Here is a 55,940-nt window from a genome sequence, read left to right as displayed (position 1 = left end):
CGCCGCACTGCCCCCAGGAGCCGCAATGACCGATCAGCTTCCCGTGCCGTCGATGGACGCGACCCACCGTCGCGAGTTGGTGCTGGCGCACGGCCTGCTCGAACATCCCGGGCTCGCCGCCAAGGTGGCCAACGTGGTCGGCGCGCCGATCGAGCATCTGCTGAGCAAGCGCCTGCCGCGCTTCGTGTCCTCGCGCATCGATGCGATCAGCCGCCACGCGTTGAATATGGCGCTGCGCTCGGCACTGCTGACCCTGCGCAAGGACGCACCAGGCAAGGCGCGGCCGCGCCTGCACGGGCTGGCGGTGGCGGCCACCGGCGCGGCCGGCGGTTTCTTCGGCCTGCCCGGGCTGGCGGTGGAGCTGCCGCTGACCACCACCTTGATGCTGCGCTCGATTGCCGACATCGCCCGCGCCGAAGGCGAGCGGCTGGAGGACCCGGCCACCGCGCTGGCGTGCCTGGAAGTGCTCGCGCACGGCGGACGCAGCCGCCGCGACGACGGCAGCGAGTCGGGCTATTTCGCGGTGCGCACGGCGATGGCGCAGCAGCTGAGCGCGGCGGCGCAGTACATCGCCGCGCACGGACTCGGCAGCAAGGGCGCGCCGGCGCTGGTGTCGATGGTGGCGCGGATCGCCGCCAAGTTCTCGGTGACGGTCAGCGAGAAGCTGGCGGCGCAGGCGGTGCCGTTCGTCGGCGCGGCCAGCGGCGCGGCGCTCAATACGCTGTTCATCGCGCACTTCCAGGCGATGGCGCGCGGCCACTTCATCATCCGCCGGCTGGAGCGGCGCTATGGCGAGGCCGCGGTGCGCCAGGCCTACGAGGCGTTGCCGGCTGCGGAGTAAGCGCGCCACGGCGCAGTGGCAGAGAGGACCACGGGCCGTGCCGAGAAGGCGCCCTATCCCAGTTCCTTCAGCACCCCGATGAAGGCCTGCAAGCCCGCCGGCACGTGGCGGTGGCCGGAGTAGTACAGGAACAATCCCGGCAGCGGCGGGCACCAGTCGTCAAGCACGCGTACCAGCGCGCCGCTGTCCAGCTGCGCCTGCACCGCCACTTCGGACAGGTAGGCGATGCCCATGCCGGCGACCGCGGCGTCGGCCATCAGCCCGAGGTGGTCGAGGGTGAGCGGGCCGCCGACCTCCACCGCCAGTTCCTGGTCGTGGCGCGCGAATTCCCAGCGGTAGGGCTTGCCGCTGGGCAGGCGGAAGCCGATGCAGGTGTGTTGCGCGAGTTCGTCGGGCGTGCGCGGCGGCGGGTGGCGCGCCAGGTACGCCGGCGCAGCGGCGGCAATGAAGCGCTGCGGGCCGCCGAACGGCACCGCGATCATGTCCTGCGGCAGCGCTTCGCCTAGGCGGATGCCGGCGTCGAAGCCGGCGGCGACGATGTCGACCAGGCGGCCCTCGCTGACCAGGTCCAGCGCCATCGCCGGATAGCGCTGCAGGAACGCCGGCACCACGCGCTGCAGCAGCAGGCGCGCGGCGGTCTCGTTGGCGTTGATGCGCAGCGTGCCGCTGGGGCCGTGCGCGAAGCTGCCAACGTCGTCCAGCGCCTGGTCCAGTTCGCGCAGCAGCGGCTGCAGCCGTGCGACCAGTCGCGCGCCGGCTTCGGTGGGCGCGACGCTGCGCGTGGTCCGGTGCAGCAGGCGCACGCCCATGCGCGTTTCCAGCGTGCGCATCATGTGGCTGAGCGTTGACGGCGACAGCCCCAGCTCGTCGGCGGCCTTGCGGAAGCTGCGGTGCGCCACGATCGCGGCGAAGGCGCTGAGATCGGTCAGAGCGGGCCGCTGACTCATGGGGAATTTTCACTGGCGCATGCGGGATTGAACGGATAGTAACAGCGGTGCGTGGCGCCTAGTCTGCAACCAGACCCGCCACGCACCGTGGCCTTTGCGAGAGGCAAGCCCATGAACCGCACGCATTTCATTACCGGGACCTCGTCCGGCTTCGGCCGCCTGTTGACCGAGCAGCTGCTGGCGCGCGGCGACCGCGTCGCCGCCACGCTGCGCCGGCCCGAGGCGCTGGACGACCTGAAAGCCGAATACGGCCAGCGCCTGTGGGTGGCGGCGCTGGACGTGAGCGACGCCGCCGCGGTGCGCGCCGTGGTGGACCGCGCCTTCGCCGACCTCGGGCGTATCGACGTGGTCGTCAGCAATGCCGGCTACGCGGTGTTCGGCGCCGCCGAGGAAGCCAGCGATGCACAACTGCGCGGGCAGCTGGACACCAACCTGGTCGGCTCGATCCAGCTGATCCGCGCGGTGCTGCCGCACCTGCGCGCGCAGGGCGGCGGGCGCATCGTGCAGGTGTCGTCGGAAGGCGGGCAGATCGCCTATCCGGGTTTCAGCCTGTACCACGCCAGCAAGTGGGGCATCGAGGGCTTCGTCGAGGCGGTGGCGCAGGAGGTGGCGCCGTTCGGCATCGCCTTCACCCTGGTCGAACCCGGTCCGGCGGCGACCGACTTCGGCCGCGGCCTGGACCGCACCGTGCCCAGCGCGGTGTATGCGGACACGCCGGTCGATGCGCTGCGCCGCGCGCTGGACGAAGGCCGCTTCGTGTTCGGCGACGCGCGCAAGATGGTGCGCGAGATGCTGGCTTCGCTCGACGTGAGCCCGGCGCCGCGGCGGCTGCTGCTCGGCGCGCAGGCGTACGCACAGGTGCGCACGGCGCTGCAGCAGCGCCTGGCCGAACTGGACGCGCAGCAGGCGATCGCGCTGTCCACGGAGATGGATGCGGCATGAGGCGCGGCCTGCGCCGAGCGGCAGCGCGCCGCTGAGAGTTGCGTCGCGTCGGGTTGCCGATGCACGCAGCTCCCCAGCCAGGTGCAGTCGCGGCGGCGGCGGCGATGTTGCATCCGCGGGTTCGGCACGCGCGGTTGGCGGGATCGTGCAAAGCCGCGCACGCGCGGCGTCGGTATCCTCTGCGTCCAGATCGCCATGGGGAGACAGGGACGTGACCGCAGACATGCAATGGATGAAAAGGGCGGTACTCGCGCTGGCCGCGTGCCTGGCGGCATCGGGCGCGAGCGCAGCCGACGCCCCTGCGCACGACGGCATCCGCCACATGCCCGCATTCGACCTGCCGTTGTCGCCGTTCCTCAGCCCGCAAGCGCAGGCGGCGGCGCGTGAGGACATGGCCCGCGGCGACCCACTGGCGAAGATGGACAACGCCACGTTGGCGCGCGAACTGCCGCGCCTCCGCGCCGAGACCGAGGCGTGGGCCAAGGGCGTGGTGGAGCCGCTGCGCGAACGCTATGGGGTGAAGATCAGCACGGCGACCTGGAACGGCGTGCCGGTGACGCTGGTGCAGCCGCGCGAGGCGTCGCCGGCGCAACGCCAGCGCTTGTTGATCGAACTGCACGGCGGCTCGTTCGTGATGGGCAGCGCGGCCTCGTTCGGCATGATGGAGGCGATCCCGGTGGCGGCGATGACCGGCGTCACCGTGGTCGCCGTCGACTACCGGATGGGCCCGGAACACCGCTTCCCCGCCGCCAGCGAGGACGTGGCCAAGGTCTACCGCGAAGCGCTCAAGCGCTACGCGCCACAGCATATCGGCCTGTTCGGCTGCTCGGCCGGCGGCGTGCTGACCGGCGAATCGCTGGCCTGGTTCGCCAAGGAGAAGCTGCCGATGCCAGCCGCGGCGGGCATGTTCTGCGCCGGCGGCGATGCGCGCTACCGCGGCGATTCGCGTTACGTGGTGGCGGCGGTGAACGATGCGCCGCTGCCCGATGCGCAGGGCGCGCTGCCGATCATGGAAGACCTGTACTACGGCCCCGACGTGGATTTCCACGATCCGCTGGTGTCGCCGGTGTTTTCCGATGCGGTGCTGGCGCAGTTCCCGCCGCTGCTGTTCGTCACCGGCACGCGTGCGGCCGAGCTGAGCAATGTCGCCTACACCCATTCGCGCCTGGTCGACCTGGGCCGCGAGGCGGACCTGCACGTGTGGGACGGCATGGGCCATGCGTTCCATCTCAACAACGCGCTGCCCGAAAGCCAGCAGGCCTTGCGGGTGATCGCGCGCTTCTTCCGCAAGCATCTGGACCTGCCGCAGGCGCCCGCGGCGACGCCCTGAAGCCGGCGATCTAACGCGCGGACGCGGCAGCGGGTTGCCGCCGGCGAAGCGCTCGCCGGCTTTTTCCCGGACTGGTCGCCGCTGCCGCGGGGTGGCACAGTGATGCCCGGCGCCGAAGCGCGGCAGCGTCAAGACGCGCACGCTCCGCCGCCGCTTTCGTCTCCACGCAGGTCCCCGCCATGAAAACCCGTTCCAGATCCGAGACCGACGACGACCAGCCGCGCCTGGCCGTGCTGATCGATGCCGACAACGCGCAGCCCTCGGTGATCGAAGGCTTGCTGGCCGAAGTGGCCAAGTACGGCGTGGCCAGCGTCAAGCGCATCTACGGCGATTTCACCAGCACGCGCATGACCCAATGGAAGCAGGCCCTGCTCAAGCACTCGATCAGCCCGGTGCAGCAGTTCGCCTACACCAGCGGCAAGAACGCCACCGACAGCTCGCTGATCATCGACGCGATGGATCTGCTGTACACCGGCCGTTTCGACGGCTTCTGCCTGGTCTCCAGCGACAGCGACTTCACCCGCCTGGCGCAGCGCCTGCGCGAGGAAGGCCCGACCGTGTACGGCTTCGGCGAGCGCAAGACGCCGGACGCGTTCGTGCAGGCCTGCGACAAGTTCATCTACACCGAGGTGCTGCGCAGCGAGGCGGCGAGCGCCGAGCCATCGAAGCCGGTTGCCGCGGCGGCCAAGCCGGCGGCCAAGGGACGCAAGACGCCGCAGACCGCGCAGGGCGCGCAGGCGGCCAAGCCCGAGGCCACGGCGGCGCCGGCCGCGGCGGTGCCCGCTGCGCCCGCCGATGCCAAGGCCGCGCCGCTGGCGGCGCCGCTGAAACTGCTGCGCCAGGCGATCGAGGAAGCGTCCGACGACCAAGGCTGGGCCGGGCTCGGCAGCGTCGGCAGCTATCTCAACAAGGTGCGCCCGGATTTCGATCCGCGCCTGTATGGGCACAAGAAGCTCAGCGACCTGCTGCGCCGGCTGTCGGCGCAGTTCGAACTGGAGGAGCGCGGCAACGAAGGCGGCAGCAAGCGCATCTTCGTGCGCTCGCGCAGTTGAGCCGCTGCGTGTCGACCGGCCGGAGGAAGAGCGATGACCGATAGACCCTACGCACCCTCCTGCGACCGCAATCGCGAGCCGATCCTGCAGGTGCTGCGGCGGCATTTCGCCGACCGCCGCCACGCGCTGGAGATCGGCAGCGGCACCGGCCAGCATGCAGTTCACTTCGCCGCGGCCTTGCCGCAGCTGACCTGGCAATGCAGCGAGCGTGCCGAGCACCTGCCCGGCATCGCGCAATGGCTGGAGGCGGCGGCATTGCCGAACACGCCGCCGGCCCTGGCGCTGGACGTGCAGACCGGGCCGTGGCCGGTCGCCGGCTACGATGCGGTGTTCACTGCCAACACGCTGCACATCATGGGCTGGCCCGCGGTACAGGCGTTGTTCGCCGGCGTCGGCAGGCTGCTGGCCGGCAGCGACGGCGGCACGCTGGCGGTGTACGGACCGTTCAACTACGGCGGCGCGTTCAGCAGCGACAGCAACCGCGAGTTCGACGCCTGGCTGAAGGCGCGCGATGCGGCCAGCGGCATCCGCGACGTCGAGGCGGTCGCCGCGCTGGCGCAGGCGCAGGGCCTGGTGCTGCAGGAGGACGTCGCGATGCCGGCCAACAATCGCTGCCTGGTATGGCGGCGCGGCTGAATCCTGCGCCGCGCCGCGCGGTAGCGCGTTCGGCTCCCGCCGCGGCGCGGCGCCCGCGCAGCGGGCCCGGCGGTTCCCCGGTATAGTCGCGCTGCGATTTCAGGGACGCTGCCGTCCCCTCCCGTTCGAGCGCGCAGGCCATGCCGCCTTGCACGGCGCGGGTCATGGACGCCTACCGGGACTTGTTCGATGTCGATGCTCATTGCCGCGCGCAGCGCCCTGGTCCTGGAGACCAACAACCTGCGTGGCGGCGACGCGGCGGCGGCGCGCGCCGAGGCCAGCCTGCAGCGCGTCATGCGCGCCCTGGCCACGCAGAGCGTGCCGCTGGAGGCGCTGGCCCAACTGGTCGTGACCCACGATGGCCTGAGCGAAGCGGCGTGCGCGGCGCTGGTCGCGATCGCCGGACGCCCGATCGGGTTCGTCCGCATCGATGCGGCCACCGGCTACTACGACGCCAAGAACGCCGGCTTCGCCGCCACCGATCCGCACGCCTGCGACTACGTGGTGTTCGCCGACGCCGATTGCCTGCCGGACCGCGACTGGTTGGCCGAGCTGCTGCAGCCGTTCGCGCAGGAGCCCGCGCCGGCCGCGGTGGCCGGGCGCACCAGCTACCGTGCCGACGTGGTCGGCACCGCGCTGACCACGCTGGACTTCATGTACTTCCCCAGTCCGCTGCAGGCGCGGGCGACGCGGAATTTCTACGCCAACAACGTGGCGTTCCGGCGCGAGGTGTTCGCCCGCCACGGCTACCAGCCGCTCGACGGCGTCTACCGCGCGCACTGCCAGGTGCTGGGCCTGCGCCTGCAGGCGGCCGGCGTGGCGGTGCACTACGCCGCGCAGGCGCACACCGTGCACCGGCTGCCCGACACCCGCCGCGAGGCGCTGCAACTGCGCTGGTGGCGCGGCCAGGACACGCTGGGGCTGACCCCGCACCTGGTGCGCGCCTACCTGCCCGACGCGCTGCAGTGGCTCGGCCGCAGCGGACCGCTCGGGCCGCTGTGCGTGCTCGGCTCGCGCCTGTGGTTCAGCGTGGGCGCATTGAACCGGCAGGACCTGCCGCCGCTGCGCGGCCTGCGCTGGTGCGCGGGGCTGCTGCTGATCCTCGGCTTCTCCGCGGTGGACATGGCCGGCGCGCTGGCGCGCGGACTGGGCTGGCGCCGTGGCGGTCAGGCCGACGCGCAGGCGTTGTCCTATCACCGCTCGTGAGCGGCGGCCGGTGACGGCGCTGGCCGAGGGCGAGGGCGCCACGATCGCCACGCTGCGCGACCTGGAGCCGCCGCCGCTGCGCGGCTGGCTGCGCTGGCAGGCATGGCTGGTCGACCGGATCAAGCGCGCCGCGTTGCGCCAGCTGCATGCCAGCGTCGCCGGCGAGCGCCTGTTGCTGCGCATGTACCTGATCGGCGAGGAAGCCACCGAACTGGCGTTGCAGCGCGAAGTGCCGGTGCAGCGGCCGGCCTGGCTGGTGCCGCTGATGGACCGGCACCTGCAGGAGGAGCAGTGGCATGCGCAGGCGTTCGCCGCGGCGCTGGCCGCGCGCGGTGATCTGCAGCCCACACGCCGGCCCGACCGCCTGAGCCGGCGCAAGATCGCGCAGTGGCATCGCCTGGCCGAACGCCATGCCGGCGCCTTCGCGCAGGGCCTGCTGGTGCCCGCGTTCGCGATCGGGCTGTGCGCCGAGCAGATGGCGTCGCGGGTGCTGCAACGGCATTGCACGACCTTGCCCGCCGCGCATGCGCTGCAGCCCTTGTTGAGCCGGGTGCTGGGCGACGAACAGCGGCACGTGCGGCAGTGCCGGCAGATCCTGCAGCGGTTGGTGACTGCGCAGGAGCAGCCGGCATTGAGCGCGCTGCTGGCCGAGGTGCGGCGGATCGACCGCGCCTTCGGCGTCAGCGGCGCCGTGGGCATGTACCTGGCCGGCGTGGGCCTGCGCGTGCGCGGCGTGTTGTGGCGCTGAACCCGCCGCGCCTGCTGTACCTGGCCACCGCCGATGCGCGCGGCCACCTGATGCGTGCGCAGTTGCTGACCCATGCGCTGCGCGCGCAGGGAGCGCACGTCGATGTGCTGACCACCTCCGCGGCGGGCGTGCAGTTCCTGCGCCGTTTCGGCATCGACGCCACCCTGCTGTCGCCGCACTACGCCGTGCAGTTCGATGCGCGGCAGAACATGCGTGCGGCCGCGACCGATGCCAATGTCGCCGCCTACCTGCTGCACCCAGCGCGGCTGCTGCGCGACATCGTGCGGCTGCGGCGGCGTCTGCGCGGCATCGACCTGGTCCTCAACGACTCGTTCCATCCTGCATTGCTGGTGATGGGCATGCTGCCCGGCTGGCGGCGCAGGATCGTGCACGTCTATGGCATCAGCCTGCGCGCGGCGTTGCAGGGGAATTTCGACGGCCGCCTGCCGCGACCGGCGGCGGCCTTGTTCGCGCGATTGATCGGCTGGCAGATCGACGCGGCGGCCGCGCAGCTGGAGCACGATTTCGCGCAGCCGCGGCTGCATGCCCACGGCCGCCGGTTCCGCCTGCCCACGCCGGTCGCGCTGGCCGCGGCCGCTGCGGCAGGCGCACTGCCGCCTGCCCCGGCCGCTGCGGTGTATCTGAATCCGCACTTCCGCGATCCGGCCTTGGCGGACGCGCTGGAACAGGGCCTGCAGCGCGCCGGCCTGGACAGCCACCGCGTCGGTGAAGGCTATGCCGGCCGCCCCGGCTGGGTCGCGGAGGATCCGCAGTGGATCGCCAGCGCCGCCGCCAGCACGCTGCTGGTGTCGGCGCCGGGCATGGCCGCGCTGTCGGTGGCGCAGGTGTATCGGCGGCCGATCCTGCTGGTGCTCACCGACCAGCCCGAACAGCAGCGCAATGCGCGCCGTGCCGCCGCCTGCGGGCTGCAGCACCGCACCGTGGTGTGGCGCGGCGATGGCGACGCGTTCGCGCAGGCGGTGGCCGCGGCCTGCCGCGCGCTGCAGGCGGAACCGCCGCCGCCCGCGCCGCAGCCGGCCGCGCTCGATGCGCCCTCGCGGTTGCGGCTGTGGGTGCAACTGATCCTGGCGCTGGCGCGTGGGCAACGCGTGCCGATCGCCGATGCGCTCGTTCCCGCACCGGTGCGGCAGGAGCAGGGCGCATGATCGCCGCGTTGCCGCCGGCGTTGCGGCGGCTGAGCCCGTGGCGCAGCGCGCTGGCATTGGCCCTGGACTGGGCGCTGATCGCACTGTGCTTCGCCGCGGCGATCCGCTACCCGCATCCGCTGGTGTATCTGCTGGCGGCGCTGCTGGTGGCGCGGACGCAGTTGGCGCTGGCGGTGATGATGCACGAAGGCGCGCACGGTCTGCTGGCGCGCCGCCAGACGCACAACGATCTGCTGGCGCAACTGTGCGCGGCCGGGCCGCTGTTCCTGTCGCTGTTCGCCTATCGCCAGGGCCATCTGCAGCACCACCGCGCACCGATGGCCGAGGACGATCCGGTGGCCATCGTGTTCGGCATCGCCGACTACCCGGTCTCGCGGCGCCGGTTGGCGGCGCGGTTGCTGCGCGATGTCACCGGCATCGGCTATCTGCTCGCCGTGCGCGATGCGCTGCGACGGCGGAGGCGGCGTCCGTCCGCGCAGGTCGCGCCCGCGCCTGCCGGCCATCTGCCGCTGGTGCTGGGTTCGATCGTGGTCAGCAACGGCGCGCTGCTGGGAACGCTCGCCGCGCTCGGCCATGCCTGGCTGTATCTGATCCTGTGGCTGCTGCCGGCGCTGACCTTCCTGCAGCTGTTCGCGCGGATCCGCGCCATCACCGAACATGCCGGCTATCCCGCGTGCGCCGACCAGCGCCGCAACGCCCGCAGCATCGTGCGGCGCAGCTGGCAGACCTTCTTCTGCGGACCGCACGCCATCCACTATCACATCGAGCACCACCAGTACGTGCGCGTGCCGTTCTACCGGCTGCCGGCGGTGCACCGCTGGATGCGCGAGCAGGGCCAATTGCCCCAGGCCAATCTCTATCGCGGCTACGGCGCGGTTTTGAACGAGGTCAGCCGCGGTCCGAACGCGTGAGGCATCCATGCGGCTGCGGCTGGATGCGGATCGTCACGGGCGCCCGGTGTTGCGCCGCACTCGCCGGCACGGCGCAGACGCACGCTCAAAAGCACGCATGAGGCGCGCCGGTGGTGCCGGCGCGCCCTCGGCCGCGCGCCCGGTTACAGCGGCTCCGCCGTGCACAACGCGCGCGTGCTCGCCGACCCAACCAGCTGGTTGTTCGCATCGGTGACCAGCACGCTGGCGGTGATGTAGCCGCTGCTGCGCGGGCAATAGAAGCCGCAATAGACCTGGTTGGTGCAGTTCGCCGGATAGATGACGCTCAACCCGTTGGAGTTGAACGACCACGCATAGTTGTAGGCGCCACCAGGCGTCACGTCGGCGTAGCAGAGATTGCTCCCGGTGCAGTCGAGCGTGACGCTCTGCGCGTGCGCCGCCGGCGCGATGGCCAGCGCGCCGGTGGCGGCGAACAGCAGTGCGGCGAGTGTCGAAACGGCCTTGTTCATGCGCATGTCCTCGTTGATATCCCCTGCGCCGGAAATGCTGGCCGGGGCGCTCGCGCGAATCCGCGATATCCATCACTTCCACGGAAACACCCACGCCCCGCTCAGCGCGCGGCGTGCCGATTCTGGGACCGCTTCCTAAGCGTGCCGCGACCGCATCGCGTTCGGCGGCGCCCGGTCAGCGGCGATTGCACAGGGTGCGGGCGCTCGGGATCGACCGCGCAGCACGGCCCTGGCGCAAAGACGTTGCCGATGCGTGAGGACAACCACGCGTTGCCTCATCGCACGATCACTCCGGTGGCACGCGCGGTTAACCCGACGCTTGACACTGTGCGGGCCACCACGGACCAGTGCATGCGGTCGGTGACCCTTTCAACTCGCGACGGAGCATACCCATGAGCAGCAACCACGAAGCACGTGATCTCAATCGCGACCCCATTTCCGGGACGCCCGGCTCGCACCCGGTCGGCGTCGGCATCGGCGGTACCGCCGGTGGCGTCGCCGCCGGCGCGCTCGCCGGCACCGTGTTCGGGCCGCTCGGCACGCTGATCGGCGCCGCGGTCGGCGTGGTCGCCGGTGCCGCGGCGGGCAAGGGCGTGGCCGAACGCATCGACCCGACCGGCGAAGCCGAGTACTGGCGCGAGGAGTACCGCAACCGCGACTACGTGAAGTCCGACTACGACTACGAGCGCGACTACGCGGCCGCCTACGGCCTCGGCCTGCAGGCGCGCGAGCAGTACCCGACCCGCAGCTGGGAAGAAAACGAAACCGAGCTGTCGCGCGACTGGGGCACGCGCCGCGGCGAGTCGCGCCTGGAGTGGGAGGATGCGCGCCTGGCGGCACGCGATTCCTGGCAGCGCGCGGACACCACCTATCGCACCTACGAGGACACCGACCGCTACTACGCCGAGCGCTTCGACAGCGTGGATTACCGCGATGCCGACGCCGGTTACGACGACTACCGTCCGGCCTACCGCTACGGCGTCCAGGCACGCAGCCGTTATCAGGATCGCGACTGGGACGATCGCCTGGAAGCGGATCTGGAAAGCGGCTGGGAGCGCGCCAAGGACCGTTCGCGGCTGACCTGGGCGCAGGCCAAGGCGGCCGTGCGTGAGGCGTTCCATTCGGACCGCTACGGTTCGGGTCGCGGCACGCCGCCGGACCCGCGGGTCTGATGGTTTTGATGAGCTGAGTAGTCGAATCGAGCGGGCGTAGCCGAACATCGTGTGCCTGCTTCTGCTTGCTTCGACGATCCTCGCTCCGTTCTCCACAACGCTGCCGGCATGCATGCCGGCAGCGTTTTTTGTGGCGAACCGGAGGGTCGGCCCGCTGCACTTGTAGGAGCGGCTTCAGCCGCGACCGCTTTTTGTCCTTCGGCGGCGTTTGCCACATCGGACAAGGCAGGTCGCGGCTGAAGCCGCTCCTACAGGAGCGTGCGGCGACTGCCTGGACCTGACGGAGAGGGCGTCAGCCCCGACTGCCGTTACTGCACCGCGCAACCGACCCCACAGCTCAAGCCGCCTGCACGAGGTGCAACGCCTTCGGATTGCGCCAGGTCGCCAGCAATCGCGTTTCGCGCTGCTTGGCTTCGTGCAGGTGCGCTTCCTTGACGTGGCCGTAGCCGCGGATGTGTTCCGGCACGCTGGCGATCTCCACCGCCAGCCCCAGGTTGTCCGCCGCCAGCCGTTCCAGCAGTTCGCCCACGGTGCGCGCGTAGTCGGCGATCAGCTGGCGCTCGCCACGGCGTTCGGCGCTGTAGCCGAAAATGTCGAACGCGCCGCCGCGCAGCACGCGCAGCCTGGCCAGCCACTTGAACGCGGTGAACATCCACGGCCCGTACTCGCGCTTGAGCGCACGGCCCTGCGCGTCCTTCTTGGCCAGCAGCGGCGGCGCCAGGTGGAAGCGCAGCGAATAGGCACCGTCGAACTGCTGCTGCAGCTGGCGCTGGAAATCGCCGCTGGTGTACAGCCGCGCCACTTCGTATTCGTCCTTGTACGCCATCAGCTTGAAGGCGTAGCGCGCCACCGCCTCGGTCAGTGCGGTGGAACCGGCGGCGACGCGCTGCTCGGCCTCGCGCACGCGTTCCACCAGCGCGGCGTAGCGCGCGGCGTAGGCGGCGTCCTGGTAGTCGACCAGGAACGCGCGGCGGCGCGTCACCAGTTCGTGCAGCGAGCGCGACAGGCGGGTGTCGTCCAGCGGCGCGTGGCCGTTGTCGGCGGCATCGCCAGCGGCGGGCAGGTCGCGCGCCTGGCGTGCGTTGTGCGGATTGCGCGGCGCGGCGCTGGCGCCGGCTTCGTGACCTTCCCACTCGCCCGGCGGCAGCTGCTGCAGCCGCTGCGTGGCCGGTGCAGCCTCGGCCGCGACGCTGCCGGCCATGCCGGCCGCCTGCTGCACCGCGGGCAGGTCCAGCGCCGCCAACCGGCCCCAGGCGAAGGCCTGCTGGTTCATCGCCACGGCGGCGCCGTTGAGTTCGATCGCGCGCATCAGCGCCTCGTGCGACAGCGGCACCAGCCCCTGCTGCCAGGCATAGCCGAGCATGAACAGGTTGCTGGCGATGGCGTCGCCGAGCAGCGCGGTGGCCAGTTGCGTGGCGTCGAGCAGCAAGGGCTCGCGCCCGCCCAACGCCAGCCGCACGCCGGCGACGATATCGGCGGCGGGGAACTGCATGTCCGGGTGCGTGGTGAAGGTGCCGGGCATCGCCTCGTAGGTGTTGAGCACCACCTGCGAACGGTCGCCGCGCACCTTGGACAGCGCCCAGTAGTCGTTGACCACGACCATGTCGCAACCCAGCACCAGGTCGGCCTCGCCTGCAGCGATGCGCACCGCATGCAGGTCCTCGGGCTGGCGCGCCAGGCGGATATGAGTGGTGACCGCGCCGCCCTTCTGCGCCAGTCCGGTCTGGTCGAGCACGCTGGCGCCCTTGCCCTCCAGGTGCCCGGCCATGCCCAGCAGCGCGCCGATGGTGACCACGCCGGTGCCGCCGACGCCGGTGATCAGGATGTTCCAGGGCTGCGCCAGGTCGCTGCGGAACGCCGGCGGCGGCAGGTCCTGCAGCAGCGTGGCCGCGTCCGCCTTGCGGCCCTTGCGCAGCTGCCCGCCATGCACGGTGACGAAGCTGGGGCAGAAGCCGGAGACGCAGGAATAGTCCTTGTTGCAGCCGGACTGGTCGATCTGGCGCTTGCGCCCGAACTCGGTCTCCTTCGGCAGCACCGACACGCAGAAGCTCTTCTCGCCGCAATCGCCGCAGCCTTCGCAGACCAGCGAATTGACCAGCACGCGCTTGGCCGGATCCGGCAGCTTGCCGCGCTTGCGCCGGCGCCGCTTCTCGGTGGCGCAGGTCTGGTCGTAGATCAGGATGCTGGTGCCCTTGACCTCGCGCAGGCGCTTCTGCACGTCGTCCAGCTCGCTGCGGTCGTGGAACTCGACGTCGCTGGGGAACTGCTCGCGGCGCCGCGTCCACTTGCCGATGTCGTCGCTGACCAGGGCGATGGTGTGCACGCCTTCGGCACGCATCTGCCGGGCGATGTCGGGCACGCTCAGGGTGCCGTCCACCGGCTGCCCGCCGGTCATCGCCACCGCGTCGTTGTAGAGGATCTTGTAGGTGATGTTGACCCCGGCGGCGATCGATTGCCGGATCGCCAGCGAGCCGCTGTGGAAATAGGTGCCGTCGCCCAGGTTCTGGAACACGTGCGGGGTGTCGGTGAACGGCGCCTGCCCGGCCCAGGTGACGCCTTCGCCGCCCATGTGGGTGAAGGTATCGGTGGCGCGGTCCATCCACGTCACCATGTAGTGGCAGCCGATCCCGCCGAGCGCGCGCGAGCCCTCCGGCACCACCGTGGAGGTGTTGTGCGGGCAGCCGGAGCAGTAGTGCGGCACGCGCGGGAAATTGGCGCGCGGCAAGGCCATTTCCGCTTCCTTGGCCTCCATCCAGCGCAGCCGCTGCTCGATCGACTCGGTGTTGAAGAACCGCTGGATGCGCTTGCCGATCACCGCGGCGATGGTCGCCGGGGTCAGCTCGCCGGTGGACGGCAGGATCCACTCGCCGGCCTCGTCGTACTTGCCGACGATGCTCGGGCGCGGCCCGGCGCTGGCCGGCCAGTTGTAGAACTGCTCCTTCATCTGCCGCTCGATGAAGGCCTTCTTCTCCTCCACCACCACGATGTCGTCCAGGCCCTGCGCGAACGCGGCGATGCCGATCGGCTCCAGCGGCCAGGTCATGCCGACCTTGTACACGCGGATGCCGATGTCGCGGCAGGCGCGCTCGTCCAGGCCCAGGTATTCCAGTGCCTGCAGCACGTCCAGGTAGCTCTTGCCGGTGGTGACGATGCCCAGCCGCGCGTGCGCCGAATCCATCACCGTGCGGTCCACGCCGTTGGCGCGGGCGAAGGCCTGCGCGGCGCGCACCGCGTAGCGATGCAGGCGCATTTCCTGGTCCAGCGGCGGATCCGGCCAGCGGATGTTGAGCCCGCCCGGCGGCAGTTCGAAATCCTCCGGCAGCACGATCTGCCGCGCGAACGGATCCACTTCCACCGAGGCCGAGGATTCCACCGTCTCGGCGATGGTCTTGAAGCCGATCCAGCGCCCGGTGTAGCGGCTCATCGCCCAGCCGACCAGGCCCAGGTCGAGGATGTCCTGCACCCCGGCCGGATTGAGCACCGGCATCATCGCGCTGACGAATTCCTCTTCCGAGCCGTGCGGCAGGGTCGAGCTGCGGCAGGCGTGGTCGTCGGCGGCCAGCGCCAGCACGCCGCCGTGGCGCGAGGTGCCGGCGGCATTGGCGTGCTTGAACACGTCGCCGCAGCGGTCCACGCCCGGGCCCTTGCCGTACCACATCGCGTACACGCCATCCACGCGCGCGCCGGGGAACAGGTTGGTTTGCTGCGTGCCCCACACCATGGTCGCGCCCAGGTCCTCGTTGAGGCCGGGCTGGAACTTCACGTTGGCCGCGTCCAGATGCTTGCGCGCGCGCCACAGCTCCAGGTCGAAGCCGCCCAGCGGGCTGCCGCGGTAGCCGCTGACGAAGCCGCCGGTATCGAGTCCGGCGGCGCGGTCGCGCAGCTGCTGCATCAGCGGCAGGCGCACCAGCGCCTGCACGCCGGACAGATAGATGCGGCCGTCGGTACGGGTGTACTTGTCCTCCAGGGTGTAGCCGGCATCCATGCCGTCGGTGGCCGGCACGGCGAGGGAGGACGGCGGACGCGGATCGGCGATGCGGTTCATGGCTTGCCCGGAGATGGAAGGCTGGCGCGTGCGCGGCAGGCCACGCACGGTCGCCGATTGTATCAGCGGCCTTTTGTGCGCCCGCCTCTCGCCCCCGGCGCCCGGCGCGGTTAGGATGCGGTTGGGGGAGGGGACCACCTCCAAGGGGTTGTCAGCAGTGAATGCATACAAATACGCACTGGCCGCGATGCTGGCCTGGGTGAGCGCGGCCGCGATCGACGCGCAGGCACAGGCCTTGCCGGCGCCGAAAGAGTTCTACTTCGACCAGGACCGCGCCACCACGCGCCCGGTGACGGCGCTCTCCGGCAGCGGCGATGCGCTGGTCGACCGTCTCGCCAGCGCCGTGCAGCGCGATCCGAACGCGGCCGAGGCGCGCGCGCAATTGGCGGCGATCGCCATGGCCGGCGGCCGTCGCGAACTGGGCGAAGAGCTGTACCAGGCGGCGCTGCGTTCGCTGACCGCCGGCGCACAGCGTCGCCAGGTCGAATGGAACTACGGCTGGGACCTGTTGCGTGCCGGCGACCCGGCGCGTGCGCTGACCCAGTGGAGCGGCCTGGTCAACGGCCGCCCGGCGGCGCCGGACTGGGTGCCGCCGACGCTGGCGCTGGTGCTGTGGCGGCTGGATCGCAAGGACGAAGCGGTGAAGTGGTACGCCGCCGCCGTGCGCACCTGGCCGGACCAATGGGGCGCCGGCGCCGATTTCGCCAGGCTGCTGCCGGCCTGGCGCGACGGCGAGCGCGCCACCCTGCTCGAGGTGCAGGCCGCCTGGCAGGCCAAGCCGCCTGCGTGGCCCTGAGGCGCCCCGCGCTCGCGTAGCGAGGAGCGCGCCATCGGTCGGGATGGTGCAGGGTGTCGGGAATCCACTGCGGCCTGCGCGGTGGATGCGCGAGGCGACTCGCAATATCGCTCCCACCTGAGCTTGCAGCAAGCCAGCTGGCTGCATTGCAGTAGGGGCCGCAGCCGAAGCTTTCGGGTCCTCGTCACGATTTGAAACCTCTTCTACACAGACTTGCGATCAGCCGACTGGGTGCACTTTAGGAGGGGCTTCAGCCCCGACAGCTGCCAAAGCCCGACCGACTTCCCGGCTCCGCGCGTCGCGACTGAAGTCGCTCCCACAGGGACTTGCGGCGAGCGGGCCGGTGCGTTGTGGAGAGCCAGCCCCGACAGTATCGAAGCCGTCAGGTCCATCGTTTCGCCGGTCGCGGCTGATGCCGCTCCTACAAGGGCTTGCAGCAAGCCAGCTGGCTGCACTGTAGTAGGGGTGCAGCCGAAGCCGTCGGTCCCCGTCGCGATTTGAAACCTCTTCTGCAGAGACTTGCGGTCGGCCGGCTGGGTGCACTGTAGGAGGCGCTTCAGCCCCGACAGCTGCCGAAGCCGGGCGACCTCCCGGCTCCGCTCGTCGCGACTGAAGTCGCTCCCACAGGGACATTGCGGCGCGCGTTCCGGGCGCACTGTGGGAGCGACTTCAGTCGCGACGCGGAAACGCCGCATGCGCCAGCGCGGCCATGCAGCGTGCCGCCGCTCGGGTGCATCGGCCTCGACCGCCTACCGCACATCGCATGCGATGATGCTCGCGTACCCGCCAAATCCCTGTTGTGCCGATGGCTTTCGACGCGTTCGCCCTGATCCTGGCCATGCTGGCGCTCGGCAAGCTGTTCGCGCGGTTGCGCGCGCTGCCGGTCAACACCACCGAGGTGCTCAACGGCGTGGTGCTGTACCTGTGCCTGCCGGCGTCGGTGCTGATCTACGTGCCGCGGCTGCACTTGGATCTGGCCCTGCTCGGAGTGATGCTGACCCCGTGGCTGCTGACCGGCGCGACGGTGCTCGCGGTGCTGGCCTTGCGCCGGCCGCTGCGGCTGCGCCGCGACCAGCATGCGGTGCTGCTGCTGTGCGTGGCGTTGGGCAATTCCAGCTTCATCGGCTATCCGATGGTGCGCGCGCTGCTGGGCGAGGCGGCGCTGCCGTATGCGGTGGTCTACGACCAGTTCGGCACCTTCGTCCTGCTGTCCAGCTTCGGCCTGTACGTGCTGGCCCGCTACAGCGGCGAGACCCCGCTGTCGCCGCGGCAGACCTTGCTGCGCATGGCCCGGTTCCCGCCGCTGTGGGCGCTGGCCTTGGCGCTGACCCTGATGCCGGCGCAGCCGCCGGCGTGGATCGCCTCGGGCCTGCAGCACCTGGCCGATGCGATGCTGCCGCTGGTGATGCTGGCGGTGGGCTTCTCGATCCAGCTGCGGCTGCCGCGCGAGGAGTTGAAGCCGCTCGCCGCCGGGCTGCTGCTGAAACTGCTGCTGTTGCCGGCGCTGGCCTGGCCGCTGTCGTGGGCGCTGGGCCTGCGCGGGCAGCTGCTGCAGGCCAATGTGCTCGAATCGGCGATGCCGACGATGATCACCGCGGCAGCGCTGGCGATCTCGCACCGGCTGGCGCCGCGGCTGGCGGCGGCGCTGGTCGGCTACGGCATCCTGCTGTCGCTGGCCACGCTGCCTGCGTGGGCGTGGCTGCTCGGGGCACTGGGCTGAGGCTTGCCGTTCGGCACGCGTGATCGCGCGTCGGGGCGCCGTAAGCGGCGTTAGGAGAGAGTTCGACCCTGATCGGGCACCAACGGCAAAGCCACGGTCAAGGCTGAAACCCTCTCCGCAGGGAGAGGGGACCCGCTCGGCCGCTCAGTCCGCCGGCACCGTGCGCTCGCGCGCCCACTCGCGCAGCGCCTGCACCTGCTCGGCCATCATCACCGACAGCGGCCGCGTGCCGCGGATTTCCTGCATCAGCAGGTCGGTGTCCAGCGGCCGGCTCTCGGCATGCGCGGCGTACAGGCCGGAGACGATGGCCTGCTCGATCTCGGCGCCGGAAAAGCCGTTCGCCGCGGCGGCCAGCGCGGGCAGGGCGAAGTCCTCCTCGCGCAGCGTGCGCCGCGCCAGGTGCAGGCGCAGCAGCTCCACCCGCGTGTCCGCGTCGGGCAGGTCGACGAAGAAGATCTCGTCGAAGCGGCCCTTGCGCAGCAGCTCGGCCGGCAGTTCGTGCACCTGGTTGGCGGTGGCGACGATGAACACGCCGCCGGCGCCGGCCTGGGTGCCGCGCTCGGCCATCCAGGTCAGCAGGTAGCCGAGCACGCGTCGCGACACGCCGCCGTCCTCGCCGCCGCTGGCCAGGCCCTTCTCGATCTCGTCGATCCACAGCACGCACGGCGCCAGCTGTTCGGCCGCGGCCAGCGCGCCGCGCAGGTTCTTCTCGGTCTCGCCGTGGTACTTGTCGTACAGCGAGCCGAAGTCCAGGCGCAGCAGCGGCACGCCGAAACCGGCGGCGGTGGCCTTGGCCAGCATCGACTTGCCGCAGCCCTGCACGCCGAGCAGCAGCACGCCCTTGGGCGGGTCCAGCCCGGGCGGGGCGTTGCCGGCGAACACCGCGCGGCGCTGCTCGATCCAGCGCTTGAGCCGGCGCGCGCCGGCCACGTCGGCGAAGCGGGTGGCGTCGTATTCGTAGTGCAGGTGGCCGCTGCGGTTGAGCAGTTCGAACTTGAGCTTGGCCAGCTGCGGCAGGTCGGAGGCGCTGAGCGCGCCGTCGGCGTAGATCAGCTGGCGGGCGATGCGCCGCGCGTCGATCAGGCTCAGCCCCTGCAGGTTGCGCAGGATCTGCTTGACCGCCTCGCCGTCGACCTCGACCCGGCGCCCGCTGAACTCGCGCGCGTAGCCGGCGGCCTCTTCCTGCACCATCTTCAGCAGCGCGTTGGCGTCGGGCAGGCGCGGGTTGAAGCGGGTGGCCAGCGCTTCCAGTTCGGGCGGCAGCTCGATCTTGGCGCCGATCAGCACCAGCACGTGCGGCTGGCTGTGGCGACGCTCGACGATGTCGCGCAGCAGGCGCTGGTGGCTGGCGTAGCCCAGGTACGGCACCACGTCCAGCAGCAGGTAGATGCCGCGCTGGTCGGCCTGCTTGATCGCCTGCAGCACCGCGCTGGCGTCGGGCGGGCCGACCGGCTCGTCCTCGCGGTCCAGGTCGATGCGGCGCAGGCCCTCGGTGATCGACCAGCGGTACAGCGCACGCCAGACCTGCATCAGCGCCTGCCGGAACAGCGCCACGATGCGCGCCTCCTCCTGGGTCTCGATGACGATCAGGGGGGTGTTGGCGCGGATCAGCGCGGTCAGGTCCTGCAGCTCGTTCATGGCCGGTCCGTTGCCGTGGGGCCGCCACGATAGCAACGCGCCGGCCCGGCTGCCACGCATTGACTACCGGCCAACGGAGGGGCGGTGTACGCTGCGGCCTCTTCTTCCGGAAGCGAGGCGCGCATGAAGACGATCCTGGTGGCCGGCTCCAAGGGCGGCGTGGGCAAGACCACGATTGCCACGCACCTGGCCGCGTACTACGCGCTGGCCGGCAAGCGCACGGTGCTCGCCGATGCCGATCCCCAGGGCTCCTCGACCCGCTGGGCCGAGCGCCGCGCCGGCCTGGACAGCGCGGTGCTGCCGATCGACGCCAGCCGCAAACGCAACTGGCGCGCGGCGCTGCCGGACGACGCGCAACGGCTGATTATCGACGGCGCGGCCGGCGCCATGGCCGAGGATCTGGCCCAGTTCCTGGACGAGGCCGACGCGGTGGTGGTGCCGGTGATGCCCTCGGCGCTGGACATCGAGGCCACCGTCGGCTTCCTCAACACCCTGGCCAAGGTGCCGCGGGTGCACCAGCGCAAGTTGCCGGTGGGGCTGGTGATCAACCGCAGCAAGCCGTGGACCCACGCCGCGCAGCAGGCGCTGGAGATGCTCGGCGGCTGGCCGTACCCGGTGCTGGCGCAGCTGCGCGACAGCCAGGCCTACGTGGTGCTGGTCGGCCTCGGCCGCAGCCTGTTCGACTACCGTTCTGCCCAGGTGCGCGATCACCAGCAGGACTGGGAACCCTTGCTCAAGTGGCTCAAGAAGGCCTGACCGATGACCATCGTCCTGCGTGAAGTGATCCTGCTGCGCCATGCCCATGCCGAACCGGCCGATACCGGCCAGGCCGATGTCGACCGGCCGCTGTCGCCGCACGGCCTGGCCGAGGCCGAAGCCGCCGGGCGCTGGCTGCTGGAGCAGCGGCTGGTGCCCGACCGGGTGCTGTGCTCGCCGGCGCGGCGCGCGCGCGAAACCCTGGAGGCGGTGCTGGAGCTGACCGGCTATGTCGAGCAGCGCCTGGAGCCGCGGGCCTACGAGGCCACCTCCGGCACCCTGGCCGCGCTGCTGGACGAGCATCGCGACGTCGAGCGGCTGCTGCTGGTCGGCCACAACCCGGGCCTGGAACAGCTGGCGGCGCTGATGCACAGCGGCCAGTCCGGCGACTACCGCGGCATGCCCACCGCCAGCGTGGTGGTGCTGACCGTGCCGCAGGAGGCGGCGATCGAGCCGGGCGTGGCCCGATTGACCGCGTTCTGGTGGCCCTGAACGCACCGCGCCGGCGCCTGCGCCCGGCGTTGTGCATGGCGCTGCTGTCGGCCTGCCTGCTGCCCGGCTGGGGCAGCGCGCAGGCGCCGCCGCTGTCGCCGGGGGAGCACGCGCTCGATCCGGTGCAGTCGCGCTTCGGCTTCGAGATCCGCACCCGCTTCGGGCAGCGCATCGAGGGCTTCTTCCCGCGCTTCGAGGGCACCGTGGAGATGCTGCCCGACGGCCGCCACCAGGTGCGCCTGCGCCTGTTCACCGGCTACGTGCAGATCCCCGGCAAGCCGCGCTACACCGGCTGGATGCGCGGGGAGGACTTCTTCGATGCGGAACGCTTCCCGACCGTGTCCTTCGACTCGCAACCGTTCTCCCCGACGCTGTTGACCAGCGGCGGCGCGTTGGTCGGCACGCTGAGCATCCGCGGGGTCAGCCATACCGAGACGCTGACCATGATGCCGACCGCCTGCGCCCACCCAGGCTATGATTGCGATGTGATCAGCCGCGGTACGGTTCTGCGTGGACGCTATGGAATGGATAAGTGGGATCTGGCCTTGAGCGATCGGGTCACCTTTGTGCTGCGCGCACGGTTGACGGAGGCGGACGCTCCGTGACCTCATTGCTGCGGGTCCTGGTGCTGGCGGCGATGCTGCTCGGCAGCGGTTGCGCGAGCCTGTCGCAGGCCCAGCACGGCCGTGCCGTGGCGATCGCCGAGGCCGCGCGCGACAGTCGCGTCGACTGCACCGAGGCCGACCACTGCGCGCTGGCCTCGCCGCTGCGCGGGCTGGCCGGCAAGGCCTTCGCCGCCTCCGGCGAGCAGACCCCGCAGCACTACGCCACGATCCTGGACCATGGCGAGGAAGCGCTGGTGGCGCGGGTCAACCTGATCCGCAGCGCCAGCCGCAGCATCGACCTGCAGACCTACATCTTCGACAAGGACGACAGCGCGCGGCTGGTCATGGACGAACTGCTGGCCGCGGCGCGGCGCGGCGTGCAGGTGCGGGTGCTGATCGACCAGCTGTCGGCGATCTCCGACCTGCAGATCCTCGGCGCGCTGGCCGGCGCGCACCAGAACTTCTCGCTGCGCATCTACAACCCCACCTTCGGCCTGGCCAAGCCCAACTACTTCCACTACGCCGCCAGCGTGGTGTGCTGCTTCCGCCGCTTCAACCAGCGCATGCACAACAAGATGCTGGTGGTGGACGACGCGGTCGGCGTGGTCGGCGGACGCAACTACCAGGACGACTATTACGACTGGGACGCCGAGTACAACTTCCGCGACCGCGACGTGCTGGTGGCCGGTCCGGTGGCGCGCGAGATGGCGGCCAGCTTCGATGCGTACTGGGCGGCGCGGCGCAGCGTGCCGGTGGCGCGGCTCAACGACGTCGGCAAGCTGCTGCTGCGCGACGGCGTGCCGGCGATGCCGCCGGCCCGCTTCCTGCGCCCGGAGCGGGTGCAGCGGGTCAGCGACGAAGCCGCCGACCCGGCGTTCGTCGAGGAAGCGTTCGTGCGCCCGGCGCTGCCGGTGAGCAATGTCAGCTATGCCGCCGATCCGCCGCAGAAGCACCGGCGCGATGCCGCATCCAAGCAGGCGCTGGCGGTGGCCGTGCCCAAGCGGGTCAGCCTGATCACCGGCGCGCAGCGCGAGATCATCCTGCAGACGCCCTACCTGGTGCTGTCCGACCCGGCGCAGGAGATCTTCCGCAACCTGCGCAAGCGGCCCACGCCGCCCAAGATCATCGTTGCCACCAACAGCCTGGCCTCCACCGACAACCCGGTGGTGTACGCGCTGTCGTACAAGTACAAGCGCCGCAACTTGCGCGAGCTCGGCTTCGACATCTACGAATACAAGCCGTTCCCGCTGGACGCGCCGGTGAACTACGCCAACCTGCTGCCGTCGCCGTTGCTGCCCGATGCCGACGCGGCCGATGGCGGTGGCCGCAATCCGCTGATCGGCGGCAGCGCGGCCGGCCGTTCCAGCGCGCTCGGCAGCGGCAGCGGTGGCCCGGGCGGCAGCGGACGCCGCGCCGACGGCAGCCAGGTCGACCGCCGCGTGCTGCGCACCGAGACGCGCCCGTCGTTCCTCAGCCGCCGCGCGGCCAACCGCCCGCTGCCGGTGACCCGCGAGGGCGCGCGCATGGGGCTGCACGCCAAGTCGCTGGTGGTGGACCGGCACATCGCGGTGATCGGCACCCACAACTTCGACCCGCGCAGCGAGAACTACAACACCGAGGGCGCGGTGATCATCGACGACCCGGCCTTCGCGCAGGCGCTGGCCGCCAGCATCCTGCGCGACATCGAGCCGTCGAACTCGTGGACGGTCGCGTCGCGCGCCAAGCCGCCGGTGCTGTCGGGGCTGAACTACAGCCTCGGCAAGGCATCGGAGGCGTTGCCGGTGCTGGATTTCTGGCCATGGCGCTATGCCACCAACTACGAATTCCAGCCCGGCCCGGACTGCCCGGCGCCGCTGACCCGGCGCGATCCCGGCTTCCACCGCTGCTACAGCGCGGTCGGCGACTTCCCCGAGGTCAACGTCGGCCCGAAGTGGCTGCTGGTGCGGATGCTGACCGCGTTCGGTTCGGGGTTGGTGCCGATTCTTTGAGAGCCGGGATTGGGGATGGGGGGATTCGGGATTGGCAAAAGCGATAATGTCGGCGCGAGGGGCGCCGCTTGGCGAATCTCCAATCCCGAATCCCCAATCCCGGACTCACACCCAATGGCCTTCCGCGAACCCGTCGATCTCGATGCCCTCAACGTTGCGGCGCGCGACACCCTGATCGCGCACCTGGGGATCGTCTTCACCGAGGCCGGGCCGGACTGGCTGCGCGCGACCATGCCGGTCGATGCGCGCACGCTGCAGCCGTACGGGCTGCTGCACGGCGGCGCCTCGGTGGTGCTGGCCGAGACCCTGGGCAGCAGCGCCGGCAACCTGTGCGTGGCGCCGGACCGGATCTGCGTGGGCCTGGAGATCAACGCCAACCACCTGCGCGCCGCGCGTGCCGGCACGGTCACCGGCACCGCGCGGCCGCTGCACGTGGGCCGCGCCACCCAGGTCTGGGAGATCCGCATCGAGGATGCGGCCGCCAAGCCGGTGTGCGTGTCGCGGCTGACCCTGGCGGTGATCGCCCGCACCTAGGACGTGCGGTCGCTCCGAGCAGGTTCGCGCCACGCTTGCGCAGGCACGGGCAGGAAAGAGGGAGGAAGTGGGACCTGCGCATGCCCAGCGATGACGCGACCCTGGACAACACGCAAACGTAGCCCGGCGAGTCGGCCTGGCAGGTTGTCAGGCTCACCACGCGCTTGAGCCGATACCAGGCGGCGCTGCGCCACGCAGCCCGCTCGCGGCCAACGCCGCCCAGCGCGACCTGCTCCGCGCGATGCAGCGACGACCTGCCCCGGACGGCCCGTTAACCCGCCCTCAGCCGCAACCGTCTTCATGCTGACACAATAGGGTGCTTCCTCCCCGGCTTCCGGTACCCTTTCCCGAATGAGCGAGTTCTCCCCACCCGCCACGCGCCAACACGGTGGGGCGCTGCGCTGGGTCCGTTACGGCTACCGTGTGCCGCTGCTGGCGCTGCATGTGTTCGTGTCGCTGCCGTTCCTGCTGGTGTGCATGGCGCTGTCGCCCAGCCGCGCCGGCGGCGAGTCGTTCGGCGACCACGTGGTGCGCTGGTGGTCGACCTGGCTGGTGCGCATCTTCGGCCTGCGCGTGCGCCGCGTCGGCACGCCGCTGCCCAACCCGGTGCTGTTCGTGGCCAACCACGTCAGCTGGATCGACATCACCCTGCTGCACAGCCAGCGCATGATGGGGTTCGTCGCCAAGCGCGAGATCGCCGGCTGGCCGCTGGTCGGCTGGCTGGCCGCGCGCGGGCAGACCATCTTCCACCAGCGCGGCAGCACCGAGTCGCTCGGCGGCGTGCTGCAGGTGATGGTGGAGCGGCTGCGCACCGGGCGCTCGGTCGGGGTGTTCCCGGAAGGGCGCACCCGCGGCGGGCACGAGGTCGGCCCGTTCCATGCGCGGATCTTCCAGGCGGCGGTGCAGGCGGAAGTGGCGGTGCAGCCGGTGGCGCTGCGCTACGGCACCGGCGGCTCGGCGCAGACGGTCGTCGCGTTCGGTCCGCACGAGAGCTTCTTCGCCAACTTCCTGCGCCTGCTCGGCGAGCCGGGCCGCGTGGCCGAGGTGCATTTCCTGGAGCCGATCCGGCTGCAGGACGTGGAAGGGCGCCGGCGCATCGCCGAGATCTCGCGCGCGCGCATCATCGCCGCGATGGCGCAACGCTGAATCATGGAACACTGCGGCCCGAGCGATTTGACCGATTGCTCCAATCGCCCGGCGCAAGCTCGCTGCCGATGATGAATGCCGCCGACTACCTCCCCCCGCGTTGGCTGCGCAACCCGCACCTGCAATCGGTGCTGGGCTCCAGCGCGCTGCGCGTGCGCCGCGGCGAACAATTGCTGGCCGCCAGCGGCGCGACCACCACCTCGCACATCCTCGACGGCGGCGACGGCGTGCGCCTGCAGGGCTGGCTGAGCGTGCCGGCCGGCGTGGAGCCGCGCGGCACCGTGCTGCTGCTGCACGGCTGGGAAGGCAGCGCCGACTCCAGCTACATGCGCCTGACCGCCGCGCAGCTGCTGGCGCGCGGTTACCAGGTGTTCCGGCTGAACTTCCGCGACCACGGCGGCACCCACCACCTCAACGTCGACCTGTTCCATTCCGACCGCCTGGACGAAGTGGTCAATGCCGCCGGCGACCTGTGGCGGCGCTTCCCGGCGCCGACGCTGCTGGCCGCCGGCTATTCGCTGGGCGGCAATTTCGCGCTGCGCCTGGCGCTGCGCGCGCCGGCCGCCGGCCTGCCGCTGCAGCGCGTGGCGGCGGTGTGCCCGCTGCTGGACCCGGCCAAGACCATGCAGCGGATCGAGAACGGCCCGCAGTTCTACGACTGGTACTTCCGCCGCAAGTGGCGCGAATCGCTGCTGCGCAAGCGCGAACTGTTCCCCGAGCGGCACGGCTACGACGACGCCACGCTGGCGCTGGACATGCGCGAGCTGATGGGCTGGCTGGCGCAGCGCCACGCCGGCTTCGCCAGCCTCGACGCCTACTTCGACAGCTATTCGATCGCCGGCGAACGCCTGCAGGGCCTGCGCGTGCCGGCCGACATCCTGATGGCCGAGGACGACCCGGTGATCCCGCTGGACGATTTCCGCAGCTGGCGCCTGCCGCCGCCGGCGCGGCTGGAGATCGCGCGCTGGGGCGGGCATTGCGGCTTCATCGAGAACGCGCGCGGCGACGGGTTCGCCGAACGCTGGGTGGCCGAGCGCCTGATCGACGGCCTGCCCGCCTGATCCTGGCGCGGGCAGGCCCGGGTGGTCCCGCTACAATGCCGGTTTGCCCCGAGCCGGACCCTCATGCAAGAGCAAATTCTCGACGCCCTGCGCCGCCAGGCCAACGCCGACGCGTTGCGCATCGCCCAGGCCTGGGTGGCCGACGCCGCCAGCGACGCGCAGGCGCACCGCTGGCTGGCGCTGGCGCAGCAGCAGAACGGCGCCACCGCCGCCGCGCTGGCCAGCATCGACCAGGCCATCGCGCTGGCGCCGGAAGAGGCCGGCCTGCACCTGCTGCGCGCCGGCATGCTGCTCAGCGCCAACGACCTGGCCCAGGCCGAGGACGCGCTGGCGCGCACGGCCGCGCTGGATCCCAACCAGTTCCTGGCCTACGTGATGCGCGCCCACCTGGCGCTGGGCCGCGGCGACCTGGACGAAGTGGAGCGGCTCAGCCGCACCGCCGCGCGGCTGGACCCGGAGCATCCGCAGTTGCTGGGCCTGGACGGCATGCTGGCGCTGCGCCGCGGCGACGCCGATCGCGCGCTGGCGCTGCTGTCGCGCGCGAGCAAGGCGCTGCCCGACGATCCGCGGCTGCTGTACGCGCTGGGCTTCGCCTACCTGGAAAAGCAGCACCTGGCCTTCGCCGAGACCGCGTTCCGCCGCGTCGCCGCGCTGACCAGCGGCACCAGTGCGCTGATGGCGCTGGTCGCACAGCTGGCGCACCGCCAGGGCCGTCTCGACGATGCGATCGCGGCGCTGGATGCGGTGCTGGCCGACCCGGTCAGCGACACCGCCGGCATGCGCCGGCTGGCCGGCGAATACGCGCTGCAGGCCGGGCGCCCGGCCGACGCGCTGGAGCACCTGCGGCGCGCGCTGGGCGCCGCGCCGGCCGACCGCCGCACCCTGCACGCGGCGCTGATCGCCTGGCAGCGGCTGGGCGCGGTCGACGATGCCCGCGCCACCCTGGAGGCGGCGCTGGCCACCACCACCGACGCGCACGAACTGTGGCTGGCGCGGCTGGCGCTGGAGCCGGTCGGCGGCGCCGAGGCGCGCGCGCTGATCGCGCGCTGGCAGGCGGCGATGCCGACCCATGTGCCGGCCCTGGAAGCGCAACTGCGGGTGCACGACATGGCCGGCGAAAGCGAGCAGGCCGAAGCGGTGGCGCAGCGCATCGTGGCGATGGAACCGGGCCGCATCAGCGGCGAGCAGCGCCTGGTCGAGGCGCTGCTGGAGCGCGGCGAGCACGACGCGGCGATCGGCCACGTGCGCGGCCTGATGCTGCGCCTGCCCGAGAACGAGCAGAGCCGGGTCCAGCCGTGGCTGGCGGCGGTGCAGGACGCCGCCGGGCGCCCGGCCGAAGCGCTGGCGACCTGGCTGGCGTTCCAGCAGGTGCAGCTGCCGCACCTGCTGCCGCTGCCGCCGCTGGGCCAGGCCCCGGCGCAATGGCCGGCGCTGGCCGAGGTCGATCCGCAGCTGCGCGCCCGCCCGCTGTTCGTCTGGGGCGCGCCGGGCAGCGGCGTGGAGCGGCTGATCGCGGTGATGGGCGCGGCCAGCCAGGTGCTGCGCAGCGACCGCTTCGGCGCGCAGCCGCCGACCGATGGCTTCCAGCGCTACCGCACCATCCCGCAGCTCGACAGCGGCGAACTCGACGGCGCGGCGCTGATCGCCGAGTGGCGCGCGCAGCTGCCGGCGCGCGGCATCGACGACGGCAACATCGTCGACTGGCTGCTGTGGTGGGACAACGCGCTGCTGCGCGCGCTGCGCCCGCAGCTGCCGGAAGGGCGACTGCTGATCGCGCTGCGCGATCCGCGCGACATGCTGCTGGACTGGCTGGCCAACGGCGCGCCGACGCCGCTGGGACTGGCCTCGCCGGAGACCGGCGCGCAGTGGCTGGCGTCGGTGCTGACCCAGGTCGCCGAACTGCACGAGCAGGACCTGTATCCGCACCGGCTGCTGCGCCTGGACGGGATCGAGGCCGATCCGGCGGCGGTGGCGGCGGCGCTGGAGCAGGCCTTCGGCATCCCGTTCCCGAGCGTGCCCACGCTCGGCCCGCCGCGCCTGCCGGCCGGCCACTGGCGCGCCTACGCCGCGCCGCTGGCGCCCGCGTTCGCGCTGCTCACCCCGGTCGCGGTGCGCCTTGGGTACGCTGAAAGCTGATTCCCCCACTGGAGTTTTTCGCATGCGCCTTCGCAGTGACAGCATCCAGCCCGGCCAGCCGATCGCCGCGACCTACGCGATGGGCCAGGCCGACGGCTTCGCCGCCAATCGCAACCCGCACCTGGCGTGGGACGAGGTCCCGCCAGGCACCGCCTCGTTCGCGCTGCTGTGCATCGATCCGGACGTGCCGACCGTGGCCGAGATGGTCGGCCGCGACGACGTGCAGATCCCGGTCGAGCAGCCACGCACCAATTTCGTGCATTGGGCTGCGGTTGAGATTCCGGCCGAGGTCCGCGAGATCGCCGAAGGCAGCGCCAGCGACGGCATCGTCGCCCAGGGCAAGCGGCAACCGCCCGGCCTGCCCGGCGCGCGGCAGGGCCTGAACAGCTACACCGACTGGTTCGCCGGCCATGCCGAGATGGGTGGGGACTACTACGGTTACGACGGCCCTTACCCGCCGGCCAACGACCTGCGCATGCACCGCTACTTCTTCCGCCTGTTCGCGCTGGACGTGGCCACGCTGGACCTGCCGCCGCGCTTCACCGCCGGCGACGCGCTGCGCGCGATGCAAGGCCATGTGCTGGCCGAGGCCAGCCTCTACGGCACGTACAGCCTGAATCCCAAGCTTTAAGCCCCTCTCCCCTCGGGAGAGGGGTTGGGGTGAGGGTCCGGCGCGAAGCGTCTCGTGGAGTTTGAGTGCACGAGGCTGCGCCCGAACCCTCATCCGGCGCTGCGCGCCACCTTCCCCCGAAAAGGGGGCCATGGTCCCACTGGGAGAAGGAGCTACCTAGCCCCTCTCCCCTCGGGAGAGGGGTTGGGGTGAGGGTCCGGCGCGAAGCGTCTCGTGGAGTTGGGTGCGCGAGGCTGTGCCCGTACCCTCATCCGGCGCTGCGCGCCACCTTCTCCCGAAAAGGGGGCCATGGTCCCGGTGGGAGAAGGAACAGCCTAGCCCCTCTCCCGTCGGGAGAGGGGTTGGGGTGAGGGTCGGCGTGAAGCGTCTCGCTGATCTGGGTGCACGAGGCTGCGCCCATACCCTCATCCGGCCCTGCGGGCCACCTTCTCCCGATGGGAGAAGGGGACACCCCTCAAGCTGCCGGCAACCACAGCAGCAGCGCCGCGCCCAGCACGATGCGGTACACCGCGAAGGCGGTGAAACGGTGCGACTTGATGTAGCCCAGCAGCCACTTCACCACGACGAAGCCGGTCGCCACCGCGGCGGCGAAGGCGATGGCCACGTCGCCCCAGTCCTCGCTGCCGATCGCGCCGTCCTTGTACAGCTCCAGGAACGAATAGCCGCTGGCCGCGAACATGGTCGGGATGCCGACCAGGAACGCGAAGTCGGCCGCGGCCGAGCGCTTGCTCAGGCCCAGCAGCATCGCCAGGAAGATCGTCGCGGCCGAGCGCGAGGTGCCGGGGAACACGCCGGCCAGCACCTGCGCCAGGCCCACCGCGATGGCCACCTTCCAGGTCACCAGTTCGCGCTCGGGCATGCGTGCGGCGAAATGCTCGGCCACCAGCATCCAAACGCCGCCGATCACCAGCGCCCAGGCCACCGGCTGCACGGTTTCCGGCAGCTGCCAGCCGGCCTTGCGCACCGCCAGGCCGACCACCGCGGTGACCAGGAACGCGGTGCCCAGCTTGAGCACGTAGTCGCGGTTGGCACGGTCGCCGAGCCCGGTGGCCAGCGTCCACAGCCGCTGCCGGAACACCAGGGTCGTGGCCAGGATCGCGCCGGCCTGGATCACGATGTTGAAGAAGTCGGAACGGCGGCCCAGCCATTGCTCGGCGATCAGCAGGTGGCCGGTGCTGGAGATCGGCAGGAACTCGGTCAGGCCTTCGATGATGCCCAGCAGCAGGGCGGAGAACATGTCGCTCATGGGGGAAGTTCGGCTCGTGGGGGAGGGGAGCCGGGCAAGGATAGAGCATTGATTGATGCACCATTTAAGTGCGTCAAACAGTCAATGCACACATTTGGTGCGCGATCACCGCCCTGTTGGCGTGCGCCCTTCACCAAAATCAAGGACTTGTGAATCCGTCACAGTTGGCACGGCGATTGCTGTCACTGGGCCAAGTCATTCACCAACCCGAGGTTTCATCGATGTCTGCGGAAAATATTGAGAAGCTGGTCAAGGACAACAAGGTCGAGTTCGTCGACCTGCGGTTCGTCGATATGCGCGGCGTGCAGCAGCACGTGACCTTCCCCGTGAGCATCATCGAGCCGGCGCTGTTCGAAGAAGGCAAGATGTTCGACGGCAGCTCGATCTCGGGTTGGAAGGGCATCAACGAGTCGGACATGGTCCTGCTGCCCGACGCCGACACCGCATTCATCGATCCGTTCATGGCCGATCCGACCCTGGTCCTGACCTGCGACATCCTCGACCCGGCCACCATGCAGAGCTACGACCGCGACCCGCGCGGCGTGGCCAAGCGCGCCGAGGCCTACCTGAAGTCCAGCGGCATCGCCGACCAGGCGTTCTTCGGCCCGGAGCCGGAATTCTTCATCTTCGACGGCGTGCGTTTCGGCAACGAGATGGGCCACACCTTCTTCAAGATCGATTCGGAAGAAGCGGCCTGGAGCAGCGGCAGCAAGATCGAAGGCGGCAACAGCGGCTACCGTCCGGCGGTCAAGGGCGGCTACTTCCCGGTGCCGCCGACCGACTCGCTGCAGGACCTGCGCGCGGAAATGTGCAAGACCCTGGAGCAGGTCGGCATCGAGGTCGAGGTGCACCACCACGAGGTGGCCACCGCCGGCCAGTGCGAGATCGGCACCAAGTTCAACTCGCTGGTGAAGAAGGCCGACGAGCTGATGATGATGAAGTACATCATCAAGAACGTGGCCTACCGCAACGGCAAGACCGCGACCTTCATGCCCAAGCCGATCGTCGGCGACAACGGCTCGGGCATGCACGTGCACCAGTCGCTGGCCAAGGGCGGCACCAATCTGTTCTCCGGCGACGGCTACGGCGGCCTGTCGCAGATGGCGCTGTGGTACATCGGCGGCATCTTCAAGCACGCCAAGGCGATCAACGCCTTCACCAACTCCGGCACCAACAGCTACAAGCGCCTGGTCCCGGGCTTCGAGGCGCCGGTGATGCTGGCCTACTCGGCGCGCAACCGCTCGGCCTCGTGCCGCATTCCGTGGGTGTCCAACCCGAAGGCGCGCCGCATCGAGATCCGCTTCCCGGATCCGCTGCAGTCCGGCTACCTGACCTTCGCCGCGCTGATGATGGCCGGCCTGGACGGCATCAAGAACCAGATCGACCCGGGCGCGCCCAGCGACAAGGACCTGTACGACCTGCCGCCGGAAGAAGAGAAGCAGATCCCGCAGGTGTGCTCCAGCCTCGACCAGGCGCTGGAAGCGCTCGACGCCGACCGCGAGTTCCTCAAGGCCGGCGGCGTGTTCAGCGACGACTTCATCGACGGCTACATCGCGCTGAAGATGCAGGAAGTGACCAAGTTCCGCGCCGCAACGCACCCGCTGGAATACCAGCTGTACTACGCCAACTGAGTTCCACGCGCGGCGATGGCGAAGGTTACCCCTCCCTCCTTCGTCATCGCCGCCACCTACTCGGCTGGGGAGCCGTGCCGGTGGTCCGCGCCAGAAGCAGTCGCAACAGCCGGTTTTCCGGGGGATGCACCACGAAAGACAGCGCTTGCGTGCCGTGGGCCACGCTCCCTCCCACGTCGCCGTTGCCGTCGCACTCTCGTGCGCCGCGCCACGGCGTGATCCGCGGGACGCACCGCGCAGCAGGACGGCGCCGTTCGCGGCGCCGATGACATGCAAACCGCCGGCCGGGGTTCGGCAGCCGGCTCCTTCCACCAACGGGGTATGCGCATGAAACTGATCACCGCCATCATCCGGCCGTTCAAGCTCGACGAGGTCCGCGAGGCCTTGTCGCAGGCGGGCGTGTCCGGCATCACCGTCACCGAGGTCAAGGGCTTCGGTCGGCAGAAGGGACACACCGAGCTGTATCGCGGTGCCGAGTACGTCGTCGACTTCCTGCCCAAGATCAAGATCGAGACCGTGGTGACCGACGAGCGCCTGGAGGCCGTGGTCGAGGCGATCCAGACCGCCGCCGGGACCGGCAAGATCGGCGACGGCAAGATCTTCGTCACCGCGATCGAACAGGTCATCCGGATCCGCACCGGCGAGATCGGCGCAGATGCGCTCTAACCCCACCCTGGAGCCGTTCATGAAGACAGGTCTTTTCTCCGGGTGGAAGGCCCGGTTCTACGCGGTATGCATGCTGATGCTGTTCAGCGCGATGGCCATCGGCGTGCCGGGCACGGCCTTCGCCCAGGCCGAAGTGACGCCGGTGCCGACGCCGGACGTGGTCACCGAACAACTGACGCCGCCGGCGCCGCCGGCCGCCGCGGCCGCGCCTGCCGAAGCGGCGCCGACCGTGGACAAGGGCGACGTGGCCTGGATGCTGACCTCCACGCTGCTGGTGCTGCTGATGGTGGTGCCGGGCCTGGCGCTGTTCTACGGCGGCATGGTGCGCGCCAAGAACGTGCTGTCGGTGCTGATCCAGGTCGCGGTGGTGTTCTCGCTGATCGCGGTGCTGTGGGTGGTCTACGGCTACAGCCTGGCGTTCTCCGGCGAAGGCCCGTGGATCGGCAACCTCGACAAGGCGCTGCTGAAGGGCGTGACGATCGAAACGCTTGCGGCCACCTTCACCAAGGGTGTGAGCCTGCCGGAGTACGTGTTCGTCGTCTTCCAGCTGACCTTCGCCGGCATCACCGGCGCGCTGATCGTCGGCGCCTTCGCCGAGCGGGTGAAGTTCGGCGCGGTGCTGCTGTTCTCGGTGATCTGGTTCACCTTCGGCTACCTGCCGCTGGCGCACATGGTCTGGGCCACCGGCGGCTACCTGTTCGACAAGGGCGCGCTGGACTTCGCCGGCGGCACGGTGGTGCACATCAACGCCGGTATCGCCGGCCTGGTCGGCGCCTACTTCGTCGGCAAGCGCACCGGCTTCGGCCGCGAGGCGATCAAGCCGCACAACGTGACCCTGACCTTCGTCGGCGCCTCGCTGCTGTGGGTGGGCTGGTTCGGCTTCAACGCCGGCTCCAACCTGGAAGCCAACGCCGGCGCGGCGCTGGCCTTCCTCAACACGCTGCTGGCCACCGCCGCGGCGATCCTGGGCTGGTCGCTGACCGAGAAGATCATCAAGGGCAAGTCCTCGGCGCTGGGCGTGGCCTCGGGCATGGTCGCCGGCCTGGTCGGCATCACCCCGGCCTGCGGCACCGTCGGCCCGTTCGGCGCGATCGCCATCGGCCTGGCCGCTGGCGTGCTGTGCGTGTGGGGCGTCACCGGCCTCAAGCGCCTGCTCGGCGCCGACGACAGCCTGGACGTGTTCGGCGTGCATGGCCTGGGCGGCATCATCGGCGCGATCCTGACCGGCGTGTTCTCCGCCGCCTCGCTGGGCGGCCAGAAGGGCGGCGACTACAGCATCGGCCATCAGGTGCTGATCCAGGCCGAAGGCGTGCTGATCACCCTGGTGTGGATCGGCGTGGTGTCGGTGGTCGGCTTCCTGGTCGCCAAGCTGGTGTTCGGCCTGCGCGTGCCGGAAGAAGCCGAGCGCGAGGGTCTGGACATCACCTCGCACGGCGAGTCCGCGTACGAGTCCTGAGCAAGACCGGCCCGCGACCACGCGTCGCGGGCCGCTGCGGCAATCCGCCTGCGACCGGTCGCGACCGGTCCTGGCGGCCAGAGGCCATCGCCGGCGCTCCATGGGGCGGAACGACGGCAGTTCTTCCAGCGATCGAGGTATTCCGCGTGGCCGCTAGCCTCGCCAGACCCCCACTCATTTCTTTCCCCGTTGCCCGCGGCGCCACGTGCCCGCCTGCAGCGACGGCAGCGACAGGCACCGCCTCGGCGGCGGCCCGCGTCGCCGGCCGGTTCCAGCCGGTGCCCCGGACTGCCAGGCGTTCAGCGCCTTCCGGCCGCCTTTGCACTACATTGGTGCAATGTCCATGACCGCGCCTCCACCTCCGATCGACGTGCTCGGCACCCCGGTGGTCTGGGCAGACGCCGACGGCCGCCTGCTCGGCGCCAATCCGGCCTTCGCGCGCTGGCTCGGGGTCAGCGTGCGGCGCCTGCTCGACCAGCCGCTGGCCTCGCTGGAAGTGCAGGGCGACGCGCTGGCGCGGTTCCTGCGCAACGACGAGCGCGACGTGCTGCGCCTGCACCGCATGGCGCTGGCCATTCCCGGCGAGACCCCGCGCTTCGCCGAAGGCTGGCTGGCGCGGATGGACGACGGCGGTTGGCTGCTGGAAGCGCACCCGGTCGACGAATTCCCCACCCTGGACCCGGCCCAGGCGCTGCCCAATGCGCTGGGCGCGGCGCTCAAGGGCCTGGCCCACGAATTGCGCAATCCGCTGGCCGGGCTCAAGGGCGCCGCGCAGCTGCTGGCGCGGCGCGCGCAGCACCGCGACGAGGACGAACGCGAGCTGATCGAGCTGATCGGCGCGGAGATCGAGCGTCTCAACAGCCTGCTCGACCAGCTGCTGTCGCCGGCGCCGGCACGGCCGCACGCCATGCTCAACATTCACGCGGTGCTGGAACGGGTGCTGCGCCTGGCCGAGAACGAGGGCGGCTGGTCGGTGCGCCTGCAGCGCGACTACGACCCCAGCATCCCCGAATTCCTCGGCGACGCCGACCGCCTGACCCAGGCGGTGTGGAACCTGGTCCGCAACGCGATCCAGGCCGGTGCCGCGCAGGTCACCCTGCGCACCCGCGTCGAGCACGCCCAGCGCATCCGCGACCGCGTGCATGCGCGCGGCGTGCGCCTGGAGATCGTCGACGACGGCCGCGGCGTGCCCGAAGAACTGGCCGAGCACCTGTTCCTGCCGCTGGTCAGCGGCCGCGCCGAAGGCAGCGGCCTGGGCCTGGCGCTGGCGCAGCAGGTGGCGCGCGAGCACGCCGGTTCGCTGACCTTCCGCTCCCGCCCCGGGCATACCGTCTTCACCCTGCTGCTGCCGCAGGCCGCAGCGGACCCCGAATAGGAGCAGTCCGATGACCGAATCCCTGGAAGGATCGCAACGCATCTGGGTGGTCGACGACGACCGCTCGGTCCGCTTCGTGCTGTCCACCGCGTTGCGCGACGCCGGCTACAGCGTGGACGGCTTCGACAGTGCCGCCTCGGCGCTGCAGGCGCTGGCGCAGCGGCCGCTGCCGGACCTGCTGTTCACCGACGTGCGCATGCCCGGCGACGACGGCCTGGTGCTGCTGGACAAGCTCAAGGCCGCGCACCCGCAGCTGCCGGTGATCGTGATGTCGGCCTATACCGACGTGGCCAGCACCGCCGGCGCGTTCCGCGGCGGCGCGCACGAGTTCCTGTCCAAGCCGTTCGACCTGGACGACGCGGTGGCGCTGGCCGCGCGCGCGTTGCCGGAGGCCGGCGGCGTGGCCGAGGCCGCGCTGCCGGTCCCCAGCCAGGGCAGCGCCGAACTGATCGGCGACACCCCGGCGATGCGCGCGCTGTTCCGCGCCATCGGCCGCCTGGCGCAGGCGCCGCTGTCGGTGCTGATCAACGGCGAGACCGGCACCGGCAAGGAACTGGTCGCGCACGCGCTGCACACCGAGTCGCCGCGCGCGCGCAAACCGTTCGTCGCGCTCAACACAGCGGCGATCCCAGCCGAATTGCTGGAAAGCGAACTGTTCGGCCACGAGGCCGGCGCCTTCACCGGCGCGCAGCGGCGCCATATCGGCCGCTTCGAACAGGCCGACGGCGGCACCCTGTTTCTGGACGAGATCGGCGACATGCCGCTGCCGCTGCAGACCCGGCTGCTGCGCGTGCTGGCCGAGAACGAATTCTTCCGCGTCGGCGGCCGCGAGTTGATCCGGGTCGACGTGCGGGTGATCGCCGCCACCCACCAGGACCTGGAAGCGCTGGTCGAACAGGGCCGTTTCCGCGCCGACCTGCTGCACCGGCTGGACGTGGTGCGGCTGCAGCTGCCGCCGCTGCGCGAACGCCGCGCCGACGTGCCGCAGCTGGCCGAGAACTTCCTGGCGATGGCCGCGCGCAAGCTCGACACCCCGCCCAAGCGGCTGTCGCCGGCGGCGCTGGACGCACTGCGCGGCTACGCCTGGCCGGGCAACGTGCGCGAGCTGGAGAACGTGTGCTGGCGGCTGGCCGCGCTGGCGCCGGCCGAGGTCATCGACGCGCACGACGTGGACAGCGCCCTGCTGCGCGGCAGCCGCCGCGAGCGCAGCGGCGAGGGCGGGGAATGGGACGTGCAGTTGTCGGCCTGGGCACAGCAGCGCCTGGCCGACGGCGCCGAAGGCCTGCACGCCGAAGCGCGCGACCGCTTCGACAAGGCACTGCTGGAAGTGGCCCTGCGCTTCACCCAGGGCCGCCGCGCCGAAGCCGCCGCGCGCCTGGGCGTGGGCCGCAACACGGTGACGCGCAAGCTCGGGCCGGGGCGGCGGCGGCGCTGAGCCGGGGCGGGACTCGGGACGCGGGACTGGGGACTCGGAAGGCGAGATGCTCGCTCCGATCGGGCCATACACCTGCAGCGGCCACCGCCACGCGCTGCAGATCCTGCGTTCTGTGACCGGAAAAGCGCAATGCCCGGCTGTGATCACTCCGTAGGCCTGTAAGCCGACAATTGCCACGTTTTGCTGTTTCCGAGTTCCGCGCAGGCCCAGGCCGGCGTCGATGCTGAGCTGCGTCCGGCTGGGGCTGTCGGGGGTCTTGCCCTGCGCGCGCGCCTGCACCGAGCACGCCAGGTTCTCGATCTGGCCGCCGCCGTCGTTGTAAATGTGGATTCGGAAAGATGCTCTTGTTCTATCGCTCCGCACCTCGTGCACCGGCAAGCGCCACGCTCTGCCGGTAAGTCACGCGACCGAAAAGCGCGATGCCTGGGCTCTGATCGCTCCGCAGCATTGCGAACCCACAGCTGCCGCGCTCTGCTGTTCCGAGTCCCGAGTCCCGAGTCCCGAGTCCCGAATCCCGGCACGCATGCAGCCCCGGTTAGACTTGCCGCGAAAGCAGCCTTCATGAGCTATGAACGGCCCCACCTCTAGTTTCCGCTGCACACAGGAGCCAATGTCGATGCGTCACAAGTTGCATGCCATCGTGGGAAGCGCGTTGCTGATACTGGCCGGCTGCAGCAGTACGCCGCCCGCACCGCCGGCGCCGCCACCGCCGAAGGCGCCGCCGCTGCCGACCAGCGGCACCGCGCATCAAGCGCAGGCGGTGCTCGCGCCGGCCTCGGGCAGCCTGGTCAGCGGCAAGTTGTCGCTGGTGGCGGCGCCGGGCGGGGTGCGCATCACCGGCACGCTCGGCGGCCTGCAGCCGAACCGCCCGTTCGCGTTCCATGTGCACGAGCGCGGCGATTGCAGCGCGGCCGACGCCAGCAGCGCCGGCGGCCATTTCAATCCGCTCGGCGACCCGCACGGCCGTGCCGGCAGCGGCCCGCACCATGCCGGCGACATGGACAACCTCGGCGCCAACGCCGACGGCATCGCCCAAGTCGACGTGTTGCTGCACGGCGTGGTGCTCGGCGGCGGCGCGCCCAACGACATCGCCGGCCGCGCGCTGGTCGCGCACGCCGATGCCGACGATTACCGCAGCCAACCGGCCGGCAACGCCGGCGCGCGCGTGGCCTGCGGCGTGATCCGCGTGCTGCGCTGATCGCACACCCGTCCGGGGCCTGGCTCCGCGGCGAACGTCCGCCTTGCGCGGCCCCTTCAAGGAGAACTTCCATGCGTACCCTTCCCACCGTCCTGTTCCTGGCCACCACCCTCGCGCTCGGCGCCTGCAAGCGCGAAGCGCCCGCAACCGACGCGCCGGCCGCGGCGACGCCGCCGGCCGCCCCCCCGGCACCGGCCGCGGAACCTGCGCCTGCCGCCAGCGCGCAGGCCGCCGCCAGCGCCGCGCTGAGCCCGACCCAGGGCAACCAAGTGGCCGGCGAGGTCAGCTTCAACGTGGTCGACGGCGCCGTGCACGTCACTGGCACCATCACCGGGCTCAAGCCCAACAGCGAGCACGGCTTCCACATCCACGAGTTCGGCGACTGCAGCGCGCCCGACGGCAGCAGCGCCGGCGGCCACTTCAACCCGGCCAAGTCCGAGCACGGCCAGGTCAGTGCCGACCCGCACCACGGCGGCGACATGCCGAACCTGAAGGCCGACGCCGAGGGCAAGGCCACGATCGACGCGCCGGTGTCCAACAACGTCAACATCGGCAAGGGCGACGGCTTCGACATCCTCAACCACGCGGTGATCGTCCACGCCGACCCGGACGACTACAAGACCCAGCCCACCGGCAACGCCGGCGGCCGCCTGGCCTGCGGCGTGATCAAGGGCAACGCGAACGCGGCGGCCCCGGCCCCGTCTGGCGCACCGGCAGCGCCTGCCGCGCAGTAAGCGCACGCAAACCGCCGCACGCCCGTGGAAGCGGGCGTGCGGCGGCAGCGGGTTGCGAAGCCGGCAAGACGGCGGCTTCGGAACGGTGATGGTCACAGTCCTCCCGTCACCACCAGCGGCACGCCGCACCTATGTGGGAGCGACTTCAGTCGCGACGAGCGAGCCAAAAGCTCAGCGGCTCCGGCGCCGCAGGCTTTCTGTAGGAGCGGCTTCAGCCGCGACAGACGAAGTCAGCAAGCGCCCGGCCCGGAACGAGTAGCGCGACGCAAGTCGCAAACGCCTTATGGAGCGGGCGATCGACGGCGGCGAATTGCGAAGCGGGCAAGCGTCCTTCGCAAACGGTGGCGGCCGCAGTCCTCCCGTCACCAACCCTGCTGCACGCCGCACCTCCTGTGGGAGCGACTTCAGTCGCGACGAGCGGAACCAAGGCGTTCAGCGCTCCGGCGCCCTAGCTTTCTGTAGGAGCAGCAACCGAGGATGTCATTGCCGGTCAGGCGGCCGCCTGCCGACCAAGCCCACCTCACGCCGCCAGCAGCGCCTGCTTCGCGTCCTGCCCGGCCTCGCAATGCACGTACAGCACCGGCAGGCCATGCGCTTCCAGCACCGCGGCCAGCTGCCGCTGCCGGGCCAGGTAATGTTCGTAGACCCGTTGCAGGCGTTCGCAGTCCTGGCGGTCCTGGGCGTAGTGCGCGCACCAGCTGGCCGGGTCGAACAGGGCCATGCGCACCTCGCCGCCGCGGTAGCGCAGCAGCGGTTCGGGCGGGCTCGCCAGCCATTCTTCCTGGTCCGGCGCCAGCAATGCGGTCTCGATCAGCGGCCACAGCGGCGCCAGGCCCTGGTTGTCGTACTGCATCGACATCATCGCGGCCAGGTCGTTGACCGTCAGGTAGCGCGCGTGCTCGATCTGCGCGCCGAACGCCTGCTGCGCCAGCAGCGCGGTGTCCGGCTGCGCCATGCCCTGCGCCAGCAGCAGGTCTTCCAGCGCCTCGGCGACCGGCTGCAGCGTCTGCGCCGGTCCGCTGAGCAGGAACGGCACCACCCGCAGCGCACCGCCGAGCAGCGCCGCATCGGCCTGGAACGGCAGCGGCACGGTGCCGTCGGCGTCGGCGCCGAACGCCAGCAGCCGCGGGCCGGTCTCGCGACCGGGGGCGCGCGCGCGCAGCTCGTCCAGGCGCCGGTGCATCGGCCAGCCCGGGCGCAGCACCTCGGCCGGGTCGAAATGCGCGCCGGCCAGGCTCAGCTCCAGGTCGCGCACCGCCGGCACCAGTTGCGCCAGGTCGCGGCCGACCTTCTCGGCCAGTTCCGCGGCCAGCGCGTGCGGCAGCGCGGCGTGGGCCGGGGCGAGCCCGGCGGACAGTTCCAGGGCGATCACGCCGTGGGCATTGATGCTGGCAATGGCTTGGCTCATGGCTTGGCGGTTGGCCCATCGCGGGCGCAAAGCTACACTCGCTTCATTATGCCTGCGCTAACGTGCAGGTCATGTCCCCGACTCTCCTCGCGCGAGGTAATCCCATGCCAGCAGCCCGTCCCGTCGCCATTCTCGGCGGCGTCCGTATTCCGTTTTGCCGCCAGAACACGGCATACGCGGATGTCGGGAACCTCGGCATGTCGGTACGGACGCTGGGTGCGCTGGTCGAGCGCTACGGCCTGCACGGGCAGCAGCTGGGCGAGGTGGCGATGGGGGCGGTGATCAAGCATTCCAGCGACTGGAACCTGGGCCGCGAAGCCGCGCTGTCCTCCGGCCTGTCGCCGCTCACGCCCGGCATCACCCTGCAGCGCGCCTGCGGCACCAGCCTGGACAGCATCATCACCGTGGCCAACAAGATCGCGCTGGGGCAGATCGAGTCGGGCATCGGCGGCGGCTCGGACACCACCTCCGAGGTGCCGATCGTCTATGGCAAGAAGCTGCGCGCGCGGCTGCTGGCGGCCAACCGCGCCAAGACCACCGGCGACAAGATCCGCGCGCTGACCCGCAGCTTCAAGTTCGCCGAACTCAAGCCCGAGTTCCCCGGCGTGGCCGAACCGCGCACCGGCAAGAGCATGGGCGACCACTGCGAGGACATGGCCAAGCAGTGGAACATCGCGCGCGACTCGCAGGACGCCTGGGCGGTGTCCTCGCACCACAAGCTGGCCGCGGCCTATGAGCGCGGCTTCTTCGCCGACCTGATCGCCCCGTTCCGCGGCGTGGAGCGCGACAACATCCTGCGCGCCGACACCTCGCTGGAGAAGCTGGCCACGCTGAAGCCGGCGTTCGACAAGAGCAGCGGCCGCGGCACCCTGACCGCCGCCAATTCCACCCCGCTGACCGATGGCGCCGCCGCGGTGCTGCTGGCGTCGGAGGAATGGGCGCAGGCGCATGGCCACGTGCCGATGGCCTATCTGCGCGATGCGCAGGTCGCGGCGGTGGACTTCGTGCATGGCGAAGGCCTGCTGATGGCGCCGACCATCGCCGTGCCGGACATGCTCAAGCGCCACGGCCTGAGCCTGCAGGACTTCGACATCTACGAGATCCACGAGGCCTTCGCCGCGCAGGTGCTGTGCACGCTGCGCGCCTGGGAAAGCGAGGACTACTGCCGCAACCGGCTCGGGCTGGACGCGCCGCTGGGCCAGATCGACCCGGCCAAGATCAATCCGCTGGGCTCGTCGCTGGCCACCGGCCACCCGTTCGCCGCGACCGGCGCGCGCATCGTCGCCACCGTCGCCAAGCAGTTGCAGGAACGCGGCGGCGGCCGGGCGCTGATCTCGATCTGCACCGCCGGCGGTATGGGCGTGGTGGCGATCGTCGAGCGCTGAGCGGCGATTCCGCGCGCCGGCCAGGCGCGCCGAGCGCGGGTTGCGTGCACGCTGCCGCCCTGCGCTGATGCGTGTCCCTACTGGCTTCCGGCGGCGCGCGCTTAGCGCTTTGCCGCCGTCGCGCTACCATGCGTGCCATTCGCCTGCATGACGCGGGCGAGACGGCGCGCAGGGGGCGCAGGGGGCGCATGCCATGACACAGCAGGACAGCTTCAATCCGTACCAGGCGCCCGACGCCGCTAGCCAGACCGCCACCATGCCGCCGCTGCCCGGCGAGACGCTGTGGCGCGACGGCGACGATCTGATGTGCCTGCGCGATACGCCGTTCCCGGCGCACTGCGTGAAGTGCGGCGTGGCGCTGCGCAACGACGAGCTGAAGAAGCGCACGTTCTACTGGCATGCACCGGGCTGGTACGTGCTGATCGTGGTGAGCGTGTTGATCTACGCGATCGCGGCGTTGATCGCGCGCAAGCGCAGCAGCCATGTGCTCGGGCTGTGCGCGGCGCATCGGCGCCGGCGCAACGGGTTCGTGCTGCTCACCGCCGCTGCGTTCGTCGCCGGGCCGCTGCTGGGCGTCGCCATCGGCGACGACGCCGGAATCTGGCTGGGCGCGGGCCTGTTCCTGGTCATGCTGATCGCCGGCATGATCGGCGCGCGCATCCTGGTGCCGCGGCGCATGGACGAGCGCTATGCGCGCTACAAGGGCGTGGCGCCGGCGTTCCTGGCGCGACTGCCGACACTGCCGGCCGCGTTGCGGGGCTGAGCCGGGCGATTCGCCAGCGTACCTGACGGGGAATTCGCGCCGTTCTCCGGTGTTGCTCTCAGGGCCTGCAACGCGCCGATAGGCCCGCGGCGCCGGTCGTCCACCGGCCAGCAGCGGTGAAAGGCCGGTCTGGTTGCCGCTTGCCTCACTCCTGCAGGCGCGGAAAACCGTGGTCGTCGCGGCGTTCGGTAGCGGCCGGATCCGGATCGATCGGCAGCACGGGCGCGGGGCCGGGCAGCGGTTCGACGGGCTCGCCGCGCTGCACGCGCAGTGCATTGGCGTAGCAGCGCTGGGCCATCGGCATGTCGCCGGCCTCGGCGTAGCCATCGCCGAACGCTTCCCAGGCCTCGGCACCGGCGCCCAGCGCCAGCGCGCGGTGCAGGAACTCCTCCGACTGCGGCCACTGCTGCTGGTGACGGGCCAGCCGTGCCAGGGTCAGCAGCAGGCCCGGGCTGTCCGGATGGCTCTGCAGCCAGCGCTGCGCGCTGGCGCGGCGCGAATCGTATTTCTCCACCGGCAGGCGCCCGTACAGCGCGGCCAGGCCTTCGTCCCAGCGCGTCTCCAGCGCCTGTTCCACGCTGCGCAGCGCGGCGTCGTCCCAGTGCAGCGCGGCGGCGCGGGTCGCGTAGGCCGCGACCACGGGCGGCTCGCTGCGCAGCGACTTGGGCAGGCTTTCCCAGCGCGCGGCCAGCTCGTTGGCGTCGGCCGCCTGCTGCAGCGACGCCGCGGCCAGCCGCGCCTCCAGCGCGCCCACTGCCTCCAGCGGCAAGGCCTGCTGCTGGCGGATCGCGCCGAGCTGCCCGTAGGCCTCGCCGGCGCGGCCGATGCTGGCCAGCGCCTCGGTGCGCAGCAGCAGCCCGCGCGGCGGCAACGGCTGCGCCGCGGCCACGTCCAGCGCGTTGATCGCTTCGACCGGACGCTGCTGGGCCAGGTGGCGCTCGGCCTGCAGCAGCGCGTACGCGCTCGCGTCGCGCTCGGCCAGGCGCTGCAGGTAGCGGTTGGCCGCCTCCGCGTCGGCGCGCGCATCGGCCGCACGCACCGCCGCGACCAGGGCGACGGCGCTGACCTCCGGATCCTCCGCGGCGGCAGCGAGCTGCTTGTCGGCGCGCGTCCACTGGCCGTTGTGCAGCGCGGTCAGGCCTTCGATCAGGCGCACGCGCGACTGCTTGCGGCGATGCCGGCCCCAGGCGCGGAACGGGAAGCTGAGCAGGTTCCACAGCAGCAACAGCGCCAGGAAGGCGATCACCAGCAGCAGTGCCGCCTGCGGCAACGGCGAGATGTAGTCGTTGCCGCCGGCGCGCACGATCACTTCGCCGAGGTCGCCCAGCTTGTCCTGGGCCAGCCATTGCGCACCGATCACGCCCAGGGCGATCACGACCAGCAGCACGATCACGGAACGTAGCGATTTCATGGTTGGCTCCTTGCGTCGCGCATGCCGCGCAACTGCTGCAGGGTGGTGCCCAGCTCGGGAATGGCCGGGCGCAGGGCGGCGTTGCGCAGGGTCTGCAGGGTCGCGCGGCGTTCGCGCAACGGTGCCGAATCGGGCCACAGGCGTTGCAGCCAGGTGCCGGCGCGGGCCAGCGCGCTGCGGTAGCCGCGCGCATCGCCACGCTCCACTGCGGCGCGGGCCAGACTCAGGTCCAGCTGCAGCGCGTCGCGCGCGGCGACCCGCTCCGAGTGCGCGGCCAGCACCCCGCCCTGCGCGGGGCGGATCTTGACCAGCGGCGACAGCAGCCGCTGCCACAGCGGCGCCTGCGCGCGTTCGGGCAACTGCTCCGGCAGCGCGTCCAGGCTGTCGGCGAAGGCGTCCAGCTGCGCCGACAGGCGCGCCTGCGGCCCGTCGCCGAGCGCGTCCAGCGCAGTGCGTTCCTGCAGCAACACCTGGCGCAGGTTGAGATAGCGCGGATCGTCCACGTCTTCCAGCACGCCGCTGGCCAGCGCATAGGCGCGGCGCGCGCCCTGCGCGTCGCCCGCCACGTACAGGCGCTGCTGGCCCTGGCTCAGCAGCAGTTCCACCTCGTCCAGGCGCAGCGCCTGCGCGCCATGCCGATTGGAATCGGCGAGCTTGGCCACGTTGTCCTCAAGCAGCGCGCTGCGCTGGCTCAGGCCGAGCATTTCGTCGCGCAGCACGCGGTTGGTGCTGGCCGCGTCCTGCACCCGCTGCACGGTGGCGCGCTGGTCGCGGCGCAGCGTTTCCAGGTTCTGCTGCAGGGCCTGCAGCTGCAGCTGGATCTCCGATTGCTCGGCCAGCACGCGCGCGTTGCGCGCCTGCCACCATTCCCAGCCGCGCCAGCCGGCCAGCGCCAGCGCGGCCAGCATGGCCAGCACCAGCAGCAGCCAGATCCAGCGCGTGGAGCGGCGAGGCGTGGACGGGATTTCGGTCATCGGCAGCAATCCTTGTCGGCCTGCGTTCCGTCGCGACGATGGCGACGGCCGGACGCGCGGCACCGCGGGAGCATGGCGTGAGCGGCACCGCGGCCGCAAGCCGGCGGGCGGCGCGCGTTCAGCGAGATGGCGAGCGCGTCATGGCCACGGCGGCGGCCGTGGCCAGTTGCTGCGGCAGCGGACCGGCCGCGCGGGCGACGTCGGCGAAGCCGAGGTCGGCGGCCTGCGCGGCCAGTCGCGCGCTGGCCGCGACCAGCGGCTGCGCACGCCAGGCCGCGAACACGTCGCCGGGAAGCTGCGGCAGCACCAGCTGCAATGCCTCGCCGCTGCTCAGCGCCAGCACGCCTGGCGCCGCGCTACGCAGTCGCGCGATGCATGCCGCGGACACCGGCAATGGCAGCCGGCGGTAGACATCGGCCCGATGCAGCACGGTGCCGCGCGCCTGCAACTGCGCGGCGATCAGGCCGCGACCGCCGGGCGCGGTGACCAGGCCGACGGCACCGTCGACGGCGGCCAGTTGCGGCAGCGCGAGCAGGCCGTCGCTGTCCATCTGCGCAGGCGTGGCGACTTCGGCGATGCCATGGCGCTGCAGCGCACGCGCCGTCCCGGCGCCCACCGCCAGCCAGCATTGCCCGGGCCGCGCCGCCAGCGGCTGCAGCGCCGCGGCCGCGCGCACCGCGGCGGGGCTGCTGAAGATCACCCGCGGCGCGGCCAGCGCCAGCGCCAGCGCCGCGCGCGCGGCATCGTCGACACAGGCCTGCAGCCGCCATGGCGACACCGCCAGCAGCCGCGCGCCGACCCGCGCCGCGGCACGCCGCAGCGTCGCGTGCTCGCCCTGCGGGCGCAGCGAGATCAGGGTCCAGGCCGCGGTTGCATATGCGCTCATGCCAGGCATTATGCGAGCCCCCACCGGCAGCACAAATCGCACCATGGCAGTGGATCTTCCTTTCGATGCGTTCCTGCAGCAGTTGCAGCGGCAGTTCGACGCGATGCCGCCGGTGGCGGCGCTGCAGGTCGCGCTGCAGGGCTACGCCGCGCAGCGGCTACAGCTGACCGCGCCGCTGGCCGCCAACATCAACGACAAGGGCAACGCCTTCGGCGGCAGCCTCGGCTCGGTGATGACCCTGGCCGGCTGGGCGCTGGTCAACGTCGAACTGCATCGCGCCGGTCTGCAGGCCGACGTCTACGTCGCCGACACCCAGGTGCGCTACCTGGCGCCGCTGTACGCCGACCTGCACGCGCAGGCCAGCGCCGATGCGGACGCCGACTGGGGCGCGTTCGTGCAGACCTTCCGCCAACGCGGCCGCGCCCGGATCGGCATCCAGGCGCAGGTCGGGCCGGCCGATGCCGCCGCCGCGGCGACCCTGAGCGGACGCTTCGTCGCCATCGCGAAAGGGTAGGATGCGCGCAACCGCTCGCGCCTATCCGGGGATCCGCCATGCACTCGATGTTCCGCGCCCTGGCGCTGTTGCTGGCGCTCGGCTTCGCCGGCACCGCCCTGGCCGGCAGCCGCAGCCAGCAGAACAAGCTCGACAACCTGCAGACCGCGTACGGCGGGGCGATCCGCTGGAGCGAGTTCGAATCGGCGTGGGAAGTGGTGGATCCGGCCTACCGGCAGGCGCATCCGCTGACCGACCTGCAGCTGGAACGCTACCGCCAGGTGCAGGTGTCCTCCTACAAGGTCGGCCGGGTCGGCGCGCAGGACGGCGACGTGGTGCGCGACATCGAACTGGGTGTGATCAACCGCAATACCCAGGCCGAGCGCATCGTGCGCTACCGCGAACGCTGGCGCTGGGATGCGCAGGCCAAGACCTGGTGGCTGCTGGACGGCCTGCCGGACTTGTGGAACGGCCAGTAGCGCCGCCGGCCAGCTGTGCGACAATCGGCGCCCGCTTCCAGCCCCCTATTCCCGTGAACTTCGAAGAACTGCTGGCCTTCGCCGGCCGCAACCCGATGCTGGCCCTGGCCCTGGTCGGCCTGACCATCGCCCTGATCGTCACCGAAATCATGCGCCTGTTCCGCGGCTTCAAGACGCTGCGCCCGGCCGAACTGACCCTGCTGATCAACGCCGGCAACGCGGTGTTGGTCGACCTGTCGGCCGCGGCCGATTTCGAGAAGGGCCACATCGCCGGCAGCCGCAACGCCACGCCGAGCCAGTTCGGCCCCGAGCACAAGCTGGTGGCCAACGCCAAGTCCTCGCCGGTGGTGCTGGTGTGCCGCACCGGTAACACGGCCGACGCCGCCGCAAAGCAGCTGAAGAAGGCCGGCTTCGAGCAGGTCTACGTGCTCGACGGCGGCATCGCCGCCTGGCAGCAGGCCGATCTGCCGCTGGTCAAGGGCCGCTGATCGCGCTTCCCGGCCCGGCGCCGAGCGCCGCGGCCGGCATGTGATAATCCCGATTCTTTCTGTTCCCTGAATCCACCGGAGTCAAGAAATGTCCGACGTCACCAACAACGGCGCCGCGGCGCCGGCCGAAGCTGCGGCTGGCCCCGCTTTCACCATCGAGAAGATCTACGTCAAGGACGTTTCCTTCGAGTCGCCGAACTCGCCGGCGGTGTTCAACGACAACGTGCAGCCGGAGCTGCAGCTCAACCTCAACCAGCGCGTGCAGCGCCTGAACGAGCAGGCTTTCGAAGTCGTGCTCGCGGTGACCCTGACCTGCACCGCCGCCGGCAAGACCGCGTATGTGGCCGAAGTGCAGCAGGCCGGCGTGTTCGGCCTGGTCGGCCTGGACCCGCAGGCGGTGGACGTGCTGCTCGGCACGCAGTGCCCGAACATCCTGTTCCCGTACGTGCGCTCGCTGGTCAGCGACCTGATCCAGGCTGGCGGCTTCCCGCCGTTCTTCCTGCAGCCGATCAACTTCGAGGCGCTGTACGCCGAGACCCTGCGCCAGCGCGCGCAGCAGGGCGAGGGCCAGTCGCTGGCCGATTCGGAGCCGGCCGGCAACGCCTGAGCGCGTCCGCCGTCGCACATGGGCGATAACGCCGCGAAGAAGAAGATCGCCGTCCTCGGCGCCGGTTCCTGGGGCACCGCCCTGGCCGCGCTCGTCGCCCGGCACGGTTTCCCAACCGTGCTGTGGGGCCGCGATGCGGTGATCGCCGAGGCGATCGGTCAGCGCCACGAGAACCCGCGCTACCTGCCGCAGATCCCGCTGCCGGCGTCGCTGCAGGCCACCACCGACCTGGCGGCGGCCGTGCACGGCGCCGACTGGATCCTGGTGGTGGTGCCGTCGCACGCGTTCACCGAGACCCTGCACCAGCTGGCGCCGCTGCGCCCGCCGCAGGCCGGCGTGGCCTGGGCGACCAAGGGCTTCGAACCCGGTTCCGGGCGCTTCCTGCACGAAGTCGCGCAGCAGATCCTGGGCGAGGACGTGCCGCTGGCGGTGGTGACCGGTCCGTCGTTCGCCAAGGAAGTGGCGTTGGACCTGCCGACCGCGGTGACCGTGCACGGCGATGCCGCGTTCGCGCAGCAGGTCGCCGATGCGATGCACGGCCCCACCTTCCGCGCCTACACCGGCGACGACATGGTCGGCGCCGAGCTGGGCGGGGCGATGAAGAACGTGCTGGCGGTGGCCACCGGCGTGGCCGACGGCATGGAGCTGGGCCTGAACGCCCGCGCCGGCCTGATCACTCGCGGACTCAACGAGATGCTGCGGTTGGCCGCGGCGATCGGCGGCAAGCCGGAAACGCTGATGGGCCTGGCCGGGCTCGGCGACCTGGTGCTGACCTGCACCGGCGACTTGTCGCGCAACCGGCGCCTGGGCCTGGCCCTGGGCCGCGGGCAGACCCTGCAGGACGCGGTGCGCGCGATCGGCCAGGTGGTCGAGTCGGTGCAGACCGCCGACGAGGTGATGCGCCAGGCCGAGCGCCACGGCATCGACCTGCCGATCTCCAACGCGGTGCGCGCGGTACTGCACGGCGAACTGACCCCGGCGGTCGGCCTGCAGCAGTTGCTGGCGCGCGAGCAGAAGCCCGAGTACCCGACCACGCTGTTCAGCTGATCGCGTGCCGTTCCAAAGACGAAAAAGCCCGGCTTCGGCCGGGCTTTTTTTTGGTCTCTGCGGCTGCGTCGATCTGCGCGGCGCACAAAAAAGAAGCCCGGTCCTGGGACCGGGCTTCGAACCGCGCACAGCGGGAGAGAGAGACGCTGCGCGCAGTGCTACGCGGTGCTGCTTACCAGCTGAAACGCGGGCCGACGAACCATTCCTTGTCGCCATCGCGGTTCATCTTCAGGTCGGCGCTCAGGCCCCAGTTCTGGTTGAGCTTGGCCTGCGCACCGAGGCGGCCATAGAACTCGCCGTCCGGGTTGATGCCGTCCTTCTTGGTGTAGTCCTCGTAACCGCCCAGCGCATACACCTCGAGGTACGGATTGAACGCGGTGCGGATGCCGACTTCGGCGCTGTAGCCGTTGAACTTGGTGCCGAATTCCGGATCGAAGCGGTTGTACGCCACGCGGGTCACCAGGTCGGTGCTGGTCGAAATCTCGTGGTTGTAGCCGGCACCGATGCGCCACTGGTCGACGTCGACGTCGCCGAAATCGGTCTTCTGGCGGTTGAAGTCGCCGAACACGCTGAAGTTCGGGTTGATCGCGTAGGAGCCCTTGATGGCCCAGCCATCCGCGTCGCCACCGTCGGCGTCGGTCTTGATGTAACCGCCTTCGACGTAGTTGTAGGACAGGCCTTCGGCCGCAGAGGCAGCGAACGGCAGGGTGGCCAGGAGGCCAAGAGCGAGCAGAGAGGTCTTCATGATCGGGATACCCTTGTTATTGGTTTAGTCGGCGCTGAGGCGTGGGGCCGTTCGCTGCCGATATGTAAATTATCCGTTAGCCACCCGAACTTGCCCTGAATATCAAACTGACCAGTACATAAATTAAACGGCGTGTTCAGGAACTTGTGCGCAATTGGAAGTCACGTTTCGCCGCGTGATTGCATAGCAATCTCGGTTGCGCCAATGAAGCTTCGCAATGCAGACCAACTCGCTGCTCCGCCGCTTACGCCATTCCTTCGGACGTACTCACCAAGTGATCAGCGGCGAACGATGCGTCCAGTCGCTGGAGATCACCTGGTCCACGATGAATGTCGCGACGTCCGCCCGCGATATGGTCCCGCCGTGGAAGTCGGTGAGATCGGTTAGTGCGCGGATATCGCCGCGGCCAGGCTTGTCGTTGAGGACGGATGGGCGAACGAGTACCCAATCGAGTCCGCTGTCGCGGATCAGCGCTTCCTGCCGATTCTTGTCGGCGTACACGTTGCGCAGAAGCAGCGGAAAGATCAGCTTGTCGAACACGAATCCGCCATGGCCTGCGCTGTCGCCGGCGCCGATGCCGGTGATGCCGATCAAGCGCGTGACCTGCTGCGCCTTCATCGCGCCCACGAGCGCACGCGTCGCGGACGAGAGAAGGGTGACTTCGCGTAGTGGGCTGGCCGGTGTGCCCAGCGCGCTGATGACGGCATCACGGTCGTGGAGCGCCTGGCGCAGGATCTTCTCGTCGCGGGCGTCGCCCACGATGAGCTGCGCGCCAGTCAGATGAAGCGCCGCGTCGGCCGAGCGCACCAGCGCCGCGACGTCGTACCCCCGCGCGATCGCCTGGCGGACGATGTGCCGGCCGGTCCCGCCGGTCGCGCCGAGGACCAGGATCTTCGGTTGGTCGGCAGTGCCAATGTCGTGCGTTTGCATGATGCGTTCCTCGGAAGACGGGCGCCTGTTGGAAGAAGCCGCCTGGGATGGAATTCCACGGATCAGCGAGGGATGCCCCTGGCTGGCAGGTTGCGGGGCGCTGTTGCCGGATCGCCGCGCGCAATGGGGTGTGCCGTCCGCCATGCCGGAGGGCGGCGCCCCATGCAAGAACTTCAAGCGGCGCCGATTGCCGGGAGTCGATGTAGCCTTCCGCCCTTTGTGAAGCTGATGACCAACCCTGCGGCGCGCTGCTCAGCGCGGAGCGCCGAAGGGCGGGTGGGGAGCGATGTCAGGAGGAGGTCGCGACCCGGGTGGCGAACTCGCGATACGAGTACAGCGGACGACCCAGCAGCGCGGTCAGCCGTTCGACGTCGCCGGCGGCGGGGATCATGCCGTCGCTGAGGAAACGTTCGCTCATCAGGCGCATGTCGTAGGCCATCCAGTTCGGCATGAACTGGCGCAGGTTCTGCTCGAACCCGGCGGTGTCGTCGCCCGGGTAGGCGATCGGGCGGCCCAGCGCGTCGGTCCAGATCGCGGCGACGTCCGCTCCGGTCAGGGTGTCGGGGCCGACCACGTTGATCCGGTCCAGCGGCAGCGGCACGGCCGACTGTTCGCGGCGGATCAGTTCGATGGCCGCCACCTCGGCGATGTCGCGCGTGTCGACCATGGCCAGGCCTTTGTTGCCGATCGGCATCGGATAGATGCCGTATCCGCTCACCACATCCTTGATCGACAGATCGTTGTCGATGAAATAGGCCGGGCGCAGGATCGTGGCGTGCAGGCCCATCTGCTCGATCATGCGTTCCACGCCGTACTTGCCGGCGAAGTGCGGCACGTTGACGTACACGTCGCTGTGGATCACCGACAGGTAGACGATGCGCTCGATGCCGGCGCTGCGGGCGACGTTCAGTGCGATCAGCGCCTGGGTGTACTCGTCGGCCACCACGGCATTGAGCAGAAACAGGGTGGAGACGCCGGAGAAGGCGCTGCGCAGCGAGTCGACATCGAGCAAGTCGCCCTGGACGACGTCGACGCTCGCCGGCAGCTTGGCCTTGGCGGGGTCGCGGACCAGCGCGCGGACATCGGCGCCGCGCTTGACGAGTTGTTCGACGACCTGGCGGCCGACAGTGCCGGTGGCACCGGTAACGAGAATGGTCATGATGATTCCTTGGTTGGGGTGGGTTTGCTGCAACTGGTTGGGGACGGTGTTTCGCTGGTTCGGTCTGCGTGTGGCCAAACGATAGGTGGTCCCACATTCAAAACAAATCCACAAGAAATAGACAAGTCGTATCGAATTTGAGACGCTCAGGCGTGGTATCTGAAGGTCGCGGCTCTGGAACAACCAGCTCCGCCAGACCGTCGACCCAGCGGCTCGTCGCCCCGGGTCGTCGGGGGGCGGGATTGGGGATTCGGGATTCGCAAAAGCGGCGCGTCGATTCGGTCTCGAAGCATCTCTATGCGCTGCGGTGGATCGATCGAGACGACCGCAGTGCCGGCTCGGCCGACGGCTTGCCGGTATCGATCCGCGCAAGACAGGGTTCTGGCCTGCAGGCTGTTTCGCCAGAGGCCCGCCGCAGCCGACTGGAGTCCTCTTGCTGCAAGGCAACCGGGTTCTCGCGGGGGTGGCCGATGACGGGCAGACATCGCCGCCGGTCCTGGAACCGTGAGGTCAGGATCGTCGAGGCGATGATGCGGCTCTCCTGGCGACGCCGGAGAGGGATCGCGCAGCGGCACATGTCCGCGCCGCTGCACGCTGCCTCATCGATGCAGCGACAGGCCCTTCGTGGCCTTTTCGATGGCCTTCTTCGGTCCGCGCAGTCCGATTCCCACCAGATCCAAGTTATCGGGATCTTCGGCAGCGAATGCCTGGCGATTGGCCTCGTCGTGCCCGGTGGAGAACATGGCGAACACATACGGCAGCACGGTGATCTCGCGTGCCAGCCCCACCCGGTGCGCGGCCTGGAGCCCGGCGAGATCGGCTTCGAACACCAGCATCGGCTGCCCGAGCATGTTGCCGTAGCGGTGGCCGTTCGCATCGACGTAGGGGTCGCCCATGGCGTCGGGGGCGGCCGCGGCGATGCCGGTCGCCAGGAAGGCGACGACGTTCAACCGTTGCCAGGTCGCCAGGTCGTTGCGGACGATGAGGGCCACTTTGGTGTCGAACACGGGGAACTCCGCTGTCTGGACGTTGCGGCCATCCTCGGAGTTGCCGCGGATCGGATCTAGAACGCTTGTGCAGCGTCGCCGGCGCACAGCCGCTTGTAGGCGGCCGGGGTGAGCCGATAGGCGCGCTTGAACCAGCGGCCCAGATGGCTCTGGTCGGCAAAGCCGACCTTGATCGCCACGTCTGCCGGTTCCTGCCCATTGGCCAGCAGCGCGCGGGCGACGCGCAGCCGCAGCCGGATGAGGTAGGCATGCGGCGACAGGCCGAAGCTGCGCTGGAATTGCCGGGTGAGGCGAAACCGGTCCATGCCGGCGTAGCCGGCGAGTTCGTCGAGGCCGACGTCGCGTTCCATCTGGTCGTGAAGAAAGTCCCTGGCGCGCGCCATCCTCGCCGCCGAATCGCACGCGCCCTGCGCGTCTGCCGACAGATGCCGGGACAGCAGGCCCATCATGCGGTCCAGGCTCTGGTCCCGCGCCAGGCGACCTTCTCCGTGGTGGACCGCAAGGAACGCCTGCCGTATCGCTGCGCTCAACCCTGCGTCTGCGGTCAAGGTACTTCGGAACGCCGGCTGGATCGCGCAGATGTCCCATTGGCCGAGCCGCTGCAGCATCTCCGCCACCCAGGACTGCGGGAGGTAGAGCATCGCATAGGTGAAGCCGTCTTCCGCGGGCGCATGCCCGTCATGGACCGCTCCGGGCTCGATGAGGATGGCGCGCCCGGGCGTGCTGGTATGGAGCGAACGGTGGCAGTGGAACCGCTGCACGCCCTGCAGGGTCACGCCGACCAGCACTTCGTCGTGATCGTGGGGGTCGTAGGCGTGCCCGCGGAAATGCGCGTGCACGCTCTCGATGCCGGTTTCCTGATCGCGGCGGATCCTGACCCAGTCGTCGCTGGTGGTTTTGCGGGTGCTCGATGCCATTGGTTACTCTCGCAAGCGCACGCCGTGCGCTTTAGTCCGCGCCGGGGAAGCCCAGCTGCCGCCAGGCTTCGAACACCACCACCGCGACCGCGTTGGACAGGTTCAGGCTGCGGTTGTGCGGGCGCATCGGCAGGCGCAGGCGTTGCGCCGGCGGCACCTGTTCCAGCACCTCGGCGGGCAGGCCTCGGGTCTCCGGGCCAAACAGGAACGCATCGCCTTCGGCGAAGGTGGGCGCATCGTAGCGGGTCGTGCTGCGGGTACTCAGGGCGAACAGGCGGCGCGGGGCGATGGACTGCAGCGCGGCCTCCAGCGAGGCATGCACCTGCAGGCGTGCGTACTCGTGGTAGTCCAGGCCGGCGCGTTTGAGCTGCTTGTCGCCGAGGTCGAAGCCGAGCGGCTCGATCAGGTGCAACTGCGCGCCGGTATTGGCGCAAAGGCGGATCGCATTGCCCGTGTTGGGCGGTATTTCGGGTTGGAACAGCAGGACGTGGAGCGTGGGCGTGGCGGTCATCGGCGCAGTTTACGCGCCGGCTCCGGCCTGCGCCGGCGAAGCGTGCGCAGGCTCAGCGGGTCAGGCTGGTGGTCAGGTCCTGGCTCAGGTTCTGCAGGCTCGGCTGCAACTGCAGCATCGCGCTGTCCAGGGCGCCGCTGACCGCGCTGCCGATCGTGAACATGCTCTGGGTGTCGGCGCTCGGGCGCACCTGCAGCGTCGCCAGGGTAACCACGCGCTGGCTCGCGACCTGCTCGGCATCGCGCAGGGCAAGCTGGTCGGCGGACGGACGCACCTGCACCGAGGCCAGCGTGGCGATGCGGCTGGACAGTTCGGCGTCGCGCTGCGCCAGCTGCTCGGCGGAGGGGCGGACCTGCACCGCGGCCAGGGTGGCGATGCCGCTGTTGCGCTCGAACGTGCGCTGGGCGATCTGCTCGGCGGACGGACGCACCTGCATGCTGCCCAGGGTGGTGGTGGTGGGAGCGGCGATGGCCGGAGCGGCGAGCAGGGCGGCGATGGCGAAGGTCAGGGCGAAGGAAGCGGTTTTCATGGCGGGCCTCGTTGGTGTTGTTGAGAAGTGGTGTGGTAGTAATGTAGTACACCTAATCAGGGGCTACAAGCACTTTCTGCTGTTTTTTCTTTTCATTAAGCATTTGTTCATTATTTGCTTGGGCCGATCCTGGTGCAGGACTACAGAGCAGGTCCTGTGCCAAGTCCAAACCTTTGTTCTTGAATGATTTTTTGAATTGCCCAGTGTCCGCGGGCGGACACTCGGTCGCCTGCGTACGTCCGTCGTCCGGGGATTGCCCGCTGCAGGGCGGGCGTTGAGGCAATACGTTCAGGATCGGGCGTGCCGGCGACGGCCCGACCGGGCCGAACGGCATACGCGGGCGCCGGCGAGGCCCGTTACGATCCAGGTCTCGTCGTCTTTCCACCCATTGCTAAAAGGAACTTGCATGACCGTATCGATCCGCCCGCGTGGGGCCCTGCTGGCCATCGCCCTGTCCACCGCGCTCGGCGCGCTGAGCTATGCGCCGCCGTCGAGCGCGGCGAAGCAACCGGCCGCGGCGAAGGTGGATATCGCCTACGAGCAGTTCACCCTGCCCAATGGCCTGCGGGTGATCGTGCACACCGATCGCAAGGCGCCGATCGTGGCGGTCAACCTCTGGTACCACGTCGGCGCCAAGGACGAACCGGCCGGGCGCACCGGCTTCGCGCACCTGTTCGAGCACCTGATGTTCCAGGCCAGCGAGAACCACCGCGGCGAGTTCTTCGAACCGTTCAAGCAGGTCGGCGCGACCGACCAGAACGGCACCACCAACAGCGACCGCACCAACTATTTCGAGAACGTGCCGACCACCGCGTTGGACATGGCGCTGTGGATGGAGTCCGACCGCATGGGCCACCTGCTCGGCGCCATCGACCAGGCCGCGCTCGACGAGCAGCGCGGCGTGGTCCAGAACGAGAAGCGCCAGGGCGAGAACCAGCCCTACGGCCAGGCCTGGGACAAGCTGAGCCGTGCGCTGTATCCGAAGGGCCATCCGTATCACCACAGTGTGATCGGCTCGATGAACGACCTCAACGCCGCCTCGCTGGCCGACGTGAAGCAGTGGTTCCGCACCTGGTACGGCCCGAACAACGCGGTGCTGGTGCTGGCCGGCGACATCGACGTGGCCACCGCGAAAGAGAAGGTGGCCCGCTACTTCGGCGATATCCCGGCCGGGCCGAGCATGGCGCAGCCGCAGGTCGACGTGGCCCAGCGCCCGCAGTCCACCCGCGAGACGATGACCGACAAGGTGCCGCAGGCGCGCATCTACCGGGTCTGGAACGTGGCCCAGACCGGCACCGAGGACATCGACCGCCTGCAGCTGCTGGCGCAGGTGCTGGGCGGGGCCAAGTCGTCGCGGCTGGACCGGCGCCTGGTGCACGAGGACAAGCTGGTCGACCAGATCAGCGCCGGCGCCTGGCCGTCGCAGCTGGGGTCCGGCTTCGGCATCATCGCCACGGTGAAACAGGGCGTGGA

General features: G+C 70.5%; 52 protein-coding genes (1 of these 52 running past the window's edge). 36 read left to right on the top strand and 16 right to left on the bottom strand.

Going from position 1 to position 55,940, the window contains the following annotated elements:
* Positions 1–52 precede the first annotated feature (52 nt).
* On the top strand, positions 53–841 hold the full coding sequence (locus tag NUG20_RS20990) for an EcsC family protein (RefSeq protein ID WP_263398567.1): 789 nt from the start codon (positions 53–55) through the stop codon (positions 839–841).
* A 53-nt stretch (positions 842–894) separates the two neighbouring features.
* Here the strand turns inward: NUG20_RS20990 and NUG20_RS20985 are convergent, their stop codons facing one another.
* On the bottom strand, positions 895–1,788 hold the full coding sequence (locus NUG20_RS20985) for a LysR family transcriptional regulator (protein ID WP_263396299.1): 894 nt from the start codon (positions 1,786–1,788) through the stop codon (positions 895–897).
* Positions 1,789–1,899: 111 nt separating this feature from the next.
* Between NUG20_RS20985 and NUG20_RS20980 the strand changes: the two genes are divergently transcribed.
* From NUG20_RS20980 to NUG20_RS20945, 8 genes are all read left to right on the top strand, one after another.
* A complete protein-coding gene (locus NUG20_RS20980; RefSeq protein ID WP_263396298.1) occupies positions 1,900–2,730 on the top strand; it encodes an SDR family oxidoreductase in 831 nt (276 codons plus the stop codon).
* Between the two features lie 232 nt (positions 2,731–2,962).
* Positions 2,963–4,060, top strand: a complete 1,098-nt coding sequence (locus tag NUG20_RS20975) for an alpha/beta hydrolase (RefSeq protein ID WP_263398566.1) — start codon at positions 2,963–2,965, stop codon at positions 4,058–4,060.
* 179 nt (positions 4,061–4,239) lie between these two features.
* Positions 4,240–5,112, top strand: coding sequence for an NYN domain-containing protein (locus NUG20_RS20970; protein WP_263396297.1), 873 nt, complete (start codon positions 4,240–4,242; stop codon positions 5,110–5,112).
* Positions 5,113–5,145: 33 nt separating this feature from the next.
* Entirely contained in the window at positions 5,146–5,748 is a 603-nt protein-coding gene (locus tag NUG20_RS20965; protein WP_263396296.1) for a DUF938 domain-containing protein, read from the top strand.
* A 189-nt stretch (positions 5,749–5,937) separates the two neighbouring features.
* Positions 5,938–6,954, top strand: a complete 1,017-nt coding sequence (locus tag NUG20_RS20960; protein ID WP_263396295.1) for a glycosyltransferase family 2 protein — start codon at positions 5,938–5,940, stop codon at positions 6,952–6,954.
* A 10-nt stretch (positions 6,955–6,964) separates the two neighbouring features.
* Positions 6,965–7,702: a hypothetical protein gene (locus NUG20_RS20955; RefSeq protein ID WP_263396294.1), complete on the top strand. Its 738-nt coding sequence runs from the start codon at positions 6,965–6,967 to the stop codon at positions 7,700–7,702.
* Entirely contained in the window at positions 7,693–8,868 is a 1,176-nt protein-coding gene (locus tag NUG20_RS20950) for a glycosyltransferase family protein (RefSeq protein WP_263396293.1), read from the top strand. Before NUG20_RS20955 ends, NUG20_RS20950 begins: the two co-directional genes overlap by 10 nt.
* The gene (locus NUG20_RS20945; RefSeq protein WP_263396292.1) at positions 8,865–9,779 is read left to right on the top strand and encodes a fatty acid desaturase family protein; all 915 of its coding nucleotides are present in this window, start codon (positions 8,865–8,867) and stop codon (positions 9,777–9,779) included. Before NUG20_RS20950 ends, NUG20_RS20945 begins: the two co-directional genes overlap by 4 nt.
* 143 nt (positions 9,780–9,922) lie before the next feature.
* On the opposite strand, the gene NUG20_RS20940 is transcribed toward NUG20_RS20945, so the two are convergent.
* The gene (locus NUG20_RS20940; protein WP_263396291.1) at positions 9,923–10,267 is read right to left on the bottom strand and encodes a hypothetical protein; all 345 of its coding nucleotides are present in this window, start codon (positions 10,265–10,267) and stop codon (positions 9,923–9,925) included.
* A gap of 392 nt (positions 10,268–10,659) precedes the next feature.
* Between NUG20_RS20940 and NUG20_RS20935 the strand changes: the two genes are divergently transcribed.
* The gene (locus NUG20_RS20935) at positions 10,660–11,439 is read left to right on the top strand and encodes a hypothetical protein (RefSeq protein ID WP_263396290.1); all 780 of its coding nucleotides are present in this window, start codon (positions 10,660–10,662) and stop codon (positions 11,437–11,439) included.
* A gap of 337 nt (positions 11,440–11,776) precedes the next feature.
* Here the strand turns inward: NUG20_RS20935 and NUG20_RS20930 are convergent, their stop codons facing one another.
* Positions 11,777–15,484, bottom strand: coding sequence for an indolepyruvate ferredoxin oxidoreductase family protein (locus tag NUG20_RS20930; protein WP_317852729.1), 3,708 nt, complete (start codon positions 15,482–15,484; stop codon positions 11,777–11,779).
* A 187-nt stretch (positions 15,485–15,671) separates the two neighbouring features.
* Here NUG20_RS20930 and NUG20_RS20925 point away from each other — a divergent pair, with 187 nt between their 5' ends.
* Positions 15,672–16,280: a tetratricopeptide repeat protein gene (locus NUG20_RS20925; protein WP_263398564.1), complete on the top strand. Its 609-nt coding sequence runs from the start codon at positions 15,672–15,674 to the stop codon at positions 16,278–16,280.
* Positions 16,281–17,085: 805 nt separating this feature from the next.
* Positions 17,086–18,000, top strand: a complete 915-nt coding sequence (locus NUG20_RS20920) for an AEC family transporter (protein WP_263396289.1) — start codon at positions 17,086–17,088, stop codon at positions 17,998–18,000.
* A 144-nt stretch (positions 18,001–18,144) separates the two neighbouring features.
* On the opposite strand, the gene NUG20_RS20915 is transcribed toward NUG20_RS20920, so the two are convergent.
* Positions 18,145–19,638, bottom strand: coding sequence for an AAA family ATPase (locus tag NUG20_RS20915; protein WP_263396288.1), 1,494 nt, complete (start codon positions 19,636–19,638; stop codon positions 18,145–18,147).
* Between the two features lie 123 nt (positions 19,639–19,761).
* Here NUG20_RS20915 and NUG20_RS20910 point away from each other — a divergent pair, with 123 nt between their 5' ends.
* From NUG20_RS20910 to NUG20_RS20870, 9 genes are all read left to right on the top strand, one after another.
* Positions 19,762–20,394 (top strand): nucleotide-binding protein, encoded by a 633-nt coding sequence (locus tag NUG20_RS20910; protein ID WP_263396287.1) that lies wholly within the window; start codon positions 19,762–19,764, stop codon positions 20,392–20,394.
* Between the two features lie 15 nt (positions 20,395–20,409).
* Positions 20,410–20,886, top strand: a complete 477-nt coding sequence (locus NUG20_RS20905) for a SixA phosphatase family protein (protein WP_263398563.1) — start codon at positions 20,410–20,412, stop codon at positions 20,884–20,886.
* Positions 20,877–21,491 carry a YceI family protein gene (locus NUG20_RS20900; RefSeq protein WP_263396286.1) on the top strand — a complete coding sequence of 205 codons (615 nt, stop codon included), beginning with the start codon at positions 20,877–20,879 and terminating at the stop codon, positions 21,489–21,491. The genes NUG20_RS20905 and NUG20_RS20900 overlap by 10 nt, the downstream gene beginning before the upstream one ends.
* Positions 21,488–23,479 (top strand): phospholipase D family protein, encoded by a 1,992-nt coding sequence (locus NUG20_RS20895; RefSeq protein WP_263396285.1) that lies wholly within the window; start codon positions 21,488–21,490, stop codon positions 23,477–23,479. The genes NUG20_RS20900 and NUG20_RS20895 overlap by 4 nt, the downstream gene beginning before the upstream one ends.
* 114 nt (positions 23,480–23,593) lie before the next feature.
* On the top strand, positions 23,594–24,013 hold the full coding sequence (locus NUG20_RS20890; RefSeq protein ID WP_263396284.1) for a hotdog fold thioesterase: 420 nt from the start codon (positions 23,594–23,596) through the stop codon (positions 24,011–24,013).
* A 351-nt stretch (positions 24,014–24,364) separates the two neighbouring features.
* Positions 24,365–25,159 (top strand): lysophospholipid acyltransferase family protein, encoded by a 795-nt coding sequence (locus NUG20_RS20885; RefSeq protein WP_263396283.1) that lies wholly within the window; start codon positions 24,365–24,367, stop codon positions 25,157–25,159.
* A 71-nt stretch (positions 25,160–25,230) separates the two neighbouring features.
* The gene (locus NUG20_RS20880; RefSeq protein WP_263398562.1) at positions 25,231–26,220 is read left to right on the top strand and encodes a YheT family hydrolase; all 990 of its coding nucleotides are present in this window, start codon (positions 25,231–25,233) and stop codon (positions 26,218–26,220) included.
* A gap of 63 nt (positions 26,221–26,283) precedes the next feature.
* On the top strand, positions 26,284–28,356 hold the full coding sequence (locus NUG20_RS20875; RefSeq protein WP_263396282.1) for a tetratricopeptide repeat protein: 2,073 nt from the start codon (positions 26,284–26,286) through the stop codon (positions 28,354–28,356).
* 22 nt (positions 28,357–28,378) lie between these two features.
* A complete protein-coding gene (locus tag NUG20_RS20870) occupies positions 28,379–28,987 on the top strand; it encodes a YbhB/YbcL family Raf kinase inhibitor-like protein (protein WP_263396281.1) in 609 nt (202 codons plus the stop codon).
* Between the two features lie 454 nt (positions 28,988–29,441).
* Here NUG20_RS20870 and NUG20_RS20865 read toward each other — a convergent pair whose 3' ends face one another.
* Positions 29,442–30,233, bottom strand: a complete 792-nt coding sequence (locus NUG20_RS20865; protein ID WP_263396280.1) for an undecaprenyl-diphosphate phosphatase — start codon at positions 30,231–30,233, stop codon at positions 29,442–29,444.
* 221 nt (positions 30,234–30,454) lie between these two features.
* On the opposite strand from NUG20_RS20865, the gene glnA reads away from it, so the two are divergent.
* The 7 genes from glnA to NUG20_RS20830 all read left to right on the top strand — a co-directional run bounded on the left by glnA (position 30,455) and on the right by NUG20_RS20830 (position 38,728).
* Positions 30,455–31,864, top strand: coding sequence for a type I glutamate--ammonia ligase (gene glnA, locus NUG20_RS20860; protein WP_263396279.1), 1,410 nt, complete (start codon positions 30,455–30,457; stop codon positions 31,862–31,864).
* A gap of 327 nt (positions 31,865–32,191) precedes the next feature.
* A complete protein-coding gene (locus NUG20_RS20855; RefSeq protein ID WP_039009092.1) occupies positions 32,192–32,530 on the top strand; it encodes a P-II family nitrogen regulator in 339 nt (112 codons plus the stop codon).
* A 19-nt stretch (positions 32,531–32,549) separates the two neighbouring features.
* On the top strand, positions 32,550–33,986 hold the full coding sequence (locus tag NUG20_RS20850) for an ammonium transporter (protein WP_263396278.1): 1,437 nt from the start codon (positions 32,550–32,552) through the stop codon (positions 33,984–33,986).
* A gap of 343 nt (positions 33,987–34,329) precedes the next feature.
* On the top strand, positions 34,330–35,361 hold the full coding sequence (locus NUG20_RS20845; protein WP_263396277.1) for a two-component system sensor histidine kinase NtrB: 1,032 nt from the start codon (positions 34,330–34,332) through the stop codon (positions 35,359–35,361).
* 10 nt (positions 35,362–35,371) lie between these two features.
* Positions 35,372–36,796, top strand: a complete 1,425-nt coding sequence (ntrC, locus tag NUG20_RS20840; RefSeq protein WP_263396276.1) for a nitrogen regulation protein NR(I) — start codon at positions 35,372–35,374, stop codon at positions 36,794–36,796.
* A gap of 616 nt (positions 36,797–37,412) precedes the next feature.
* Complete coding sequence (locus NUG20_RS20835) at positions 37,413–37,994, top strand: superoxide dismutase family protein (protein WP_263396275.1); 582 nt, start codon at positions 37,413–37,415, stop codon at positions 37,992–37,994.
* A 71-nt stretch (positions 37,995–38,065) separates the two neighbouring features.
* Positions 38,066–38,728 carry a superoxide dismutase family protein gene (locus NUG20_RS20830; RefSeq protein WP_263396274.1) on the top strand — a complete coding sequence of 221 codons (663 nt, stop codon included), beginning with the start codon at positions 38,066–38,068 and terminating at the stop codon, positions 38,726–38,728.
* A 520-nt stretch (positions 38,729–39,248) separates the two neighbouring features.
* Here the strand turns inward: NUG20_RS20830 and NUG20_RS20825 are convergent.
* A complete protein-coding gene (locus NUG20_RS20825) occupies positions 39,249–40,136 on the bottom strand; it encodes a hypothetical protein (protein WP_263396273.1) in 888 nt (295 codons plus the stop codon).
* A gap of 104 nt (positions 40,137–40,240) precedes the next feature.
* Here NUG20_RS20825 and NUG20_RS20820 point away from each other — a divergent pair, with 104 nt between their 5' ends.
* Complete coding sequence (locus tag NUG20_RS20820; protein WP_263396272.1) at positions 40,241–41,521, top strand: acetyl-CoA C-acetyltransferase; 1,281 nt, start codon at positions 40,241–40,243, stop codon at positions 41,519–41,521.
* Positions 41,522–41,714: 193 nt separating this feature from the next.
* On the top strand, positions 41,715–42,284 hold the full coding sequence (locus NUG20_RS20815; RefSeq protein WP_263396271.1) for a YrzE family protein: 570 nt from the start codon (positions 41,715–41,717) through the stop codon (positions 42,282–42,284).
* Positions 42,285–42,429: 145 nt separating this feature from the next.
* On the opposite strand, the gene NUG20_RS20810 is transcribed toward NUG20_RS20815, so the two are convergent.
* From NUG20_RS20810 to NUG20_RS20800, 3 genes are all read right to left on the bottom strand, one after another.
* Positions 42,430–43,695, bottom strand: coding sequence for a heme biosynthesis protein HemY (locus NUG20_RS20810; RefSeq protein ID WP_263396270.1), 1,266 nt, complete (start codon positions 43,693–43,695; stop codon positions 42,430–42,432).
* Complete coding sequence (locus tag NUG20_RS20805; protein ID WP_263396269.1) at positions 43,692–44,669, bottom strand: uroporphyrinogen-III C-methyltransferase; 978 nt, start codon at positions 44,667–44,669, stop codon at positions 43,692–43,694. The genes NUG20_RS20810 and NUG20_RS20805 overlap by 4 nt, the downstream gene beginning before the upstream one ends.
* 118 nt (positions 44,670–44,787) lie before the next feature.
* On the bottom strand, positions 44,788–45,564 hold the full coding sequence (locus tag NUG20_RS20800) for a uroporphyrinogen-III synthase (protein ID WP_263396268.1): 777 nt from the start codon (positions 45,562–45,564) through the stop codon (positions 44,788–44,790).
* Positions 45,565–45,598: 34 nt separating this feature from the next.
* On the opposite strand from NUG20_RS20800, the gene NUG20_RS20795 reads away from it, so the two are divergent.
* The 5 genes from NUG20_RS20795 to NUG20_RS20775 all read left to right on the top strand — a co-directional run bounded on the left by NUG20_RS20795 (position 45,599) and on the right by NUG20_RS20775 (position 48,669).
* Positions 45,599–46,069, top strand: coding sequence for a YiiD C-terminal domain-containing protein (locus NUG20_RS20795; RefSeq protein ID WP_263396267.1), 471 nt, complete (start codon positions 45,599–45,601; stop codon positions 46,067–46,069).
* Positions 46,070–46,107: 38 nt separating this feature from the next.
* A complete protein-coding gene (locus tag NUG20_RS20790) occupies positions 46,108–46,527 on the top strand; it encodes a hypothetical protein (RefSeq protein WP_263396266.1) in 420 nt (139 codons plus the stop codon).
* Between the two features lie 53 nt (positions 46,528–46,580).
* Positions 46,581–47,015: a rhodanese-like domain-containing protein gene (locus NUG20_RS20785; RefSeq protein ID WP_263396265.1), complete on the top strand. Its 435-nt coding sequence runs from the start codon at positions 46,581–46,583 to the stop codon at positions 47,013–47,015.
* A gap of 88 nt (positions 47,016–47,103) precedes the next feature.
* Entirely contained in the window at positions 47,104–47,622 is a 519-nt protein-coding gene (gene secB, locus NUG20_RS20780; protein ID WP_263396264.1) for a protein-export chaperone SecB, read from the top strand.
* A gap of 18 nt (positions 47,623–47,640) precedes the next feature.
* Positions 47,641–48,669: an NAD(P)H-dependent glycerol-3-phosphate dehydrogenase gene (locus tag NUG20_RS20775; protein ID WP_263396263.1), complete on the top strand. Its 1,029-nt coding sequence runs from the start codon at positions 47,641–47,643 to the stop codon at positions 48,667–48,669.
* Positions 48,670–48,841: 172 nt separating this feature from the next.
* Here NUG20_RS20775 and NUG20_RS20770 read toward each other — a convergent pair whose 3' ends face one another.
* The 7 genes from NUG20_RS20770 to NUG20_RS20740 all read right to left on the bottom strand — a co-directional run bounded on the left by NUG20_RS20770 (position 48,842) and on the right by NUG20_RS20740 (position 54,467).
* On the bottom strand, positions 48,842–49,414 hold the full coding sequence (locus NUG20_RS20770) for an OmpO family porin (RefSeq protein WP_263396262.1): 573 nt from the start codon (positions 49,412–49,414) through the stop codon (positions 48,842–48,844).
* A 267-nt stretch (positions 49,415–49,681) separates the two neighbouring features.
* Complete coding sequence (locus NUG20_RS20765) at positions 49,682–50,344, bottom strand: NAD(P)-dependent oxidoreductase (protein WP_263396261.1); 663 nt, start codon at positions 50,342–50,344, stop codon at positions 49,682–49,684.
* A 289-nt stretch (positions 50,345–50,633) separates the two neighbouring features.
* Positions 50,634–51,503: an SDR family oxidoreductase gene (locus NUG20_RS20760; protein ID WP_263396260.1), complete on the bottom strand. Its 870-nt coding sequence runs from the start codon at positions 51,501–51,503 to the stop codon at positions 50,634–50,636.
* 599 nt (positions 51,504–52,102) lie between these two features.
* Positions 52,103–52,510 (bottom strand): PTH2-like family protein, encoded by a 408-nt coding sequence (locus tag NUG20_RS20755; RefSeq protein WP_263396259.1) that lies wholly within the window; start codon positions 52,508–52,510, stop codon positions 52,103–52,105.
* Positions 52,511–52,566: 56 nt separating this feature from the next.
* On the bottom strand, positions 52,567–53,427 hold the full coding sequence (locus NUG20_RS20750) for an AraC family transcriptional regulator (RefSeq protein ID WP_263396258.1): 861 nt from the start codon (positions 53,425–53,427) through the stop codon (positions 52,567–52,569).
* A 31-nt stretch (positions 53,428–53,458) separates the two neighbouring features.
* Complete coding sequence (locus NUG20_RS20745) at positions 53,459–53,938, bottom strand: tRNA (cytidine(34)-2'-O)-methyltransferase (protein WP_263396257.1); 480 nt, start codon at positions 53,936–53,938, stop codon at positions 53,459–53,461.
* Between the two features lie 52 nt (positions 53,939–53,990).
* Entirely contained in the window at positions 53,991–54,467 is a 477-nt protein-coding gene (locus tag NUG20_RS20740) for a hypothetical protein (protein ID WP_263396256.1), read from the bottom strand.
* Positions 54,468–54,873: 406 nt separating this feature from the next.
* Between NUG20_RS20740 and NUG20_RS20735 the strand changes: the two genes are divergently transcribed.
* Positions 54,874–55,940, top strand: the beginning of a protein-coding gene (locus NUG20_RS20735; protein WP_263396255.1) for a M16 family metallopeptidase. Its footprint extends 1,810 nt past the window's final position; only the first 1,067 of its 2,877 coding nucleotides appear in the window; its start codon is at positions 54,874–54,876; its stop codon lies off the right edge, out of view.

This window comes from Xanthomonas sp. CFBP 8443, assembly GCF_025666195.1.
GTDB lineage: Bacteria > Pseudomonadota > Gammaproteobacteria > Xanthomonadales > Xanthomonadaceae > Xanthomonas_A.
The sequence above is the reverse complement of the archived record's forward strand: the minus strand, read 5'-3'. Positions and strand labels throughout refer to the sequence as shown.

Bases quoted from the DNA above. Each gene is read 5' to 3' on its own strand.
- NUG20_RS20990 (WP_263398567.1), top strand. From the start codon at position 53: ATGGACGCGACCCACCGTCGCGAGTTGGTGCTGGCGCACGGCCTGCTC.
- NUG20_RS20985 (WP_263396299.1), bottom strand. From the start codon at position 1,788: ATGAGTCAGCGGCCCGCTCTGACCGATCTCAGCGCCTTCGCCGCGATC.
- NUG20_RS20980 (WP_263396298.1), top strand. From the start codon at position 1,900: ATGAACCGCACGCATTTCATTACCGGGACCTCGTCCGGCTTCGGCCGC.
- NUG20_RS20975 (WP_263398566.1), top strand. From the start codon at position 2,963: ATGAAAAGGGCGGTACTCGCGCTGGCCGCGTGCCTGGCGGCATCGGGC.
- NUG20_RS20970 (WP_263396297.1), top strand. From the start codon at position 4,240: ATGAAAACCCGTTCCAGATCCGAGACCGACGACGACCAGCCGCGCCTG.
- NUG20_RS20965 (WP_263396296.1), top strand. From the start codon at position 5,146: ATGACCGATAGACCCTACGCACCCTCCTGCGACCGCAATCGCGAGCCG.
- NUG20_RS20960 (WP_263396295.1), top strand. From the start codon at position 5,938: ATGTCGATGCTCATTGCCGCGCGCAGCGCCCTGGTCCTGGAGACCAAC.
- NUG20_RS20945 (WP_263396292.1), top strand. From the start codon at position 8,865: ATGATCGCCGCGTTGCCGCCGGCGTTGCGGCGGCTGAGCCCGTGGCGC.
- NUG20_RS20940 (WP_263396291.1), bottom strand. From the start codon at position 10,267: ATGAACAAGGCCGTTTCGACACTCGCCGCACTGCTGTTCGCCGCCACC.
- NUG20_RS20935 (WP_263396290.1), top strand. From the start codon at position 10,660: ATGAGCAGCAACCACGAAGCACGTGATCTCAATCGCGACCCCATTTCC.
- NUG20_RS20930 (WP_317852729.1), bottom strand. From the start codon at position 15,484: ATGAACCGCATCGCCGATCCGCGTCCGCCGTCCTCCCTCGCCGTGCCG.
- NUG20_RS20925 (WP_263398564.1), top strand. From the start codon at position 15,672: ATGCTGGCCTGGGTGAGCGCGGCCGCGATCGACGCGCAGGCACAGGCC.
- NUG20_RS20920 (WP_263396289.1), top strand. From the start codon at position 17,086: ATGGCTTTCGACGCGTTCGCCCTGATCCTGGCCATGCTGGCGCTCGGC.
- NUG20_RS20915 (WP_263396288.1), bottom strand. From the start codon at position 19,638: ATGAACGAGCTGCAGGACCTGACCGCGCTGATCCGCGCCAACACCCCC.
- NUG20_RS20910 (WP_263396287.1), top strand. From the start codon at position 19,762: ATGAAGACGATCCTGGTGGCCGGCTCCAAGGGCGGCGTGGGCAAGACC.
- NUG20_RS20890 (WP_263396284.1), top strand. From the start codon at position 23,594: ATGGCCTTCCGCGAACCCGTCGATCTCGATGCCCTCAACGTTGCGGCG.
- NUG20_RS20885 (WP_263396283.1), top strand. From the start codon at position 24,365: ATGAGCGAGTTCTCCCCACCCGCCACGCGCCAACACGGTGGGGCGCTG.
- NUG20_RS20880 (WP_263398562.1), top strand. From the start codon at position 25,231: ATGAATGCCGCCGACTACCTCCCCCCGCGTTGGCTGCGCAACCCGCAC.
- NUG20_RS20875 (WP_263396282.1), top strand. From the start codon at position 26,284: ATGCAAGAGCAAATTCTCGACGCCCTGCGCCGCCAGGCCAACGCCGAC.
- NUG20_RS20870 (WP_263396281.1), top strand. From the start codon at position 28,379: ATGCGCCTTCGCAGTGACAGCATCCAGCCCGGCCAGCCGATCGCCGCG.
- NUG20_RS20865 (WP_263396280.1), bottom strand. From the start codon at position 30,233: ATGAGCGACATGTTCTCCGCCCTGCTGCTGGGCATCATCGAAGGCCTG.
- glnA (WP_263396279.1), top strand. From the start codon at position 30,455: ATGTCTGCGGAAAATATTGAGAAGCTGGTCAAGGACAACAAGGTCGAG.
- NUG20_RS20855 (WP_039009092.1), top strand. From the start codon at position 32,192: ATGAAACTGATCACCGCCATCATCCGGCCGTTCAAGCTCGACGAGGTC.
- NUG20_RS20850 (WP_263396278.1), top strand. From the start codon at position 32,550: ATGAAGACAGGTCTTTTCTCCGGGTGGAAGGCCCGGTTCTACGCGGTA.
- NUG20_RS20845 (WP_263396277.1), top strand. From the start codon at position 34,330: ATGACCGCGCCTCCACCTCCGATCGACGTGCTCGGCACCCCGGTGGTC.
- ntrC (WP_263396276.1), top strand. From the start codon at position 35,372: ATGACCGAATCCCTGGAAGGATCGCAACGCATCTGGGTGGTCGACGAC.
- NUG20_RS20835 (WP_263396275.1), top strand. From the start codon at position 37,413: ATGCGTCACAAGTTGCATGCCATCGTGGGAAGCGCGTTGCTGATACTG.
- NUG20_RS20830 (WP_263396274.1), top strand. From the start codon at position 38,066: ATGCGTACCCTTCCCACCGTCCTGTTCCTGGCCACCACCCTCGCGCTC.
- NUG20_RS20825 (WP_263396273.1), bottom strand. From the start codon at position 40,136: ATGAGCCAAGCCATTGCCAGCATCAATGCCCACGGCGTGATCGCCCTG.
- NUG20_RS20820 (WP_263396272.1), top strand. From the start codon at position 40,241: ATGCCAGCAGCCCGTCCCGTCGCCATTCTCGGCGGCGTCCGTATTCCG.
- NUG20_RS20815 (WP_263396271.1), top strand. From the start codon at position 41,715: ATGACACAGCAGGACAGCTTCAATCCGTACCAGGCGCCCGACGCCGCT.
- NUG20_RS20810 (WP_263396270.1), bottom strand. From the start codon at position 43,695: ATGAAATCGCTACGTTCCGTGATCGTGCTGCTGGTCGTGATCGCCCTG.
- NUG20_RS20805 (WP_263396269.1), bottom strand. From the start codon at position 44,669: ATGACCGAAATCCCGTCCACGCCTCGCCGCTCCACGCGCTGGATCTGG.
- NUG20_RS20800 (WP_263396268.1), bottom strand. From the start codon at position 45,564: ATGCCTGGCATGAGCGCATATGCAACCGCGGCCTGGACCCTGATCTCG.
- NUG20_RS20795 (WP_263396267.1), top strand. From the start codon at position 45,599: ATGGCAGTGGATCTTCCTTTCGATGCGTTCCTGCAGCAGTTGCAGCGG.
- NUG20_RS20790 (WP_263396266.1), top strand. From the start codon at position 46,108: ATGCACTCGATGTTCCGCGCCCTGGCGCTGTTGCTGGCGCTCGGCTTC.
- secB (WP_263396264.1), top strand. From the start codon at position 47,104: ATGTCCGACGTCACCAACAACGGCGCCGCGGCGCCGGCCGAAGCTGCG.
- NUG20_RS20775 (WP_263396263.1), top strand. From the start codon at position 47,641: ATGGGCGATAACGCCGCGAAGAAGAAGATCGCCGTCCTCGGCGCCGGT.
- NUG20_RS20770 (WP_263396262.1), bottom strand. From the start codon at position 49,414: ATGAAGACCTCTCTGCTCGCTCTTGGCCTCCTGGCCACCCTGCCGTTC.
- NUG20_RS20765 (WP_263396261.1), bottom strand. From the start codon at position 50,344: ATGCAAACGCACGACATTGGCACTGCCGACCAACCGAAGATCCTGGTC.
- NUG20_RS20760 (WP_263396260.1), bottom strand. From the start codon at position 51,503: ATGACCATTCTCGTTACCGGTGCCACCGGCACTGTCGGCCGCCAGGTC.
- NUG20_RS20750 (WP_263396258.1), bottom strand. From the start codon at position 53,427: ATGGCATCGAGCACCCGCAAAACCACCAGCGACGACTGGGTCAGGATC.
- NUG20_RS20745 (WP_263396257.1), bottom strand. From the start codon at position 53,938: ATGACCGCCACGCCCACGCTCCACGTCCTGCTGTTCCAACCCGAAATA.
- NUG20_RS20740 (WP_263396256.1), bottom strand. From the start codon at position 54,467: ATGAAAACCGCTTCCTTCGCCCTGACCTTCGCCATCGCCGCCCTGCTC.